Origin of the sequence: Escherichia sp. E4736 (assembly GCF_005781225.1) — a bacterium.
Lineage (GTDB): Bacteria > Pseudomonadota > Gammaproteobacteria > Enterobacterales > Enterobacteriaceae > Escherichia.
The window spans coordinates 1-57671 of the sequence record NZ_VATT01000037.1 but is presented as its reverse complement, the minus strand read 5'-3'; the positions used below and the strand labels follow the sequence as shown (position 1 = coordinate 57671).

Annotated in this window: 52 protein-coding genes, 5 tRNA genes and 1 pseudogene (1 of these 58 running past the window's edge); 41 read left to right on the top strand and 17 right to left on the bottom strand. The window is 50.1% G+C overall.

What is annotated here, in order from left to right; translation table 11 throughout:
• Positions 1–57, bottom strand: the start of a protein-coding gene (gene tnpA, locus FEK46_RS20335; RefSeq protein ID WP_165383352.1) for an IS200/IS605 family transposase. The gene continues 360 nt to the left of window position 1, outside the view; only the first 57 of its 417 coding nucleotides appear in the window; it begins with the start codon at positions 55–57; its stop codon lies beyond the left edge, outside the window.
• Between the two features lie 22 nt (positions 58–79).
• On the opposite strand from tnpA, the pseudogene FEK46_RS20330 reads away from it, so the two are divergent.
• Positions 80–1288, top strand: a pseudogene (locus FEK46_RS20330) (transposase).
• A gap of 39 nt (positions 1289–1327) precedes the next feature.
• On the opposite strand, the gene FEK46_RS20325 reads toward FEK46_RS20330, so the two are convergent.
• The gene (locus tag FEK46_RS20325) at positions 1328–2041 is read right to left on the bottom strand and encodes a FadR/GntR family transcriptional regulator (protein WP_135559929.1); all 714 of its coding nucleotides are present in this window, start codon (positions 2039–2041) and stop codon (positions 1328–1330) included.
• A gap of 259 nt (positions 2042–2300) precedes the next feature.
• On the opposite strand from FEK46_RS20325, the gene FEK46_RS20320 reads away from it, so the two are divergent.
• Genes FEK46_RS20320 through FEK46_RS20285 form a run of 9 tightly spaced genes read left to right on the top strand, consistent with a single transcriptional unit; the run spans position 2301 to position 9132 of the window.
• On the top strand, positions 2301–2990 hold the full coding sequence (locus FEK46_RS20320) for an RraA family protein (RefSeq protein WP_240725799.1): 690 nt from the start codon (positions 2301–2303) through the stop codon (positions 2988–2990).
• A 12-nt stretch (positions 2991–3002) separates the two neighbouring features.
• A complete protein-coding gene (locus FEK46_RS23825) occupies positions 3003–3470 on the top strand; it encodes an alcohol dehydrogenase catalytic domain-containing protein (RefSeq protein ID WP_240731139.1) in 468 nt (155 codons plus the stop codon).
• Positions 3471–4016 carry a zinc-binding dehydrogenase gene (locus FEK46_RS23820; protein WP_346763852.1) on the top strand — a complete coding sequence of 182 codons (546 nt, stop codon included), beginning with the start codon at positions 3471–3473 and terminating at the stop codon, positions 4014–4016.
• An 11-nt stretch (positions 4017–4027) separates the two neighbouring features.
• Positions 4028–4783 (top strand): SDR family NAD(P)-dependent oxidoreductase, encoded by a 756-nt coding sequence (locus tag FEK46_RS20310; protein WP_130209846.1) that lies wholly within the window; start codon positions 4028–4030, stop codon positions 4781–4783.
• Positions 4784–4797: 14 nt separating this feature from the next.
• Positions 4798–5109: a UxaA family hydrolase gene (locus FEK46_RS20305; protein ID WP_130215002.1), complete on the top strand. Its 312-nt coding sequence runs from the start codon at positions 4798–4800 to the stop codon at positions 5107–5109.
• Positions 5109–6305 (top strand): UxaA family hydrolase, encoded by a 1197-nt coding sequence (locus tag FEK46_RS20300; RefSeq protein ID WP_130209848.1) that lies wholly within the window; start codon positions 5109–5111, stop codon positions 6303–6305. The genes FEK46_RS20305 and FEK46_RS20300 overlap by 1 nt, the downstream gene beginning before the upstream one ends.
• Before the next feature lie 27 nt (positions 6306–6332).
• Positions 6333–7301 (top strand): C4-dicarboxylate TRAP transporter substrate-binding protein, encoded by a 969-nt coding sequence (locus FEK46_RS20295; protein ID WP_130259817.1) that lies wholly within the window; start codon positions 6333–6335, stop codon positions 7299–7301.
• 59 nt (positions 7302–7360) lie between these two features.
• Complete coding sequence (locus FEK46_RS20290) at positions 7361–7822, top strand: TRAP transporter small permease (RefSeq protein WP_130209852.1); 462 nt, start codon at positions 7361–7363, stop codon at positions 7820–7822.
• Entirely contained in the window at positions 7822–9132 is a 1311-nt protein-coding gene (locus FEK46_RS20285) for a TRAP transporter large permease (protein ID WP_130209854.1), read from the top strand. Before FEK46_RS20290 ends, FEK46_RS20285 begins: the two co-directional genes overlap by 1 nt.
• A 228-nt stretch (positions 9133–9360) precedes the next feature.
• Here FEK46_RS20285 and FEK46_RS20280 read toward each other — a convergent pair whose 3' ends face one another.
• The 6 genes from FEK46_RS20280 to FEK46_RS20255 form a co-directional block, all read right to left on the bottom strand.
• A complete protein-coding gene (locus FEK46_RS20280; protein ID WP_135559928.1) occupies positions 9361–10422 on the bottom strand; it encodes a fimbrial protein in 1062 nt (353 codons plus the stop codon).
• Positions 10419–11153: a molecular chaperone gene (locus FEK46_RS20275; protein WP_130209858.1), complete on the bottom strand. Its 735-nt coding sequence runs from the start codon at positions 11151–11153 to the stop codon at positions 10419–10421. The genes FEK46_RS20280 and FEK46_RS20275 overlap by 4 nt, the downstream gene beginning before the upstream one ends.
• A gap of 14 nt (positions 11154–11167) precedes the next feature.
• Positions 11168–13627 (bottom strand): fimbria/pilus outer membrane usher protein, encoded by a 2460-nt coding sequence (locus FEK46_RS20270; RefSeq protein WP_167852923.1) that lies wholly within the window; start codon positions 13625–13627, stop codon positions 11168–11170.
• An 89-nt stretch (positions 13628–13716) separates the two neighbouring features.
• Entirely contained in the window at positions 13717–14283 is a 567-nt protein-coding gene (locus FEK46_RS20265; protein ID WP_130209862.1) for a fimbrial protein, read from the bottom strand.
• A 388-nt stretch (positions 14284–14671) separates the two neighbouring features.
• Positions 14672–15955 carry a citrate synthase gene (gltA, locus tag FEK46_RS20260; RefSeq protein ID WP_064528891.1) on the bottom strand — a complete coding sequence of 428 codons (1284 nt, stop codon included), beginning with the start codon at positions 15953–15955 and terminating at the stop codon, positions 14672–14674.
• Between the two features lie 204 nt (positions 15956–16159).
• Positions 16160–16267 (bottom strand): hypothetical protein, encoded by a 108-nt coding sequence (locus FEK46_RS20255; RefSeq protein WP_130209864.1) that lies wholly within the window; start codon positions 16265–16267, stop codon positions 16160–16162.
• Positions 16268–16647: 380 nt separating this feature from the next.
• Here FEK46_RS20255 and sdhC point away from each other — a divergent pair, with 380 nt between their 5' ends.
• From sdhC to sucD, 8 genes are all read left to right on the top strand, one after another.
• On the top strand, positions 16648–17052 hold the full coding sequence (gene sdhC, locus FEK46_RS20250) for a succinate dehydrogenase cytochrome b556 subunit (RefSeq protein WP_165383175.1): 405 nt from the start codon (positions 16648–16650) through the stop codon (positions 17050–17052).
• The gene (gene sdhD / locus FEK46_RS20245) at positions 17046–17393 is read left to right on the top strand and encodes a succinate dehydrogenase membrane anchor subunit (protein WP_130209866.1); all 348 of its coding nucleotides are present in this window, start codon (positions 17046–17048) and stop codon (positions 17391–17393) included. The genes sdhC and sdhD overlap by 7 nt, the downstream gene beginning before the upstream one ends.
• Positions 17393–19159: a succinate dehydrogenase flavoprotein subunit gene (gene sdhA, locus FEK46_RS20240; RefSeq protein WP_130259812.1), complete on the top strand. Its 1767-nt coding sequence runs from the start codon at positions 17393–17395 to the stop codon at positions 19157–19159. The genes sdhD and sdhA overlap by 1 nt, the downstream gene beginning before the upstream one ends.
• A 15-nt stretch (positions 19160–19174) precedes the next feature.
• Positions 19175–19891, top strand: a complete 717-nt coding sequence (gene sdhB, locus FEK46_RS20235; protein ID WP_064528883.1) for a succinate dehydrogenase iron-sulfur subunit SdhB — start codon at positions 19175–19177, stop codon at positions 19889–19891.
• Positions 19892–20202: 311 nt separating this feature from the next.
• The gene (gene sucA / locus FEK46_RS20230; protein WP_001181473.1) at positions 20203–23004 is read left to right on the top strand and encodes a 2-oxoglutarate dehydrogenase E1 component; all 2802 of its coding nucleotides are present in this window, start codon (positions 20203–20205) and stop codon (positions 23002–23004) included.
• Positions 23005–23018: 14 nt separating this feature from the next.
• The gene (gene odhB / locus FEK46_RS20225; RefSeq protein ID WP_135559926.1) at positions 23019–24233 is read left to right on the top strand and encodes a 2-oxoglutarate dehydrogenase complex dihydrolipoyllysine-residue succinyltransferase; all 1215 of its coding nucleotides are present in this window, start codon (positions 23019–23021) and stop codon (positions 24231–24233) included.
• 221 nt (positions 24234–24454) lie between these two features.
• Positions 24455–25621: an ADP-forming succinate--CoA ligase subunit beta gene (gene sucC / locus FEK46_RS20220; protein WP_135559925.1), complete on the top strand. Its 1167-nt coding sequence runs from the start codon at positions 24455–24457 to the stop codon at positions 25619–25621.
• Complete coding sequence (gene sucD / locus FEK46_RS20215) at positions 25621–26490, top strand: succinate--CoA ligase subunit alpha (protein WP_000025458.1); 870 nt, start codon at positions 25621–25623, stop codon at positions 26488–26490. The genes sucC and sucD overlap by 1 nt, the downstream gene beginning before the upstream one ends.
• A 97-nt stretch (positions 26491–26587) precedes the next feature.
• Here sucD and FEK46_RS20210 read toward each other — a convergent pair whose 3' ends face one another.
• Positions 26588–27985 (bottom strand): RtcB family protein, encoded by a 1398-nt coding sequence (locus FEK46_RS20210; protein WP_135559924.1) that lies wholly within the window; start codon positions 27983–27985, stop codon positions 26588–26590.
• A 762-nt stretch (positions 27986–28747) separates the two neighbouring features.
• Here FEK46_RS20210 and hutU point away from each other — a divergent pair.
• From hutU to FEK46_RS20175, 7 genes are all read left to right on the top strand, one after another.
• Entirely contained in the window at positions 28748–30445 is a 1698-nt protein-coding gene (gene hutU, locus FEK46_RS20205) for a urocanate hydratase (protein WP_130214975.1), read from the top strand.
• Positions 30446–30608: 163 nt separating this feature from the next.
• The gene (locus tag FEK46_RS20200; protein ID WP_130214974.1) at positions 30609–32018 is read left to right on the top strand and encodes a cytosine permease; all 1410 of its coding nucleotides are present in this window, start codon (positions 30609–30611) and stop codon (positions 32016–32018) included.
• A gap of 10 nt (positions 32019–32028) precedes the next feature.
• The gene (locus tag FEK46_RS20195; protein WP_240731137.1) at positions 32029–32610 is read left to right on the top strand and encodes a HutD family protein; all 582 of its coding nucleotides are present in this window, start codon (positions 32029–32031) and stop codon (positions 32608–32610) included.
• A complete protein-coding gene (gene hutI / locus FEK46_RS20190; protein ID WP_131161670.1) occupies positions 32607–33818 on the top strand; it encodes an imidazolonepropionase in 1212 nt (403 codons plus the stop codon). Before FEK46_RS20195 ends, hutI begins: the two co-directional genes overlap by 4 nt.
• A complete protein-coding gene (gene hutG / locus FEK46_RS20185; RefSeq protein WP_135559922.1) occupies positions 33818–34768 on the top strand; it encodes a formimidoylglutamase in 951 nt (316 codons plus the stop codon). The genes hutI and hutG overlap by 1 nt, the downstream gene beginning before the upstream one ends.
• A gap of 50 nt (positions 34769–34818) precedes the next feature.
• Positions 34819–36489: an aromatic amino acid ammonia-lyase gene (locus tag FEK46_RS20180; protein ID WP_135559921.1), complete on the top strand. Its 1671-nt coding sequence runs from the start codon at positions 34819–34821 to the stop codon at positions 36487–36489.
• A 270-nt stretch (positions 36490–36759) separates the two neighbouring features.
• Complete coding sequence (locus tag FEK46_RS20175) at positions 36760–37665, top strand: LysR family transcriptional regulator (RefSeq protein WP_131161673.1); 906 nt, start codon at positions 36760–36762, stop codon at positions 37663–37665.
• Positions 37666–37698: 33 nt separating this feature from the next.
• Here FEK46_RS20175 and cobO read toward each other — a convergent pair whose 3' ends face one another.
• The 8 genes from cobO to glmS form a co-directional block, all read right to left on the bottom strand.
• Positions 37699–38301 (bottom strand): cob(I)yrinic acid a,c-diamide adenosyltransferase, encoded by a 603-nt coding sequence (gene cobO, locus FEK46_RS20170; RefSeq protein ID WP_135559920.1) that lies wholly within the window; start codon positions 38299–38301, stop codon positions 37699–37701.
• A 9-nt stretch (positions 38302–38310) separates the two neighbouring features.
• Complete coding sequence (locus FEK46_RS20165; protein ID WP_135559919.1) at positions 38311–39963, bottom strand: class I fumarate hydratase; 1653 nt, start codon at positions 39961–39963, stop codon at positions 38311–38313.
• 251 nt (positions 39964–40214) lie between these two features.
• Positions 40215–40532 carry a DUF4387 domain-containing protein gene (locus FEK46_RS20160; RefSeq protein WP_135559918.1) on the bottom strand — a complete coding sequence of 106 codons (318 nt, stop codon included), beginning with the start codon at positions 40530–40532 and terminating at the stop codon, positions 40215–40217.
• Positions 40529–41899, bottom strand: coding sequence for an acyclic terpene utilization AtuA family protein (locus FEK46_RS20155; protein ID WP_135559917.1), 1371 nt, complete (start codon positions 41897–41899; stop codon positions 40529–40531). Before FEK46_RS20155 ends, FEK46_RS20160 begins: the two co-directional genes overlap by 4 nt.
• Positions 41900–41902: 3 nt before the next feature.
• Entirely contained in the window at positions 41903–43144 is a 1242-nt protein-coding gene (locus tag FEK46_RS20150; RefSeq protein WP_135559916.1) for a methylaspartate ammonia-lyase, read from the bottom strand.
• Positions 43144–44589: a methylaspartate mutase subunit E gene (locus FEK46_RS20145; protein WP_130209900.1), complete on the bottom strand. Its 1446-nt coding sequence runs from the start codon at positions 44587–44589 to the stop codon at positions 43144–43146. Before FEK46_RS20145 ends, FEK46_RS20150 begins: the two co-directional genes overlap by 1 nt.
• A gap of 18 nt (positions 44590–44607) precedes the next feature.
• Positions 44608–45996: a methylaspartate mutase accessory protein GlmL gene (gene glmL / locus FEK46_RS20140; protein WP_135559915.1), complete on the bottom strand. Its 1389-nt coding sequence runs from the start codon at positions 45994–45996 to the stop codon at positions 44608–44610.
• Entirely contained in the window at positions 45996–46445 is a 450-nt protein-coding gene (gene glmS, locus FEK46_RS20135) for a methylaspartate mutase subunit S (protein WP_130209904.1), read from the bottom strand. Before glmS ends, glmL begins: the two co-directional genes overlap by 1 nt.
• A 1379-nt stretch (positions 46446–47824) precedes the next feature.
• Between glmS and cydA the strand changes: the two genes are divergently transcribed.
• The 16 genes from cydA to FEK46_RS20055 all read left to right on the top strand — a co-directional run bounded on the left by cydA (position 47825) and on the right by FEK46_RS20055 (position 57505).
• Entirely contained in the window at positions 47825–49393 is a 1569-nt protein-coding gene (gene cydA, locus FEK46_RS20130) for a cytochrome ubiquinol oxidase subunit I (RefSeq protein WP_010331061.1), read from the top strand.
• Positions 49394–49408: 15 nt separating this feature from the next.
• Positions 49409–50548, top strand: coding sequence for a cytochrome d ubiquinol oxidase subunit II (cydB, locus tag FEK46_RS20125; protein WP_000568264.1), 1140 nt, complete (start codon positions 49409–49411; stop codon positions 50546–50548).
• 14 nt (positions 50549–50562) lie between these two features.
• Entirely contained in the window at positions 50563–50676 is a 114-nt protein-coding gene (cydX, locus tag FEK46_RS20120; RefSeq protein WP_000270283.1) for a cytochrome bd-I oxidase subunit CydX, read from the top strand.
• Positions 50676–50969, top strand: a complete 294-nt coding sequence (gene ybgE, locus FEK46_RS20115) for a cyd operon protein YbgE (protein WP_063096546.1) — start codon at positions 50676–50678, stop codon at positions 50967–50969. Before cydX ends, ybgE begins: the two co-directional genes overlap by 1 nt.
• 149 nt (positions 50970–51118) lie before the next feature.
• Positions 51119–51523, top strand: a complete 405-nt coding sequence (gene ybgC, locus FEK46_RS20110; protein WP_001098372.1) for a tol-pal system-associated acyl-CoA thioesterase — start codon at positions 51119–51121, stop codon at positions 51521–51523.
• Positions 51520–52212, top strand: coding sequence for a Tol-Pal system protein TolQ (gene tolQ, locus FEK46_RS20105; protein ID WP_000131310.1), 693 nt, complete (start codon positions 51520–51522; stop codon positions 52210–52212). Before ybgC ends, tolQ begins: the two co-directional genes overlap by 4 nt.
• 3 nt (positions 52213–52215) lie before the next feature.
• Positions 52216–52644 (top strand): colicin uptake protein TolR, encoded by a 429-nt coding sequence (gene tolR, locus FEK46_RS20100; RefSeq protein ID WP_000090097.1) that lies wholly within the window; start codon positions 52216–52218, stop codon positions 52642–52644.
• 63 nt (positions 52645–52707) lie between these two features.
• Positions 52708–54000, top strand: a complete 1293-nt coding sequence (gene tolA / locus FEK46_RS20095) for a cell envelope integrity protein TolA (RefSeq protein WP_131161679.1) — start codon at positions 52708–52710, stop codon at positions 53998–54000.
• Between the two features lie 132 nt (positions 54001–54132).
• Positions 54133–55425 carry a Tol-Pal system beta propeller repeat protein TolB gene (tolB, locus tag FEK46_RS20090; protein ID WP_010352214.1) on the top strand — a complete coding sequence of 431 codons (1293 nt, stop codon included), beginning with the start codon at positions 54133–54135 and terminating at the stop codon, positions 55423–55425.
• A 34-nt stretch (positions 55426–55459) separates the two neighbouring features.
• Positions 55460–55981: a peptidoglycan-associated lipoprotein Pal gene (gene pal / locus FEK46_RS20085; RefSeq protein ID WP_001295306.1), complete on the top strand. Its 522-nt coding sequence runs from the start codon at positions 55460–55462 to the stop codon at positions 55979–55981.
• A gap of 9 nt (positions 55982–55990) precedes the next feature.
• Positions 55991–56779, top strand: coding sequence for a cell division protein CpoB (gene cpoB, locus FEK46_RS20080; RefSeq protein WP_130209908.1), 789 nt, complete (start codon positions 55991–55993; stop codon positions 56777–56779).
• A gap of 164 nt (positions 56780–56943) precedes the next feature.
• A tRNA-Lys gene (locus FEK46_RS20075) sits at positions 56944–57019 on the top strand.
• Between the two features lie 126 nt (positions 57020–57145).
• Positions 57146–57221, top strand: a tRNA-Val gene (locus FEK46_RS20070).
• Between the two features lie 2 nt (positions 57222–57223).
• Positions 57224–57299: transfer RNA gene (locus FEK46_RS20065), tRNA-Lys, on the top strand.
• Between the two features lie 51 nt (positions 57300–57350).
• A tRNA-Val gene (locus FEK46_RS20060) sits at positions 57351–57426 on the top strand.
• Positions 57427–57429: 3 nt separating this feature from the next.
• Positions 57430–57505 (top strand) — tRNA-Lys (locus FEK46_RS20055).
• Positions 57506–57671: the final 166 nt, after the last annotated feature.

Genomic DNA, 57671 nt, shown 5'->3' with positions numbered 1-57671 from the left:
AACATGCATCAGGAAAACACAGTGCCTTCCGCGTCGGATATCGGTTTCTTTTTTCATAGACCAAAATATAATTTGACCGGTGAAACGACTACAGGCATTTAAATTCCAGTGAAGACCCGGTGGTCAACAGGAGCGTGAAATGAGGCGCTTCGCGGGCGCGTGTCGTTTCGTTTTCAATCGTGCTCTGGCGCTTCAGAATGAGAATCATGAGGCCGGTAATAAATACATCCCTTACGCGAAAATGGCTTCCTGGTTGGTTGAGTGGAAAAATGCCACTGAAACACAATGGCTTAAAGATGCTCCAGCACAGCCATTGCAACAGTCACTGAAAGACCTTGAGCGAGCCTACAAAAATTTCTTCCAGAAGCGTGCGGCTTTTCCCCGATTCTAAAAGCGGGGACAGAATGATGCATTCCGCTACCCACAGGGCGTTAAGCTCGATCAGGAAAACAGCCGTATTTTTCTGCCGAAACTTGGCTGGATGCGCTACCGGAACAGTCGTCAGGTCATGGGGGTTGTAAAAAATGTCACAGTCAGCCAGTCCTGCGGTAAGTGGTACATCAGTATTCAGACTGAAAGTGAAGTATCTACTCCTGTTCATCCTTCAGTATCAATGGTCGGACTGGATGCTGGCGTGGCTAAACTTGCCACCCTGTCAGATGGCACAGTCTTTGAGCCTGTAAACAGTTTTCAGAAAAACCAGAAAAAGCTGGCGAGACTTCAGCGACAGTTAAGCCGCAAGGTCAAATTCAGCAACAACTGGCAGAAGCAGAAACGCAAAATACAGTGTCTGCATTCCCGTATCGCAAATATCCGCAGGGACTACCTTCACAAAGTCACAACGACAATCAGCAAAAAACACGCAATGATAGTCATTGAGGATTTGAAGGTCAGCAACATGTCAAAGTCAGCAGCGGGTACGGTCAGCCAGCCGGGGCGCAATGTCCGGGCAAAATCAGGTTTAAACCGTTCGATACTGGATCAGGGCTGGTATGAAATGCGCCGCCAGATTGAGTACAAAAAGCTCTGGCGTGGCGGTCAGGTGCTTGCGGTTCCGCCAGCGTACACAAGCCAGCGTTGCGCGTGCTGTGGTCATACAGCGAAAGAAAATCGCCTGTCACAAAGTAAATTCAGATGCCAGGTATGTGGATATACAGCGAACGCCGATGTAAACGGCGCTCGTAACATTTTAGCGGCGGGGCGCGCCGTTCTTGCCTATGGAGGGATGGTGCAGTCAGGCCGCCCGTTGAAGCAGGAACCCACCGAAATGATTCAGGCGACAGGCTGAACGTAGCAGGGATCCTCGTCATGCAGGGCGTGGAGGATGTCAAGGCGAGGAATTATTGATCAGTGCACTGACCGGGCTGTCGAAGTGTGATTTCATGGCTTGAGTCGCCGTTTCGACATCTCTGGCACACACCGCGTCGCAGATTTTCTGGTGTAGTGTGATGATGTGATTGCCATACTCTTTTTGATCGCTTTGGGCGTTTAACCCCTCCTGGATGGATTGCCGCAACTGCTGATGTAATGCCTGCAATAACATCATAAAAAGCGGATTTTTTGAGGCAACGGCGAGTAACTGATGGAAGCGGATATCATGGGTGATAAAGCTTTCAACATCATCGAACTGTTCGCGGATTTTTGCCATTTCAGCCCGTAGGTTAGCTAAATCTTCCTCTTCGCCATTACGGGCAGCCGCTTCCACAACGCCCAACTCCAGCCAGCGGCGTACTTGAAGAATTTGCTCTGTTGTCACTTGTTCGGTCGCCAGGGCAAATCCAAACACCACGCGCAGCACTTCATCATCAAATTTTTTGATTCGTGGCACTTTACCGCTGTGCGTTTCCAGAATCCCCAGGGCGGCAAGTGAACGATAGGCCTCACGCACAATACCCCGACTGACGCCCAATTTCTGAATCAACTGAACTTCACTGGGAACTGGCATCCCCGGTGTCAATTTTTGTTCGGCGATCAGATTAAGAATATGATTTTTGACCTGTGACGATAACGTTACGCTGGTCAATAACGCACTCTCACTCATTTTTACTCCTGTTGTACTTTTTCCTGGTCGGTAAAATCCAGAATACCGGGACTGTATCCTTCATATTTTCCTCCAGAACCCTTGATTATCAATAGACTACTGCGCCTGTGCGCCCGCCATACAGTGCGAATCAAAGACATATTGCGTCAAAGCGTGGCGAAGAAATAGTAAATCCCCAATTTTTTCGTGACGCCCATCGCAGTATTGTGCGCTTTTTCTCCTTACCCTATAAACCTGTTAAACAGGCTTATAGGTAAATATGATGTGGAAGAGTGATAACGAACTTTTTGCGTTGATGAAAACCCGGCTATTTACCGCCGTGGTTGGCGATATTCTCGACACGCTGGGCTATATGCACCAGTTTGTTTCTCCGGCAATCAAGCCGCTGGAGGTGAATATGGTGGTGGCAGGCCGGGCAATGCCGGTGCTGGAGTCCGACGTTTACGAAACCAAATCGACGTCGGGTAAGACGGCGATCGGCGAAAAACCGTTTGGCATCATGTTTGAAGCGCTGGATGCCCTCAAAGAGAATGATGTTTACATCACTACGGGCAGCTCTCTGCGCTATGCGTTATGGGGCGGGTTGATGTCTACCCGTGCCATGCATCTGAAAGCAGCAGGTGCGGTACTTGATGGTTACGCCCGTGACTCTGCTGAAATTCTTGAATTGAAATTTCCCACCTTTTGCCATGGCACTTACGCACAGGATCAAGGTCCGCGCGGCAAAGTTATCGATTTCGGCGTACCCATCGAATTTCACGGTGTGCGGGTGAATCCGGGCGATATCGTGTTTGGCGATCGTGACGGATTACTGATTATTCCCCAGGTTGTTGAGAAAGAAGTTATTAGCCAGGCGCTGGAAAAAGTGGCAACTGAAAGTGAAGTGCGCAAAGCCATCAGTGATGGCATGAGCACGGTACAGGCCTTTGAAACCTTCGGCGTAATGTAAGGAGAGCAACGAATGAAGGCATTAACCATTGAGCAGGGAAGTCAGGCGCGATTTGTTGATATCCCCGAACCGGTCTGCGGGAAAGGAGAAGTGCTTATCAATGTTGAGCGTGTTGGGCTGTGTGGCTCTGACCTCAATACCTGGCGGGGGCTGAATCCGCTGGTTAATTATCCCTGTATTCCGGGGCATGAAATTGGCGGCACGGTGCTGGCAACTGGCGATATGGCGGGGGCGATCAAGCCTGGTGACCGGGTGGTCGTACTGCCGTGCACTGAGTGTGGCGTGTGCAGCTCCTGTCTGAGCGGTCGTCCTAACGCCTGTAAGAACAACCAGACTCTCGGTGTACAGCGTCAGGGTGGGATGGCGCAACAACTGACGATGCCTGCACATAAGGTCATTGTTTGTAATGCCTTAAGTGTTGATGAGTTAGCGCTGGTAGAACCGTTGGCGGTGGGACTACATGCAGCCAGACGTGCGTAAATTAATGTCGGTGAATGGGTCGCTGTTATTGGTTGTGGGGTGATTGGCCTCGGCGCTATAGCCGCTGCATCTGCAATGGGCGCGCGCGTAATTGCTATCGATATTGATGATCGCAAGCAGAACATTGCCCAGGAGTGCGGCGCGCAACGTTTTCTTAATTCGCAGCAATGTGACGTGGCGGCAGAACTGGCGCTGTTAAATGACGGTCGCGGCCCGGAAGTGGTGATTGAAGCGGTGGGTAATCAACAAACCATTGAACAGGCTACAGGGCTGGTGGCGTTTAGCGGTCGTGTGGTTTATGTCGGTTACGCCAAACAACCAGTGAGTTATCAGAGTGCGCAGTTCCTGATGAAAGAACTGGATATCCGTGGTTCGCGCAATGCCACCGTGGCGGATTTTCGTGCCGTGCTGGCGTTGATGGAGTCCGGGCGTTATCCGGTCAGCAATCTGGTGAGTGCTCACTACCCGCTGGAACAGGCCGATCACGCTTTTAGCGACTGGGCAAGTGATCCCGGCGCGTATACCAAAATCCTCATTGACCTTTAAGGAGCGACACCATGAATGCTTTTTCTTTACATAACAAAACCGCGCTGATTACAGGGGCGGCCAGTGGATTGGGGCTGGCAATGGCCAAATGCATGATAGTCAGCGGGGCGAAGGTCATTATTGCTGACCTGAACAGCGAGCTGGCACAAGCTACCGCTGGAACATTAGGTTCGCAGGCCAGTTGGATACAAATGGATGTCGGCGATACCGCAGCCGCGCAGGAAAAAGTTGATGCGCTTATTAGCGAACACGGGGCTATCGATATCCTGGTCAATAACGCAGGCAATCACTGTAAAAAACCGATTGAAGAGATGAGCGTCAGTGATTTTGAGTCAGTGCTCGACGTTCACGTGGTCGGTGCATTTGCGTTAACCAAAGCCCTTGTGCCGCATATGAAACAACGCGGTCAAGGTTGTGTGCTGTTTACCGCCTCTATGACCTCATTTCTTGGGCAGCCTCTGGTTACTGGCTACAGCGCTGCGAAGTCAGCCTATCTCGGCATGATTCGCGGTATGACCACGGAGCTTGCCGGACACGGGATTCGCGTCAATGGTATTGCGCCTGGCTGGATTGATACGCCGATGCTGCGTAAGGCCATTGAGGGTGATGACGAACGCCGTAACAAAATCCTTGGTCGTACACCGATGAAAAAATTCGGTAAGCCGGAAGATATCGGTTGGGCAGCGGTTTACCTGGCTTCAGACGCAGCGGCATTTGTCAGTGGTCAGGTGCTGGTGGTCGATGGCGGTGCATTAATCGGCTTCTGATGTACGGAGGAATTATGCGCAAACGTGCGTTAAAGCTTCATGCCAGAGATAACTGCGTGGTCGCGCTGAATGACATCGCCAGTGGCGATGTTGTCTGGTGGGATGGGGGGGAAATGGTGGCCTGTAGTTCCGTTACCCTGGGTCACAAACTGGCCTGCGAAGCGCTGAACAATGGTGATTCGATTCTGAAATATGGCGCCATTATCGGACATGCCACTCGTGATATTGCCATGGGTGAACATGTGCATTCCCATAATCTTGCCAGCAATGCCATCGCCATTTTTCATCATGATGATGCCGGCTATCAGCCAGAGGAAAAAGCATAATGGAAGGTTATGTACGGCAAAATGGCCGACCGGGTATTCGTAATACTGTGCAGGTAATCTTTATGGTGGAGTGTGCCAGCCACGTCGCTAAAAAGATTGCCGAGGGATTTCCTTGTCACGATGTGCAGTATTTTGGTTTTTCAGGTTGTTATCCCAGCGATTACGGCTATCGGCTGGTGAAAAATCTGGCGACGCATAGCAACGTTGGCGGCGTACTGATTATTTCGCTGGGATGCGAGAATTTCGATCGCCGTCGGCTGGAGCAAGAAGTTCGCGAAAGCGGGCGACCGTGTCATACGCTGGTGATTCAGGAAAATAAAGGTACGACCAACACCATTACTCAGGGTAAGCAGTTGGTCGCTGAAATGCTGGAACAGCTTGCGGATACACCGCGTTGTACTCTGAACTGGAGCGACCTGGTGGTTGGCACTATCTGCGGTGGTTCCGATGGCACCAGTGGTATCACGGGCAATCCGGCAGTAGGGCGTGCCTTTGACCAGTTGCTGGAGAAAGGGGCTACCTGCATTTTTGAAGAAAGCGGTGAGTTGCTTGGTTGTGAGCAACATATGATGTCGCGAGCGGGTAGTCCGCAGGCACGTGATGCCATCGAAGCGGCAATGACAAAAGCAGAGCGTTATTACAGTTTGATGGGGCTGGGGAGTTTTTCCAATGGTAATGCCGAAGGTGGCTTAACCACGCAGGAAGAAAAATCCCTCGGGGCATATACCAAATCGGGTGATGCGCATATTGCTGGTGTTATTTTACCGACACAACAAACACCTTTTCCCGGACTTTGGTTGATGGACGTTGTGCCTGATGGTGAGCCACGTTTTGGTTATCCGAATATTAATGACTCATCAGAAGCGCTGGAACTTATCGCCTCTGGCTGTCATATGGTGTTATTTACCACGGGGCGCGGTTCGGTTATTGGTTCTGTGATCGCACCGATTATTAAAGTGTGTAATAACCCGCAGACGTGGGAGCATTTATCTGACGATATGGACGTAAATGCCGGACGAGTTATTAGCGAAGGCGCAACGCTCGACGACATTGCGGACGATATTATGCAGGTGATTGAAAATGTCGCCAACGGTCAACATTGTGCCGCAGAACGGCTGGAACATCAGGAGTTTGTTTTAACGTATAAAGCATTTGATTACAACAAAAACGCAGTCTGTCGGGCAGATCCCCGTTAATCAATAAAGCTCTCACAGGTAATAATAATGAAGAAATTACTGACGTCATTTTTATTTCTTTTCGCTATATTAAGTCCGATGCTGAATGCCGCACCGGTAACTATCAAAATCGCCTATGAAAGTAACCCTGGCGAACCCGCGGATACAGTAGTGAAGTACTGGGCAGATCTTGTGAAGAAAAAAAGCAATGGAGATATTGTTTTCGAGCTTTACCCAAGTTCACAGTTAGGTTCTAAACAAGATATTACAGAGCAAGCGTTGATGGGGATGAATATTATCACCATCAGTGATGTTGGTTTTTTAACTGACTATGATGCAGACCTGGGAATATTATTTGGGCCTTATTTAACCGACGATCCGCAGAAACTGTTTGCGATTTATGCCAGCGACTGGTTTAAACAGAAAGAACAAAAGCTGCGGGAAAAAGGTGTGCATATTGTCATGAGCAACTATCTGTACGGTACCCGGCAGATCATTGCTAAAAAACCAATTCGTACACCGGAAGACCTGAAAGGAATGAAGATTCGCGTACCGAATAACGTCATGCAGATTAAGGCCATTGAAGCAATGGGCGCAACGCCAACGCCGATGCCGCTGGGAGACGTTTATCCGGCGCTGACGCAGGGGATGATCGACGGCGTGGAAAACCCAGTTTCTGTTCTCTATGGGCAAAAACTGCATGAGCAGGCGAAATATCTGTCGATGGTGAACTATCTGACCAATACATCATTATGGTTGGGTGGCGAAGCATTTTTCAGTACCCTGACACCTGCGCAGTTAGATATTATTCACCAGACAGCATATGAAGCTGGTTTATATAGCCAGAAAATTACCACCGAGCAGGACGCTGCAATGTTGAAAACCATGCAGGAGCAGGGCGTAGAAATTATCTATCCTGACGTGGCTCCTTTCAAAGAAAAAGCCTTAAAAGTGTACCAACAATTCCCGGAATGGACCCCGGGGTTATATGACACTATTCAGCAACAGCTGAAATAACTTCATGGCACAAGGACAGGTCGGTGTTTCGGCACCGACCGTTAAGAGCAGAGGTGTGTATGCGTCTTTTAGGGAAAGTAATTGAAGTTGCCGCAGTATTAACGCTCTTTTTATTAGTGATAATAACCATTGGCGCGGTAATCATGCGCTACGTATTTAATATGCCATTACAATGGACAGAAGAAATCTCCGGTTTATTAATGGTTTGGGTGGTGATGTTCGGTGCCGTTGTTGCTGAAAGAGATAATACTCATTTATCGATTCCATTTTTAGCTGATGCACTTACACCTCGCTGGCAACGCGTATTAACCTTATTTGTCTCTCTGATATCTATTATTTTGCTGGTTGTTATGGCCTGGTCTGCATGGAAATTAGCTGCCGGGACAGCGTTTAAAACAACACAAATATTAAAAATATCCTGGTTCTGGATCGATATTGCAGTCACGGTTGGCGCTATCGGCATTGCCTGTTTTACCGCCTTACACCTGATAAAGAAAACACCCAACAAGGAAGGTGAATAATGACCGCATTGAGTGAATTACTGGCGGGAAGTTGGCTGGATAACTGGCTGATGATCATTCCGCTGATGTTCATCTGTTTATTTATTAATATGCCGGTATGGCTGGCGATGTTTTGCGGCATTCTGACCTACTTCCTTTGCTATTCAAACGTACCGTTAATGGTGGCAATTCAGCGTTTGATTGCCACGACGCAAACTCCTTCGCTGTTAGCTATTCCGTTTTTTATCTTATTAGGTACGCTAATGAGCTATACCGGTATTGCCGCGCGTATTTTGCAAATTGCCAACGTGTTGGTTGGTAGAATGCGCGGTGGCCTGGGCGGGGCTAACATTCTGGTGAGTACCATGATGGGCGGCGTCAGTGCTTCTAACCTGGCGGATGCTGCGATGTTGTCGCGCATGATGGTGCCGGAAATGGAACAGAAAGGTTATTCCCGTGGCTTTGCCGCTGCGATAACTGCCAGCGGCTCGCTGATCACGCCTATTATCCCACCGGGTATTGCTCTGATCCTTTACGGACTGGTGGCGGATGTCTCCATCGGTTCCATGTTTATGGCCGGGATCCTTCCGGGACTGCTGTGCGCCGCGATGTTGATTGTCACCGTCTGGCTGGTGGCTATTCGTCGCGATTTAAAGCCTTCCAGCGAACACTGGCCAAAACCGAAAGAAGTGTCGGTGGCTCTGGTGCAGGCCTGGCCAGCACTGTTTTTAATCGTTGCGGTTATCGGCGGCATTCGGGCAAATATCTTCACGCCAACGGAAGCCGGAGCCGTAGCAGTATTATTGGTGATGTTTATTGGTTTTGTCATTTATCGCGAACTGAAAATTAGCCATGTATTTACTGCGCTCTCTGAGACAGCGCGTTCCACGGCGTCAGTCATGTTAATCATTATGGCGAGTGCCGCGCTGGGCTGGATATTTTCCCTTGAGCGGGCCGGTATAACAGTTGCGGAGTTTGTGACCTCTCTGACCGATAATAAATACGTCTTTTTATTGATTATTAATCTATTGCTGCTGGTGCTTGGCATGTTCCTTGAAGGCAGCGCCATCCTGCTGATATTAGTGCCGTTGCTCAAACCTGTGGTGGCGCATTTTGGCATTGATCCGGTGCATTTTGGCATCATCATGATCCTCAACTTATCGTTAGGAACGTTATCACCGCCTGTCGGAACGGTGATGCTGCTGGTGTGTAATACCGTACAGGTTTCAGTCGGACAATTTATGCGAGAAGCGGTGCCACTACTGATAAGTCTGATTTTACTTCTGTTGGTCATTACCTATATTCCGATAATATCTTTGCTGCTGGTTTAAACAATAAATGTAATACCCTTTTATTGAGTATGACCCCCGTGATTTTTTTCGGGGGTATTTTACCCATAGGCTTTTGCACTATTTTCTTTCTATGGTTAACCGATGGGGTGTTTTTTAAAATAATTTAGAGTATATGCTGGTTAGAAAACGTTCTGACCAGAAGGCCAGAACGTTGATAACAATATAACGACAGTGATACACACAACGTTCTATCCGCGTGAATAGAATTTAGTTGTAGTTAATTTTGAACAGCACCACGGTATCAAAGGGGCCGGGCTCAATGGGCGTGCCGCTTATAGATGACAGTTCTGCCGTAAAGTTTTTTTCGTATACCAGCATGTCGCTGGTAAAGTCGGCGTATTCAGAATATTTATTGAATGTATAGGGTGAAGAATTTTCATCCAGCACACGTAGCCGCAATCCATTCCCCACGAGCAGCGCCTGATCGCCTTCCACCAATGTTTCTTCGGTATAAAACGAAGAACTGACTTTGAAGCCATCGGTGCATTCACCATTTTGGGTTTTGGTCGTTTTGATGGAGAACGTTTTTGTCATATTGTGACGGCGAATATCCAGCACGTTAAATTTACCAAAATCGATGACCTGATTATCGGGGGTAATGGCGAAGTCGACACCGCAGTCAAGAACGCGAATATTTTCCAGCCCATAGATGTGATATTTCAGGTTTTTGGCCGAGGGATCTTCGTTGACGCTGCCAGCGCCATCAAATTGTACGATAGTGTAATCGCTAAGGGTGCTTTGGTAATCGTGCGGCGGCATTTCGCGTAGTTTGACGTAAAGTCGCATACGCGCCATAAATGTTCGCGATTTACGGATATTTGCAGGATCACCAGAGCAAATTTTATTTTGCCATCCCATTGCGATTATTTGCTCTGGCGTATACATGTCAATTTTTTTACTGTCGATGCATTGGTTAGTATCGATACGGCTTTTTCCGAGGCTGGCGTCATAATCAGCGCCGTTATAGGTTACACCGAGTTGATAGTAGCGATCCTGCATACCGGGGTAGGGGTTTACCCATGCATAAACGTGCTCACTTTCGAAATCACCGTTAGTATTGTTATCACAATAGACGGGGATTTTAATATCATCGGATTCCCAGATTTTATCTCCCGTTTTGGCGTTAGCCGGGACGGCGAATGGCATAATCGTTTCTGCTTTTTCCACCGAGCCGCCTGAGGCGCCAAAATAACAGTCCAGCGCCAACGCGTTTTTTAAGGGCAGAAATAACAAACAGGCAATGAGTAACAGTCCTTTGCTTATACTCATTGTTTATCCTCCACCACGCGCTGCATTTTGCATGGCCCCTGACAGTTGAGCGTCGTCATACGCAACGCGCCATAGTCATCCATATAACCAAGATAAAACTGGTTGCCGTTATAGTTACCCGTACTGGCGATTGCCGAAGTAAAAGGCGCTATGAGCGTACTTTTAAAGCCGGGCAGAATGCCTTTTTTATCGCGGCCAAGATAGGCGATGGTCAGGTAATAAGGGGTCGGGTTTTTCAGGGTAAGCTGATTATTCTGCTGACTGACCTGTAACTGTAATTCCACATGCTCGCCCGATTTTTTGCGTAATCCGGCGGGCCGCCAGAACAACTTTATACGGCTCTGGATAGCAACTTGAAGAATGGCATGACCGGTTGCTTTTTCCGGAGCGGGGGGGATCTCGCGCAGATTATAGTAAAACAGCGACTCACGATCGGTCGGCAATTGGCTGGTTGAAGATTGCTTGACGATACGCGCCTGCGAGGTCGCTTTCGCTTCCAGACGTTGGATTGGCGGCAAGGCTACGAGGAAATCATCGCTTTTATCCCCTTTGTCATTTTCTATCCATGAGTATGCGAGATAGGGAAGTTTATCGCTGCGATTTTCTATCCGCAGGCTGGTCGCTTTATCTTTGGCGTTAAACACGATGCGAGTGCGATCGGGCTGTAACGCAGCATGGCTGCATAAGCTCACGATCAGCAGAATAAGGGGCATTCCTTTAAAAATTGTCATTGTCTTTTCCTTAATTAATGACAGGGGAGAATCAGACGTTTACTCATATCTTCCAGGTGCTGAGGAAGCTGAATTAAACAACGCTGTTTATCACCCCAAAGTATTGTGAATCGCTGACTTTCACCCACACCACTTAACCAGGCGTGGCCATCTTCCCCCACCATTCCGATGCTGATTCCGCTTCCTTCTTGCCGGATATCGGCGCCGAGTGGAGGGAAATGACCGCTGGAGTCGCGGATGATGACGTTGACATCTTTTCCAGAACGTGAAGCCAGCGCTTTATAGCCGATCGCACCTTCCGTCCAGGTTTCTTTGACCACGTTTTCGGATACCGTGACGCCGTCGGGCAAGTCGTTCATATTGACCGCGACAGTCGAGGGTTGGTAACTGGAGACAAACGGTACGACCGCAATGCCAAAGCGGTTGGTGTAGTCGAGATTACCCTGAATCGGAATGTCGGCTACACCGTCTGTACTAACCATAAGACGAGGTTCGTTGGTGGAGCTACGGCGATGAAACGCAGCGCCATAGCGTGTAGCAGTAAAGGAGCCACTCCAGCTGGTGCTGGCAGAGCTGTAATCATTAGCGGCGTACGTGCCAGACAGATCCCACTCGCCCGCAGAACTAAGATGCTGATAATTGCCGCTAACCTGTGCGCCATTGTCAGGGCGGTCAGATTGCAGGCCGGTCGATATTCCCCAACTGTTACGGTCATCCAGGGTATCGTTCCACGACATGCGGTGCGAGGTACTATTTTTACTGTCCTGCATGTCATAACCAATGCGGCCACCGTCACCAATAGGCAATGAAATGGACAGGTAAATCTGGTTATCACGAGCTTTGTCTTCGTAATGTGTGGTGTTAAATGAGGTTGAGACGGAAATATCTTTCCAGTCACCGATATCAACGTTAAAGCCAGCGGTAATATTGGCGGTTGTGGAGGACTCCGCATTCCACCAGGTTTGACGCAACACGTTGACGTACAGGTTGAGATTCAGCGGTGTAATGGGTTGCCCGGCGGAAAGGCTGATTGTCCTTTTTTCATCCTGAGCATCAGCGTCATTGTATTTATGATCAATATAATTGGCGTAGCTATGGAAATGGCGGTCGGAGAAACGATATGCCGCTATCGAAAGAAGACTGTCGGTGGCATCTATCCGTTTACTGTAGTTGAAGCGATAACTGTAACCTTTCTCGTCCGGTTGATTATCAAAACGACTTTTAGCCCAGGTGACGTCGAAGGAGAGCGCCCCCAGCCACAGCATATTTTGCCCTATACCCAGCGCGCCAGAATGATAATCGTCCCCGGCGAGAATCAACCCGCCATACAGTGAAGTATTGGAGAGCACCCCCCAGGAAGCTTCATTACTTAAAAACGTTTCGTTTTCAGTATGATGAGACAACGAAGGACGCGGACGACCCGCTGCAAGTTTATAACGCACCTGCCCCTGGCGGGTCAGAAAAGGCGTTGATGCTGCGGATACCTGGAAATTATTAACCCGACCATCTTCCTCCGTCACTTTGACATCCAGTGTGCCTTGAACTGACTGATTCAGGTCATCAATGATAAACGGGCCAGGCGGGACTTTTTTCTGATAAATGACGCGTCCGGTATGGCTTATGGTGACGGTAGCGTTAGTTTGCGCCACACCGCTAATTTGCGGTGCGTATCCGCGTAATTCCCAGGGAAGCATTCGGTCATCGCTGGTCAGGGAGGCACCGGTATACGAAAAACCGTCAAAAATATTGGAGCTGAGATCGGTTTCGCCAAGCGTTAATCTGGAGCCTTGTTGTGGTAGCGGGCGAAACAGATAGGTTCGGGAAATGGCCCCGGATTGATTATGCACATCACCATTGTCGGACTGGTTGAGCTGGTAATCGCTACGCAAACGCCATGCTCCGGCGTTAATACCCGTTGTACCGTAAGCATTCAGATTGGTATTACTGCTTCCTTCCTGCGGACGATAAGTGCTGGCAAACAGGTTGTAGTCCAGCAAGATACCCGAAACTCCGGCATCCCATGTTTCAGGCGGCGCCCAGTTGTCTGAATGCCATGCCAGCCAGGCTTGTGGAATCGTGATATTAAGTTGTTGGTTGGTCTGATCAAACGTAAAGACGATTTCCGGCAGGCCGCTAAAATCAAAACACTGATTAACCTGCGGCAATGTCTGGCGGATTTTTTCTTTAAGGCCAAATTTACTCAACAGGGAATCATTGATACAGGGAATTGTTTTGTCGTTGGCTTTTTGCCAGTGAATAGATTGCCCACTGCTGATTTGAATATTATTAACAACGACGCTAACAAAATAATCACCGGGGACGATAGCGCCTTTTTCATTGAGCAGAGAAATATCAACGCTATCGCGCATCGATTTATCAAGGACGTTAAGGTTAAACTCCACTGCCAATGCAGAGGGGATAGCCATTGTCAGGCAGGATAAAACAGAAACTCGGTAAATATTCACGGCATCCATACCTGATAAATATTTGAAGAAAGGCGGCTAACTTGCCGCCGTAATACGTCGCTGTCATATGTATAGATTAATCAATGACGACGCGGTGATTATTTATAATCCAGCACATAGGTCGCGTTGGCAGTGACTTCACCCGCCGTCACGGGAGTGCCGTTATCAATCTGCTCCATCCAGGCGAAGAAGTTTAGTGTTTGTTCTGTGGCTGTTGGTTCCAGCCCAATATCTGGACTTTCTGAACCCAGAGTGATGTTGGACTGGTCTTTGTTCATTAAGCGCACGCCAACACCAGTGGCTTCACCAGCGCTGGTGTTACTGAGCATTGGTGAGGCTCCCGTGGTTTTCGCCGAACTGTCAAAGGTTACCGAGACTTTTGATACTACGGAACCAGAACCGTTATCGGAATTTGGCAGGTCACAGTTAACTAAATGAATATCGACAGGCGTTAATGCACTGTGATGATCCTGGTTGATGCGGGTCTTGGTCACCTCACCAAGATTTACTTGTTTATCAATGTCTTCTTGCTTAATTTCACAAGGCGCTTCAATAACTTCACCTTTAAAGTGAATTTCACCAGAGCCTTCATTTGCAGCATAAACAGGGGCTGAAATTAACAGAGATACGGCCAGCGCCGCCAGTGTTTTTTGTCCTTTAAACATAACGGAGTCCTTTAAGGAAATAGAAAAAGTATAGCGGTACCAGAATAACTTACTTGAATATCAAATGTTTTTAGTTTTACTTAAAAACATTGTTAACTGTATTAAACACAAGGCCAATTAATTGATGCGGTGAATTAATTGCTTAATGAAAAGGATGCAGGTTTATTAGAGATTCCCCTCATTTTCATGAGGTTAAAAATGTTGCTATCTGGAGGGTGTAATAAAAAATCATCAGACTGATCACAAAATGAGCAGTGTTATTTTTTTACAATATCTATGTTGGTCCGATAATGGATTTTATCTTTACAATTTTTTGTGTTTAGGCAAATAAAAATAACCCGCCATAGAAAAGACGGGTTAGAAGGATTTACTGTCATGCAATCAATGGTTAACGCTTGATGTCGCTTTTAAAGTCGCGTTTTTCGTAACCAGTGTAAAGCTGACGCGGACGGGCAATCTTCATGCCGTCACTATGCATTTCACTCCAGTGAGCGATCCAGCCAACGGTACGTGCCATCGCAAAGATGACCGTGAACATGGAAGACGGAATACCCATCGCTTTCAGGATGATACCCGAGTAGAAATCGACGTTCGGGTACAGTTTCTTCTCGATAAAGTACGGGTCGTTCAGCGCGATGTTTTCCAGCTCCATGGCCACTTCCAGCAGGTCATCTTTGGTACCAAGCTCTTTCAGCACTTCATGGCAGGTTTCACGCATTACAGTCGCGCGCGGGTCGTAGTTTTTGTACACACGGTGACCGAAGCCCATCAGACGGAAAGAGTCATTTTTGTCTTTCGCACGACGAACAAATTCCGGAATGTGTTTAACCGAGCTGATTTCTTCCAGCATTTTCAGTGCAGCTTCGTTGGCGCCGCCGTGTGCTGGTCCCCACAGAGAAGCAATACCTGCCGCGATACAGGCAAACGGGTTTGCGCCTGAAGAACCTGCGGTACGTACGGTAGAAGTAGAGGCGTTTTGTTCGTGGTCAGCGTGCAGGATCAGAATGCGGTCCATAGCACGTTCCAGAATCGGATTGACTTCATACGGTTCGCACGGCGTGGAGAACATCATGTGCAGGAAGTTTCCAGCGTAGGAGAGGTCATTACGCGGGTAAACAAACGGCTGCCCGATGGAATATTTGTAGCACATTGCTGCCATGGTCGGCATTTTCGACAACAGGCGGAACGCGGCGATTTCACGATGGCGCGGGTTATTGACGTCCAGAGAGTCATGATAAAACGCCGCCAGCGCACCAGTAATACCGCACATTACCGCCATCGGATGCGAGTCGCGACGGAAAGCGTGGAAGAGACGGGTGATCTGTTCGTGGATCATGGTATGACGAGTCACTGTAGTTTTGAATTCGTCATACTGTTCCTGGGTTGGTTTTTCACCATTCAACAGGATGTAGCAAACTTCCAGGTAGTTAGAATCGGTTGCCAGCTGATCGATCGGGAAGCCACGATGCAGCAAAATACCTTCATCACCATCAATAAAAGTAATTTTAGATTCGCAGGATGCTGTTGAAGTGAAACCAGGGTCAAAGGTGAATACGCCTTTTGAACCAAGCGTACGGATATCGATAACATCTTGACCTAGCGTGCCTTTCAGCACATCCAGTTCAACAGCTGTGTTCCCATTGAGGGTGAGTTTTGCTTTTGTATCAGCCATTTAAGGTCTCCTTAGCGCCTTATTGCATAAGACTGCCGGAACTTAAATTTGCCTTCGCACATCAACCTGGCTTTACCCGTTTGTTATTTGGCTCGCCGCTCTGTGGAAGAGAGGAAACCTGGGTACAGAGCTCTGGGCGCTTGCAGGTAAAGAATTCATTGATGACGAATAAACGGCGAATCAAGCACTTAGCAATCCGAATTATTAAACCTGTCTATCACTAATAACTGTCTCGAATGGATTGGTCAATACTTCTACACTGTTACATAAGTTAATCTTCGGTGAAATAGTGACCCCATAACTTTTACGCATTATATGCTTTTCCTGGTAATGTTTGTAACAACTTTGTTGAATGATTGTCAAATGTGATGGTTAAAAATTAAATAAATGTTGTTATCGTGACCCAGATCACTGTTCCGGATAAAACCAGACAAACTATATGTAGGTTAATTGTAATGATTTTGTGAACAGCCTATACTGCCGCCAGGTCTCCGGAACACCCTGCAATCCCGAGCCACCCAGCGTTGTAACGTGTCGTTTTCGCATCTGGAAGCAGTGTTTTGCATGACGCGCAGTTATAGAAAGGACGCTGTCTGACCCGCAAGCAGACCGGAGGAAGGAAATCCCGACGTCTCCAGGTAACAGAAAGTTATCCTCTGTACCCGTAGTCCCCAGGGAATAATAAGAACAGCATGTGGGCGTTATTCATGATAAGAAATGTGAAAAAACAAAGACCTGTTAATCTGGACCTACAGACCATCCGGTTCCCCATCACGGCGATAGCGTCCATTCTTCATCGCGTTTCCGGTGTGATTACGTTTGTTGCAGTGGGCATCCTGCTGTGGCTTCTGGGTACCAGCCTCTCTTCCCCTGAAGGTTTCGAGCAAGCTTCCGCCATTATGGGCAGCTTCTTCGTGAAATTTATCATGTGGGGCATCCTTACCGCTCTGGCATATCACGTCGTCGTAGGTATTCGCCACATGATGATGGATTTTGGCTATCTGGAAGAAACATTCGAAGCGGGTAAACGCTCTGCCAAAATCTCCTTTGTCATTACTGTCGTGCTTTCAATTCTTGCAGGAGTCCTCGTATGGTAAGCAACGCCTCCGCATTAGGACGCAATGGCGTACATGATTTCATCCTCGTTCGCGCTACTGCTATCGTCCTGACGCTTTACATCATTTATATGGTCGGTTTTTTTGCTATCAGTGGCGAACTGACATATGACGTCTGGATTGGTTTCTTTGCCTCTGCGTTCACTAAAGTCTTCACTCTGCTGGCACTGTTTTCCATTTTGATCCATGCCTGGATCGGCATGTGGCAGGTGTTGACCGACTACGTTAAACCGCTGGCCTTGCGCCTGATTCTGCAACTGGTGATTGTCGTTGCACTGGTGGTTTACGTGATTTATGGATTCGTTGTGGTGTGGGGTGTGTGATGAAATTGCCAGTCAGAGAATTTGATGCAGTTGTGATTGGTGCCGGAGGCGCAGGTATGCGCGCGGCGCTACAAATTTCCCAGAGCGGCCAGACCTGTGCGCTGCTCTCTAAAGTTTTCCCGACCCGTTCCCATACCGTGTCTGCGCAGGGCGGTATTACCGTTGCGCTGGGTAATACCCATGAAGATAACTGGGAATGGCATATGTACGACACCGTAAAAGGGTCGGACTATATCGGTGACCAGGACGCGATTGAATATATGTGTAAAACCGGGCCGGAAGCGATTCTGGAACTGGAACATATGGGCCTGCCGTTCTCGCGCCTTGATGATGGTCGTATCTATCAACGTCCGTTTGGCGGTCAGTCGAAAAACTTCGGCGGCGAGCAGGCGGCACGTACTGCGGCGGCTGCCGACCGTACTGGTCACGCATTGCTGCACACGCTTTATCAGCAGAACCTGAAAAACCACACCACTATTTTCTCCGAATGGTATGCGCTGGATCTGGTGAAAAACGCCGATGGCGCGGTGGTTGGTTGTACCGCACTGTGTATCGAAACTGGTGAAGTGGTTTACTTTAAAGCTCGCGCTACCGTGCTGGCGACTGGCGGGGCAGGGCGTATTTATCAGTCCACCACCAACGCCCACATTAACACTGGCGACGGCGTCGGCATGGCTATCCGTGCAGGCGTACCGGTACAGGATATGGAAATGTGGCAGTTCCACCCGACCGGTATTGCCGGTGCGGGCGTACTGGTCACCGAAGGTTGCCGTGGTGAAGGCGGTTATCTGCTGAACAAACATGGCGAACGCTTTATGGAGCGTTATGCGCCGAACGCCAAAGACCTGGCGGGCCGTGACGTGGTGGCGCGTTCCATCATGATCGAAATTCGTGAAGGTCGCGGCTGTGATGGCCCGTGGGGGCCACACGCAAAACTGAAACTCGACCACCTGGGTAAAGAAGTTCTTGAATCCCGTCTGCCGGGTATCCTTGAACTCTCCCGCACCTTCGCTCACGTTGATCCAGTGAAAGAGCCGATTCCGGTAATCCCAACCTGTCACTACATGATGGGCGGTATTCCGACTAAAGTGACCGGTCAGGCGCTGACCGTGAACGAGAAAGGTGAAGATGTGGTGATCCCAGGGCTGTTCGCGGTAGGTGAAATTGCCTGCGTATCCGTACACGGCGCCAACCGTCTGGGCGGCAACTCGCTGCTGGACCTGGTGGTATTTGGTCGTGCGGCGGGTCTGCATCTGCAAGAGTCTATTGCCGAGCAGGGCGTACTGCGCGATGCCAGCGAGTCTGATGTAGAAGCGTCTCTCAATCGCCTGAACCGCTGGAATAACAACCGTAACGGTGAAGATCCGGTGGCGATTCGTAAAGCGCTGCAAGAATGTATGCAGCATAACTTCTCGGTCTTCCGTGAAGGTGATGCGATGGCGAAAGGTCTTGAGCAGTTGAAAGTTATCCGCGAGCGTTTGAAAAATGCCCGCCTGGATGACACTTCCAGCGAGTTCAACACCCAGCGCGTTGAGTGCCTGGAACTGGATAACCTGATGGAAACGGCGTATGCAACGGCTGTTTCTGCCAACTTCCGTACCGAAAGCCGTGGCGCGCATAGCCGCTTCGACTTCCCGGATCGCGATGATGAAAACTGGCTGTGCCACTCCCTGTATCTGCCAGAGTCGGAATCCATGACGCGCCGAAGCGTCAACATGGAACCGAAACTGCGCCCGGCATTCCCGCCGAAGATTCGTACTTACTAATGCGGAGACAGGAAAATGAGACTCGAGTTTTCAATTTATCGCTATAACCCGGATGTTGATGATGCTCCGCGTATGCAGGATTACACCCTGGAAGCGGATGAAGGTCGCGACATGATGCTGCTGGATGCGCTTATCCAGTTGAAAGAGAAAGATCCCAGCCTGTCGTTCCGCCGCTCCTGCCGTGAAGGGGTATGTGGTTCCGACGGTCTGAACATGAACGGTAAGAATGGTCTGGCCTGTATTACCCCAATTTCGGCACTCAACCAGCCGGGTAAGAAAATTGTAATTCGCCCGTTACCTGGTTTACCGGTTGTCCGCGATTTGGTGGTAGACATGGGACAATTCTATGCGCAATATGAGAAAATCAAACCTTACCTGTTGAATAATGGGCAAAATCCGCCAGCTCGCGAGCATTTACAGATGCCAGAGCAGCGCGAAAAACTCGACGGGCTGTATGAATGTATTCTCTGCGCATGTTGTTCAACCTCTTGTCCGTCTTTCTGGTGGAATCCCGATAAGTTTATCGGCCCGGCAGGCTTGTTAGCGGCATATCGTTTCCTGATCGATAGCCGTGATACCGAGACTGACGAGCGCCTCGACGGTTTGAGTGATGCATTCAGTGTATTCCGCTGTCACAGCATCATGAACTGCGTCAGTGTATGTCCGAAAGGGCTGAACCCGACGCGCGCCATCGGCCATATCAAGTCGATGTTATTGCAGCGTAATGCATAAACCGTAGGTCTGATAAGACGCGTAAGCGTCGCATCAGGCAACCAGAGCCGGATGCGGCGTGAACGCCTTATCCGGCCTACAAGTCATTACCCGTAGGCCTGATAAGCGCAGCGCATCAGGCGTAACAAAGAAATGCAGGAAATCTTTAAAAACTGCCCCTGACACTAAGACAGTTTTTAAAGGTTCCTTAGCGGACGCAGAAAACACGACAAGTCCGCAACAAGTGAACCCCGGCACGCACATCTGATGTGAAATGTGCGTGGTAGTATCCACGGCGAAGTAAGCATAAAAAAGATGCTTAAGGGATCACGATGCAGAACAGCGCTTTGAAAGCCTGGTTGGACTCTTCTTACCTCTCTGGCGCAAACCAGAGCTGGATAGAACAGCTCTATGAAGACTTCTTAACCGATCCTGACTCGGTTGACGCTAACTGGCGTTCGACGTTCCAGCAGTTACCTGGTACGGGAGTCAAACCGGATCAATTCCACTCTCAAACGCGTGAATATTTCCGCCGCCTGGCGAAAGACGCTTCACGTTACTCTTCAACGATCTCCGACCCTGACACCAATGTGAAGCAGGTTAAAGTCCTGCAGCTCATTAACGCATACCGCTTCCGTGGTCACCAGCATGCGAATCTCGATCCGCTGGGACTGTGGCAGCAAGATAAAGTGGCCGATCTGGATCCTTCTTTCCACGATCTGACCGAAGCAGACTTCCAGGAGACCTTCAACGTCGGTTCATTTGCCAGCGGCAAAGAAACCATGAAACTTGGCGAACTGCTGGAAGCCCTCAAGCAAACCTACTGCGGCCCGATTGGCGCCGAGTATATGCACATTACCAGCACCGAAGAAAAACGCTGGATCCAACAGCGTATCGAGTCTGGTCGCGCGACTTTCAATAGCGAAGAGAAAAAACGCTTCTTAAGTGAACTGACCGCCGCTGAAGGTCTTGAACGTTACCTCGGCGCAAAATTCCCTGGCGCAAAACGCTTCTCGCTGGAAGGCGGTGACGCGTTAATCCCGATGCTTAAAGAGATGATCCGCCACGCTGGCAACAGCGGCACCCGCGAAGTGGTTCTCGGGATGGCGCACCGTGGTCGTCTGAACGTGCTGGTGAACGTGCTGGGTAAAAAACCGCAAGACTTGTTCGACGAGTTTGCCGGTAAACATAAAGAACACCTCGGCACGGGTGACGTGAAATACCACATGGGCTTCTCGTCTGACTTCCAGACCGATGGCGGCCTGGTGCACCTGGCGCTGGCGTTTAACCCGTCTCACCTTGAGATTGTAAGCCCGGTCGTTATCGGTTCTGTTCGTGCCCGTCTGGACAGACTTGATGAGCCGAGCAGCAACAAAGTGCTGCCAATCACCATCCACGGTGACGCCGCAGTGACCGGACAGGGCGTGGTTCAGGAAACCCTGAACATGTCGAAAGCGCGTGGTTATGAAGTTGGCGGTACAGTACGTATCGTTATCAACAACCAGGTTGGCTTCACCACCTCTAACCCGCTGGATGCCCGTTCAACGCCGTACTGTACTGATATCGGTAAGATGGTTCAGGCACCGATTTTCCACGTTAACGCGGACGATCCGGAAGCCGTTGCCTTTGTGACCCGTCTGGCGCTCGATTTCCGTAACACCTTTAAACGTGATGTCTTCATCGACCTGGTGTGCTACCGCCGTCACGGCCACAACGAAGCCGACGAGCCGAGCGCAACCCAGCCGCTGATGTATCAGAAAATCAAAAAACATCCGACACCGCGCAAAATCTACGCTGACAAGCTGGAGCAGGAAAAAGTGGCGACGCTGGAAGATGCCACCGAGATGGTTAACCTGTACCGCGATGCGCTGGATGCTGGCGATTGCGTGGTAGCAGAGTGGCGTCCGATGAACATGCACTCTTTCACCTGGTCGCCGTACCTCAACCACGAATGGGACGAAGAGTACCCGAACAAAGTTGAGATGAAGCGCCTGCAGGAACTGGCTAAACGCATCAGCACGGTGCCGGAAGCGGTTGAAATGCAGTCTCGCGTTGCCAAGATTTATGGCGATCGCCAGGCGATGGCAGCCGGTGAGAAACTGTTCGACTGGGGCGGCGCGGAAAACCTCGCTTACGCCACGCTGGTTGACGAAGGCATTCCGGTTCGCCTGTCGGGTGAAGACTCCGGTCGCGGTACCTTCTTCCACCGCCACGCGGTGATCCATAACCAGTCTAACGGTTCCACTTACACGCCGCTGCAACATATCCATAACGGCCAGGGCGCGTTTCGTGTCTGGGACTCCGTACTGTCTGAAGAAGCAGTGCTGGCGTTTGAATATGGTTATGCCACCGCAGAACCACGCACTCTGACCATCTGGGAAGCGCAGTTCGGTGACTTCGCCAACGGCGCACAGGTGGTTATCGACCAGTTCATCTCCTCTGGCGAACAGAAATGGGGCCGGATGTGTGGTCTGGTGATGTTGCTGCCGCACGGTTACGAAGGGCAGGGGCCGGAGCACTCCTCTGCGCGTCTGGAACGTTATCTGCAACTTTGTGCTGAGCAAAACATGCAGGTTTGCGTACCGTCTACCCCGGCACAGGTTTACCACATGCTGCGTCGTCAGGCACTGCGCGGGATGCGTCGTCCGCTGGTCGTGATGTCGCCGAAATCCCTGCTGCGTCATCCGCTGGCGGTTTCCAGCCTCGAAGAACTGGCGAACGGCACCTTCCTGCCAGCCATCGGTGAAATCGATGAGCTTGATCCGAAGGGCGTGAAGCGCGTGGTGATGTGTTCTGGTAAGGTTTATTACGACCTGTTGGAACAACGTCGTAAGAACAATCAACACGATGTCGCCATCGTGCGTATCGAGCAACTCTACCCGTTCCCGCATAAAGCGATGCAGGAAGTGTTGCAGCAGTTTGCTCACGTCAAGGATTTTGTCTGGTGCCAGGAAGAGCCGCTCAACCAGGGCGCATGGTACTGCAGCCAGCATCATTTCCGTGAAGTGATTCCGTTTGGGGCTTCTCTGCGTTATGCAGGCCGCCCGGCCTCCGCCTCTCCGGCGGTAGGGTATATGTCCGTTCACCAGAAACAGCAACAAGATCTGGTTAATGACGCGCTGAACGTCGAATAAATAAAGGATACACAATGAGTAGCGTAGATATTCTGGTCCCTGACCTGCCTGAATCCGTAGCCGATGCCACCGTCGCAACCTGGCATAAAAAACCCGGCGACGCAGTCGTACGTGATGAAGTGCTGGTAGAAATCGAAACTGACAAAGTGGTACTGGAAGTACCGGCATCAGCAGACGGCATTCTGGATGCGGTTCTGGAAGATGAAGGTACAACCGTAACGTCTCGTCAGATCCTCGGTCGCCTGCGTGAAGGCAACAGTGCTGGTAAAGAAACCAGCGCCAAATCTGAAGAGAAAGCATCGACTCCGGCACAACGCCAGCAGGCGTCTCTGGAAGAGCAAAACAACGATGCGTTAAGCCCGGCGATCCGTCGCCTGCTGGCTGAACACAACCTCGACGCCAGCGCCATTAAAGGCACCGGTGTGGGTGGTCGTCTGACCCGTGAAGATGTGGAAAAACATCTGGCGAAAGCGCCGGCGAAAGACGCTGCACCAGCAGCAGCCCCGGCGGCGCAACCGGCACTGGCAGCACGTAGCGAAAAACGTGTCCCGATGACTCGCCTGCGTAAGCGTGTGGCAGAGCGTCTGCTGGAAGCGAAAAACTCCACCGCCATGCTGACCACGTTCAACGAAGTCAACATGAAGCCGATTATGGATCTGCGTAAGCAGTACGGTGAAGCGTTTGAAAAACGTCACGGTATCCGTCTGGGCTTTATGTCCTTCTACGTGAAAGCGGTTGTTGAAGCCCTGAAACGTTATCCGGAAGTGAACGCGTCTATCGACGGCGATGATGTGGTTTACCACAACTATTTCGACGTCAGCATGGCGGTTTCTACGCCGCGCGGCCTGGTGACGCCGGTACTGCGTGATGTCGATACCCTCGGCATGGCAGACATCGAGAAGAAAATCAAAGAACTGGCCATTAAAGGCCGTGACGGCAAGCTGACGGTTGAAGATCTGACTGGTGGTAACTTCACCATCACCAACGGTGGTGTGTTCGGTTCCCTGATGTCTACGCCTATCATCAACCCGCCGCAGAGCGCAATTCTGGGTATGCACGCTATCAAAGATCGTCCGATGGCAGTGAATGGTCAGGTTGAGATCCTGCCGATGATGTACCTGGCGCTGTCCTACGATCACCGTCTGATCGATGGTCGCGAATCCGTGGGCTTCCTGGTAACGATCAAAGAGTTGCTGGAAGATCCGACGCGTCTGCTGCTGGACGTGTAGTAGTTTAAGTTTCACCTGCACTGTAGACCGGATAAGACATTATCGCCTTCTCCGGCATTTGAAGCCTGATGCGACGCTTAACGCGTCTTATCAGGCCTACGGGGACTACCGATGTAGGTCGGATAAGGCGCTTGCGCCGCATCCGACAATGCCCGGAAGCGATACGAAATATTCGGTCTACGGTTTAAAAGATAACGATTACTGAAGGATGGACAGAACACATGAACTTACATGAATATCAGGCAAAACAACTGTTTGCCCGCTATGGCTTACCAGCACCGGTGGGTTATGCCTGTACTACTCCGCGCGAAGCAGAAGAAGCCGCTTCAAAAATCGGTGCCGGTCCGTGGGTAGTGAAATGTCAGGTTCACGCTGGTGGCCGCAGTAAAGCGGGCGGTGTGAAAGTTGTAAACAGCAAAGAAGACATCCGTGCTTTTGCAGAAAACTGGCTGGGCAAGCGTCTGGTAACGTATCAAACAGATGCCAATGGCCAACCGGTTAACCAGATTCTGGTTGAAGCGGCGACCGATATCGCTAAAGAGCTGTATCTTGGTGCTGTTGTAGACCGTAGTTCCCGTCGCGTGGTCTTTATGGCCTCCACCGAAGGCGGCGTGGAAATCGAAAAAGTGGCGGAAGAAACTCCGCACCTGATCCACAAAGTTGCGCTTGATCCGCTGACTGGCCCGATGCCGTATCAGGGACGCGAGCTGGCGTTTAAACTGGGTCTGGAAGGTAAACTGGTTCAGCAGTTCACCAAAATCTTCATGGGTCTGGCGACCATTTTCCTGGAGCGCGATCTGGCGCTGATCGAAATCAACCCGCTGGTCATCACTAAACAGGGAGATCTGATTTGCCTCGACGGCAAACTGGGCGCTGACGGTAACGCACTGTTCCGCCAACCTGATCTGCGCGAAATGCGTGACCAGTCGCAGGAAGATCCGCGTGAAGCACAAGCTGCACAGTGGGAACTGAACTACGTTGCGCTGGACGGCAACATCGGTTGTATGGTTAACGGCGCAGGTCTGGCGATGGGCACCATGGACATCGTTAAACTGCACGGCGGCGAACCGGCTAACTTCCTGGACGTTGGCGGCGGCGCAACCAAAGAACGTGTAACCGAAGCATTCAAAATCATCCTCTCTGACGACAAAGTGAAAGCCGTTCTGGTTAACATCTTCGGCGGTATCGTTCGTTGCGACCTGATCGCTGACGGTATCATCGGCGCGGTAGCGGAAGTGGGTGTTAACGTACCGGTCGTGGTACGTCTGGAAGGTAACAACGCCGAACTCGGCGCGAAGAAACTGGCTGACAGCGGCCTGAATATTATTGCAGCAAAAGGTCTGACGGATGCAGCTCAGCAGGTTGTTGCCGCAGTGGAGGGGAAATAATGTCCATTTTAATTGATAAAAACACCAAGGTTATCTGCCAGGGCTTTACTGGTAGCCAGGGGACTTTCCACTCTGAACAAGCCATTGCATACGGTACCAAAATGGTTGGTGGCGTAACTCCAGGTAAAGGCGGCACCACCCACCTTGGCCTGCCTGTGTTCAACACCGTGCGTGAAGCTGTTGCTGCTACTGGCGCTACCGCTTCTGTTATCTACGTACCGGCTCCGTTCTGCAAAGACTCCATTCTGGAAGCTATTGATGCAGGTATCAAACTGATTATCACCATCACTGAAGGCATCCCGACGCTGGATATGCTGACCGTGAAAGTTAAACTGGACGAAGCAGGCGTACGCATGATCGGCCCGAACTGCCCGGGCGTAATCACTCCGGGTGAATGCAAAATCGGTATCCAGCCGGGCCACATTCACAAACCAGGTAAAGTGGGTATCGTTTCCCGTTCCGGTACGCTGACCTATGAAGCGGTTAAACAGACCACCGATTACGGCTTCGGTCAGTCGACCTGCGTCGGTATCGGCGGCGACCCGATCCCTGGCTCTAACTTTATCGACATCCTCGAAATGTTCGAAAAAGATCCGCAGACCGAAGCGATCGTGATGATCGGTGAGATCGGCGGTAGCGCTGAAGAAGAAGCAGCTGCGTACATCAAAGAGCACGTTACCAAGCCAGTTGTGGGTTACATCGCTGGTGTGACTGCGCCAAAAGGCAAACGTATGGGCCACGCAGGTGCCATCATCGCTGGTGGTAAAGGGACTGCGGATGAGAAATTCGCTGCTCTGGAAGCCGCAGGCGTGAAAACCGTTCGCAGTCTGGCGGATATCGGTGAAGCACTGAAAACTGTTCTGAAATAAATATCTGTAATAAGAAATAGCCCTCGCCGCTTCCCTCTACAGGAATGGCGAAGGGCTGTCGGTTTCGACATGGTTGGCCATCGTATGATGGCCTTTTTTATGCCTTAAATGTTAACCACGGTCGAAATCTGACCGCTGGCTGAATTAATCCGGCTTCTTGTTGGGCTTCGATAACCGGACCAATATCTTTATAAGCAGCTGGCGCTTCTTCAAGACGTCGTTCTTCGCGCAATGTGACGCATTGCCACGGCAACGTTGACTCTTCAGTCGCGCGTGAGCGCATGGTCTGCCGACGCTGGCTGCGTCCTGCTCCGTGACTGCATGACCACAGCCACTCCGGGTTGCCGCAACCTACCGCAAGCCACGAATAATCGCCCATTGAACCGGGGATTAACGCCAGATCGCCCGTGCGTGCCGGTGTTGCATTTTTGCGATGAATATTCATTTCATGCTCGCGAAGGATGATGTTATGCGGCACATCCACCACCAGATGTGAATCATCCTGATGGAATAAATCGGCAAAACATACGCGAACCATTTCCGCAATGGTCACGCGATTTAACCACGCGTAACGCGCCGCCATTCCCATAGCCTGCAGGTATTCCTCCGCCAGCTCACCGCCCAGAGCATATAATCCGCTTTGTGGATGTTTATGCCCGGCGGGCCAGGCTGCACGGGCGCGATCCATCCAGCGTCGTCCGACGTAAAATCCGACATCTCGCGATCCGCTATGGATCATCACCACGATATCGCCCATTTTCAGCCCTTGTTGCCAGGCCACATGGCGATCGACCACGCTATCAACCACCTGAAGTTCAATAAAATGATTACCTGAACCCGGCGTACCAAGACAAGGATCGCGGAGTAATGCGCGGTCCGTTGCCAGCAGGGCGGGTGGGGCATAACGCGAATGACTGTCATGCTCGTTCAGCCCAATGCATCGGTCAATTTCTTGCGCCATCCGGGGGATATTCGTGCGTGTCCAGAGACCCGCTGATGGCAAGGCCGACACACAATTTGCCGGTCCGCCATCAAAAAGCGCGGTGAACGCTCGTGCAGATAACGGAACATCGCGCTCATTTTGCAGTAACACTTGCGTTAACCGCTGAGTGATGACGTCTTTATGCGCTTCGGCTTGCGCAAGTGTTAATCCAGTCGTCAGCAGTCGCATGCCACAAGAAATATCGGTGCCGATGGCGGCGGGAATGATTAAATCCGGCGTTGAGGCCACCACTGCGCCAACGGGGACGCCATTGCCGGGGTGAAAATCTGGCGTCGCGCACGTCTGGCGTACATAACCTGGATGATCTGGTAGCTTCACTTCTGCAAAATCAAGCAGTTGTGTCACTGCTTTTTCTTCTAGCGGCAGTTCGTCCGGCAGCAGTACGCGGGCACTGGCACCTGATTGACGAGATAATGAAACAATATTGTTGGCGCGGGAAAGTTGGATCCCTTTGCGCAGAAAGGCTTTATCAAGCCTCGAAAGATGATGCATAACGCTGTCCTGAAATATAGACGTTAATCAACCCCCTGTATTGCGAGGGTAATTTTGTCTTTCCGGTCAGCAGCCAGCAAAAGGGAAAGAAAACGCGCGTAGTGTATTCAGCAATGACGATGAATACAAGATAAAAATGCCGATTGATAAAGGGGAGTGTTGTTATAAAGGAGGTGAGTTATCGACGCCAGATTGTAAAAATGAAAAATGATAATTACCAGAGTATATATTTTATAATTTATTTTTACGCCTGTTCTTACGGCGGTAACTATCCATTGCTTGCCGTTTTTTAATTATCAAAGCGGGAGTGAAATAAATGAATTATTGATGATAATACAACATGTTTTTATGACAAATAATGAAGATCTTATTTTAAATATCATCGTGTTATGCGCACTGCGTGGTGTCGGGTTACCTGGTGTTATGCTAATGTCTGGTTGTTATTAACGCATTTCTTAGATAATTAAATTATAGACATCTTGCAATCTCATCATATTCATATGTTCAAATGAGAAAATATTTTGCCAACAATATCACTTTTTCCAAAAGTTAAATTAAGCATATTGAAATCGCATACAAAGCGTTGGCAGTTTTTTTGAATTTACATTCAGGGTGAATATTCCAGAACAAATGAAATTCACCAAATGAATTGATAATGCGAAATCATAAACGGAGATTATATAAACCGTTTCTGTATTCCTTCGCTCATTTTTTTCTGGGCGATGACAGCATTTAATTTTATCCAGTAACAGGAGAAGATTCATGAGTAAGCCTTCAGACCCTCGTATTGATACCAGCCGCGTTATCCATGCGCCACAAGGAACTCAACTGCATTGTAAAAACTGGCAGATCGAAGCTGCCTATCGGATGTTGCAGAACAACCTTGATCCCGACGTAGCCGAAAATCCACAGCATCTGGTGGTATACGGTGGCATTGGCCGCGCGGCGCGTAACTGGGAATGTTTCGACCAGATCCTCGAATCACTAAAAAATCTCGAGCCTGATGAGTCGCTGTTGGTACAGTCCGGTAAACCCGTGGGCGTGTTTAAAACTCATACTGACGCGCCACGCGTGCTGATTGCCAACTCTAACCTGGTGCCGCAATGGGCCAACTGGGATCACTTCAATGAACTGGATCGCAAAGGTCTGTTCATGTACGGCCAGATGACCGCTGGCTCGTGGATCTACATCGGTAGTCAGGGCATTGTGCAGGGGACGTTCGAAACTTTTGTCGAAGCAGGTCGCCAGCACTACAACAATTCGCTAAGTGGAAAATGGATCCTGACCGCGGGGCTCGGTGGTATGGGCGGTGCACAACCGCTGGCGGCGACTCTGGCGGGGGCTTGTTCATTAAATATCGAGTGCCAGCAAAGTAGCATCGACTTCCGTCTGCGTACCCGTTATGTCGATAAACAAGCGAAAGATCTTGATGATGCACTGGCGCTGATTAAATACCACACCGAACGCAAAGAAGCCGTTTCTATCGCGCTGCTGGGCAATGCGGCGGAAATTGTTCCTGAGCTGGTGAAACGTGCGCATCAGGGAGCGATCAAACCGGATCTGGTGACCGACCAGACCTCCGCTCACGATCTGGTCTATGGTTACCTGCCAATGGGCTGGAGCGTAGAACAATGGCGTGCTGCACAGCAGGATCCACAACAGCACGCCAGACTGCAAAAAGAAGCGGCACAGAGTTGCGTGGCGCATGTTCAGGGGATGCTGGACTTCCAGGCGATGGGGATCCCGGTTGTCGATTATGGTAACAACATCCGCCAGGTGGCTTTCAACGAAGGTCTGCAAAATGCCTTCGATTTCCCGGGCTTCGTTCCTGCTTACATTCGTCCCATGTTTTGTGAAGGCAAAGGCCCGTTCCGTTGGGTGGCGCTGTCTGGTGACCCGGAAGATATCTATAAAACCGATGCCAAAATTAAAGAACTATTCCCCAATAACGTACTGACCCATCGCTGGCTGGATATGGCGCGTGAGCGTATCGCCTTCCAGGGGCTTCCATCACGTATTTGCTGGCTGGGGCTTGGTGAGCGTCACCTGGCGGGGCTGGCATTCAACGAAATGGTGCGCAACGGTGAACTAAAAGCACCGATTGTGATTGGTCGCGATCATCTTGATACCGGTTCTGTCGCCAGCCCGAACCGCGAAACTGAAAGCATGCTCGATGGCAGTGACGCGGTTTCTGACTGGCCGTTGCTCAATGGTCTGCTCAATACCGCTGGTGGAGCAACATGGGTGTCTCTGCATCATGGCGGCGGCGTCGGGATGGGGTATTCACAACACGCCGGGATGGTTATTGTTGCCGATGGTAGCGAAGAAGCCGAAAAACGTCTGGCGCGTGTGCTGGTGAATGACTGTGCTTCCGGGGTTATGCGTCACGCGGATGCGGGTTATGAAGCGGCAATTGAATGTGCCAAAAATTATGGTCTGAAATTGCCGATGATTCGCTAAATATTAACGCTGTTATTTAATATTTGCGCTAATACAGGCGGGAAGTCATCCGCCTGTATAACAATAATTATCAAAAATATTCATTACATCGTCGAAAGAAATATCTCTCGACCCTCTATTGCTGTTTCAAAAAATGACCTCTCATTTTGCAGGAGACTTTTTCATGGAATCAAGCAGCCCTATCCGCAGTAAAAAACCAGTATTAGAATCAAATACGATTAACGCCGTTCCTGAGTCCGCTCGCCACGGTGCGCCCTCCAGCCAGTTTACGTTGTGGCTAAGTGCTAACTTACAAATTACCGCCGTGGTGGACGGCGCGTTAGCGATTATTTTTGGCTCTGAAGCCATGTCAGCAATAATTGGTTTATTAATCGGTAATATTATTGGTGGCGCAGTTATGGCATTGCACTCGTCACAGGGGGCAAAGCTGGGATTACCACAGATGATCTCCAGTCGTATCCGCTTTGGCGTCAAAGGAGCGGCGCTACCGTTACTGATGGTGATTATTATGTATCTCGGGTTTGCTGCAACTGGAACGGTATTATCCGGTCAGGCGATTAACCGGATATTTGGTTTTGAGTCAGCATCGACCGGAATTATTATTTTCGGCATGCTTACCGCGATGATCGCATTGGTCGGTTATAAACTTATTCACGTCGTTGGCCGTGTTGCAGGGATATTAAGTATTCTGGGGTTTATTTACCTTGCCACTCAACTTAGCGGTCACTACGACGTGGCTGCGGCATTTGGTCAAAAGCCATTTAGCTTATCGGTGTTCTTATTAACGATTGCACTCTCAGCCGGATGGCAATTAACGTTTGCACCATACGCCTCTGATTATTCCCGCTATTTACCCTCTGATACACCAGCAAAATCAATCTTCTTTGCCACCTTTCTGGGAACCACGCTTGGCGCGCAATGCGCCATGACTTTTGGCGTTCTTGTTGCTGCTTGCGGTGCTAACTTCCTGAAAGATCAGGTTGGTTTTATGGGCGATTTAGCCGGGCCAACGTTTGCCATTCTGATTTATACGGTGATTGTTTGCGGCAAACTGACGGTTAACTGTTTGAATGCCTACGGCGGCTTTATGTCGATTCTGGCGACCGTCAGCGCCTTTAACAATCGCAGCCAGGTTTCACAGCGTGTTCGTGCTGCCTACGTTGTAGGGTTTGTGCTGTTGTCGATGGTCGTCGCGCTGGCGGCAAGCGCAGACTTTTTGAATAATTTCAAAAACTTCGTTCTGCTGCTGTTGACGGTATTTGTGCCGTGGAGCGCCATCAATCTCATCGACTACTACTTCATCTCACAAGGTAAAACCGATATTCCAGCACTTTATACCCCGGAGGGACGCTATGGCGCATATAACAAAACCGCGTTGGTTTGCTACGGAATTGGTGTGCTGGTGCAGATCCCCTTCCTGAATCAAAAACTGTATCAGGGACCCATTTCTGTACTGATGGGCGGGGCGGATATTTCCTGGATTATCGGCTTGTTAATGACTGCCGTTATTTATTACCCGTGGGCAAAACGTACTACCAGCGTTCCTGCCCAGACTATTTATCCCGAGTCGTAAAATGGAACCAATGCTGATATCTGCAATGGATAAGCCCTTGCAACCGTGGCGCAACGGCGGGGGTTTTACGCGACAACTGCATGCCTGGCCTGATGATGAAAACTGGGGGTTACGCATCAGTATGGCCAATGTCAGCCAGGACGGTCCTTTTTCGGCGTGGCCTGGCGTGGTACGTGGCCTCGCCATTCTCGATGGGGAAGGGGTGAGGCTGACGTTTGCCGATTCGATAATCAACCTGCAACGTCACGATCCCGCCTTAATTTTTCCCGGAGAAGCCAGGCCAGATTGCCAGCTGATGGGCGGTGCAGTTCGCGATCTCAATGTCATGGCGCGGGAAGGCGATACGGGGATGTTGCGGGTGCAAAGTGCCGTTGACTGGCTTCCGCCATCACTTGCGCAAGCCGGCCTGTTCACGCTGTGTGAAGGGGAGTGGATAAGCGGCGAGAAAAGGGTGTTTGTCGCGGCAAATATGTTGTTATGGCTGGTTGCGACTGATGGCAAGCCCTGGCGTTTCGTACCACGGAAAAAAGTCTCCGTCGGTGAGCTGGCGGGCTGGTGGCTTTATTATCTACGAGGGGAAAAATCCTTATGAGTGCATTAACGCTCTGGCGAAATACCACGCTGGCGACGCTTTCCGCTAACGATTGGGGAGTGATTGAAAATGGTGCATTAATCAGCCGTGGCGACACTATTGTCTGGCTTGGCAAGGCCACGCAGATCCCTCGCGAACTGATGGCGGACATTACAGAGGAACACGACCTGCAGGGTAAGTTGCTGACCCCCGGTCTGGTGGATTGCCATACGCATCTGGTGTATGGCGGCCAGCGGGCGAATGAGTTTGAGATGCGGCTGCAAGGCGTGGCTTATGAAGATATCGCCAGAGCGGGCGGCGGGATCTTATCTACCGTCAATGCCACGCGGGCGGCCAGCGAAACACAACTGTTTGAACTGGCGGCGCAGCGACTACAAAACTGGTTGCGTGAAGGCGTCAGTACGCTGGAAATAAAATCTGGTTATGGCTTGACGCTGGAAGATGAAGCGCGCTGTTTGCGCGTTATCCGCCGCTTACAGGAATCTACAGGATTACGTATTCAGTCTACGTTTCTTGGGGCGCACAGCTTGCCGCCAGAGTTTGCCGGGCGCAGTGATGATTACATTACGGCGCTTTGCGACTGGATGGGCGTCTTACATGAACAGGGGTTGATTGATGCGGTTGACGCTTTTTGTGAAAACATTGCCTTTAGCCCAGACCAGGTACGGCGCGTTTTCAGTAAAGCGCAACACTATGGATTGCCTGTAAAACTGCATGCCGAACAGCTTTCTGACCAGCAAGGCGCGGCGCTGGCGGCGGCGTTTTCTGCACTCTCCTGCGATCATCTGGAATACCTTAGCGAGTCGGGGATCGCCGCCATGAAAATGGCTGGAACGGTGGCGGTACTGCTCCCCGGCGCTTATTACTTCCTGCGCGAAACCCATCTGCCGCCGATTGCTGCTTTGCGGGCAGCGGGCGTGCCGATTGCTATCTCCACGGACCATAACCCCGGAACGTCTCCCAATATGTCATTGCCATTGATGATCAATATGGCCTGTACGCTGTTTCGCATGACGCCGCTGGAAGCCGTTCAGGGCGTTACGCGTCATGCGGCAAAGGCACTTGGACTTATTGATCGGGGTGAACTTGCACCGGGATTACGGGCGGATATGGCGGTCTGGGATCTTAACCATCCACGTGAACTGGCTTACTGGTTTGGGCATCAGCCTTGCCAGGGGCTGATTGTCGGCGGAAAAAGGAGTTGGTAATGAAGCAAACATTTTTGCTGTGGAGTGGGCGTGTTGACTCGCAGGAAACCGGCATCAGCACTCGCTGGCATCAGCATGTGCAACCGTTTAGTGAACAAAGCCACGGCGGTTGTACGCTGATTGGTTTTGCCGTTGATGACGGGGTGCAACGTAATGGTGGGCGAGCGGGTACAGCAGGCGGACCGGGCGCGTTGCGCAGCATGTTGGGCAATATGCCGGTGCTCTGTGAAGGCGCTATTTTCGATATGGGCGATGTACAAAGCGAGGACCACGCGCTGGAATCCGCACAAAATCGTCTGGCGGCCAACGTATCTACAGCCATTGCGCGCGGCAGTTTACCGGTGGTTCTGGGTGGCGGTCATGAAGTGGCGTGGGGAACATTTCAGGGGATTATGCAGTCGCGTCCTGATATTCGGCGGTTACTGATTGTGAACCTTGACGCGCATTTTGATTTACGGATGGCGGAAAAAGCCAATTCAGGTACGCCGTTTCGTCAGATGCAAGAGTGGAACGCGCAGCATGGCAAACCGTTTAATTATCGCGTGCTGGGAATAAGTCGTTTTGCAAATACCCAGGCGTTATTTGATCGGGCTGATGAATTTGGCGTGCGTTATTGGCTGGATGAATCTCTGCAATTTGAACGTGGTTTGCAGCAGATCGTTAATGCGCTCTCGACAGATATTCAGGCGTGTGACGCCATTTATTTAACCATCTGTCTCGATGTCTTGCCTGGTTATCAGGCACCCGGCGTTTCTGCGCCATCACCGTTAGGCGTGCCGTTAAATATTACTGAAGCCATTGTGAATTTAATCGCCAATAGCGAGAAGTTGATTGCTGCGGATATTGCTGAACTTAACCCGGAACTGGACCGCGATAATTTGACGGCGAAAGTTGCCGCTCGCCTGGTGACCAGTATTGTCCGGCGGGGGAAAACAGATCAAACAAATTAAGACGTTGTCGCAGTAACCCGTTGTTAAACTCATCATGATAAGGAAACACAATGAAAGGTTTGATACGAAGAGTCACTGTCACCGTTGTGCTCTGGAGCGTTTGCTCCATCGCGATGGCGAAATCAACCATTACTCTGGATGGCGAACATCTTTCAATTGACCAGGCCTGGTCAATTGCGTTAGGTGATAACGACGTCAAAATCGCGGCGAAAGCTCTGGACAGAATGGAAAAAAGTTATGATCTGGTGATGACCGCCGCGCATTCTGGAACACCCGTTTATGGTTTAACCGTAGGCGTGGGGCTAAATAAAGACCAGCCGATATTTGATGCCAAAGGAAATTTAACGCCTGAGGTGATTGATGCGTCGAAAAAATTTAATGCTGCCGCGCTGCGCGCCCATTCTGCGGGCGTTGGTCCGATGTTACCGGATTATCTGGCACGCCTTTCAATGGTATTACGTTTAAATACCATGCTGCATGGGCAAACCGGCGCGCAGCCTTATATTGCCGAACTGTATGCTGAATTTATTAATCGCGGCGTTACACCGTTAATTCCGGCGCGGGGAAGCATCGGCGCAGCGGATATTATGCTCGCTTCGCACGTTGGTCTGGTGATGATGGGGGAATGGAAAGCCCGAGTCAATGGCGTGCAAATGAGCGGTGGTGACGCGCTGGCGAAAGTGGGACTTAAGCCACTGGTGCCGCAGGGTAAAGATATGCTGGCGATTTTGTCGAACAACAGCGTCGGGACAGCCTACGCTATCGAAGCAGTTCGTTCGGCACGTCAGTTGCTGAATGTCAGCCCGGTGGTTTTCGCTATGAGTCTGGAAGCGTTGAATGGTAACGTCGCACCGGTACTGCCGCAGTCAATTGCCGTGCGTCCTTTCCCGCAGTTGGCTGACTCTGCAAAAGAGATTCGCGATGCGTTAAACGGTTCATATTTATGGCATAAAGATGACAAACGTGCATTGCAAGATCCGTTATCGTTCAGAACTACGGTATATACCATTGCTGAATCAGTACGCGCTTTGCATGATGCTGAAGAGGTCATAACCGTACAAATCAATAGTTCCGATGACAACCCAGCAACGGTGCTGAATGCTGACAAGGCGTATCAGGACTCCAGTCAGGTCGCGCAATATTTTGTTAAAGATGGCGCAGTCAGCGGTGGGATCTTCCCGACGGCGAATTTCGAATCGTTACCTGTTGCGCTTGCCACTCAGCGTCTGACCGTGGCGTTGGTGCATGTTTCGCATAACAGTATGCGTCGCTCGCTGCACCTGGAAGATGAGCACTTTACCGGTTTAACGCGCTTCCTGTCGGCACCCGGTAATAAAGGTCACGGCTTCGGTTCGCTGCATATTCCGTTTGTCGCGCTGCATGCAGAAAACGTCGATCTCGCCAATCCTGTTTCTTTCGATATTCAACCGGTTGCCGGAGGTATAGAAGATACCGGCGCCAATAATGACCACGCAGCCAGAAGATTGAAACAGGTTGTCGATAATCTGAACGTGATTTATGGCATTGAACTGATGCATTCCGCACAGGCTCTCGATTTACGGTTGCAGGCCGCTCCACAACTGGCATTAGGGAAATCCACCAAAGCAATGTTTACCGAATACAGAAAAGTCGTGCCTTTTGTCGACCAGGATCGGGTCTTTACCCCAGATATTGCAGCTTCGCAAAAATTCTTAGAAGGATATGCTATAAATCAAAAATAAAATTTTTGTTGATTGTTTATCATAATATCCATAGATATGATGATTGCTATCAATTTAATAATCTTCACTTAACTTGAATCATAATAATCCGAAGGGCGTTTTGCTTTTCGGATTATTATTATCTGATTGAGACAATTGTCACGCCGGGCTTGCTGGGTTATAAATATCGATCATGATTTTTATAAAATATCTATTGCTGCTTTGGTTGCCATTACTTAGTAATAAGTAATGGTTTTTTGATAGTTTAAACTATTTTTAAGGGACGGCATTATGAGAGGAAAAATACCCAAAACGGAACTGTTGGTAACTTTTGAGGTGGTCGCACGCCATGAAAGTTATACCAGAGCGGCAGAGGAGTTAGCGTTAACCCAAAGCGCAGTATTCAGGCAAGTTAGCGCACTGGAAGATTTTTTACATATATCATTATTTGCGCATTCTAAAAAAAGAATATTTCTTAATGATGCCGGAAAGCATTATCTGGGCATTGTTAAAGAAACATTGAATAAGCTTGAACGTGACACAAATACTATCATGACCTGGCAGCCTACGGTTCAGGTTATTGAGCTTGCTGTCAATCCTACTTTCAGCACGCACTGGTTGATCCCCAATTTACGTGAGTTCAATAAATTGTATCCCGATATTATTGTCAATATTCACTCATTAGCTAATAACGGAGATTTCCTTAATCGGGAATACGATGCCGTCATTATGCGCGAAAATTTTTGTGCGCCCTGGTCGGAGGTAGAATATCTCTTTGAGGAAGAGATCCTGCCGGTATGCAGCGGCAGTTTACTTTCACTTCCTGACCAAAAACTGTCTGTTGCAGAGCTATTAAGTGAGCTACCACTGCTGCATCAAAGCACCCGTATTACTGGTTGGGAAGAGTGGTTTGCATTGTCTGGTGTGAGTAGTCCGTTGGTGAATAACGGGCCACGTTTTGATTTACTTTCAATGCTGATTGCCGCCGTGCGATCTAATCTCGGTGTGGCGCTCCTGCCTCGGTTTGCAATTCAACACGATTTAGATAGCGGTGACATGGTGATTCCGTGTGATGTGCCTATTCGTACCGGCAATCGCTTTATTATGACGTGGCGGGAAGAGAAGGTTGATTATCCGCACTTGCAACTCTTTCGTGAGTGGTTGCTGGCAAAATCGGTCGTACCGGAGGAGATGTAAAATCTGCGCCTGGTGAGATGCCAGGCGCAGTCATTACCAGTCGATACCAGGCTGTGCCTGAATACCGTTATCAAAAGCATGTTTGACGGGGCGGATTTCGCTTACCGTATCCGCCATTTTTACTATCTCACTATGGCAGCCGCGCCCGGTGACAATGACGTTTTGCTGCTCCGGGCGATTTTGTAGCGAAGCGATCACTTCTTCGGTATCCAGATAATGGTAAGCCAGCATGTAGGTCAGCTCATCGAGCACCACTAAATCGTAACGCTCATCAGCCAGCATTCGCTTGCATTCAGACCAGACCTCTTTCGCCGCGTCGATATCCGCTTGCCGATTCTGTGTCTCCCAGGTAAAACCTGTTCCCATAATATGAAATTCAACGCCCAGTGGATGGAGAAGGTTATATTCGCCGTTGTCCCACAGTCCCTTGATGAACTGCGCAACGCCAACCGTTTTGCCATGACCTACGGCGCGCGTCACGGTACCAAAAGCGGCGGTGGATTTTCCTTTTCCGTTACCAGTGAAAACAATCAATATTCCTTTTTTCTCCGTCGCCTCCGCGATGCGTGTGTCGACCTGTTGTTTCAGTTTCTGCTGGCGCTGAATATGCCGTTCAGTTGAAATCCGCGCTTCCATTCACTTTCCTTAATGCCCGGCGGGGCAATTGGCGCAACGGTGTTGCTGCTCAAACTGACTAAAGAAATTATTGCCTTTATCATCCACCAGAATGAACGCGGGCAAGTTTTCAACCTCCATCATCCACACTGCTTCCATGCCCAACTCCGGATATTCCAGGCAATGCAGGCTTTTGACATATTCTTGCGCCAGTAACGCCGCTGCACCGCCGATACTTCCCAGATTAAAGCCGCCATGTTTGTGACAGGCATCGGTAACCTGCTGGCTGCGGTTGCCTTTCGATAACATTACCAGACTGCCGCCAGCCGCCTGGAAGGCGTCGACATAACCGTCCATTCGACCGCCCGTGGTGGGCCCAAGAGAACCACAGGCCATATTTTCCGGTGTTTTCGCGGGGCCAGCGTAATAGACGATATGATGTTTCAGGTAATCCGGCATCGGTTCGCCGTTATCCAGTCGTTCTTTTATTTTGGCGTGGGCGATATCACGCGCCACTACGATGGGGCCGCTTAACGACACACGGGTGCCGATCGGTAATGTGGCGAGATCCTGCATTACCTCACGCAATGGACGAGTGAGATCAATCTGTACGTTATGCGTGTGATTGTCTTTCCGCATTGAGGCTGGAATATATTGTCCCGGATTATGTTCGAGTTTTTCCAGCCAGATGCCGTGCTTGTTAATTTTGGCTTTAATATTACGATCGGCGGAACAGGAGAGTGCCATAGCGATTGGGCAGGAGCCGCCGTGGCGCGGTAGACGAATAACACGAATATCATGAGCGAAATATTTGCCACCAAACTGAGCACCAATGCCAAATTGTTGGCTGGCGTCGAGCAAGGTTTTTTCCAGCTCAACATCGCGGAAGGCTTGTCCCTGCTCGTTTCCGCTGGTGGGCAGATTATCGTAGTATTTTGTCGACGCTAGTTTGGCGACTTTTAACGCCTGATCGGCAGAAAGTCCCCCGACGACAAAGGCGATGTGGTAGGGCGGACAGGCGGCAGTTCCCAGCGATTTCATTTTTTCGATTAAAAACGCAGTCAGTTTTTCTGGTTGCAGGAGAGATTTAGTTTCCTGGTAAAGCGCAGCTTTATTGGCGGAGCCACCCCCTTTATTGACACACAGAAAATGGTACTCGTCGCCGGGGACGGCGCTGATATCAATCTGTGCCGGAAGATTGGTTTGTGTATTGACTTCGGTATACATATCCAGTGGCGCATTTTGTGAAAAGCGCAGATTATTTTCCTGGAAAGTGATGTAAATACCTTTGCTTAAGGCTTCGGCGTCATTGCCCCCGGTCCAGATGTGTTGCCCTTTACTGGCGACAATGGTGGCGGTGCCGGTGTCCTGGCAGTTGGGTAATATCCCTTTTGCTGAGACTTCGGCATTGCGCAGTAGCTGCAAGGCCACATATCTGTCATTACTGCTGGCCTGCGGATCGTTCAGAATGCTGGCGACTTGTTGCAGGTGAACGGGACGTAAGAAAAAAGAGGCTTCATAAAATGCCTCCCGGGCAAGCAACGTTAATGCTTCCGGAGCGACTTTTATCACTTCTTCGCCGTCTATTTCCGTTACTGTAATATATTGATCGCTGATTAATTTATATTCCGTTGCGTCTTTATATTGTAAAAACGGTTCTTGCCAGATAAATGGTTTGGACATGATGTGTTCTCACATTGTGGTTATTTTTACCGAATGATAAGGCAGGTCTTTTTTCCAGCAGAGATTCGGTTATTTTTGTTTAATTACGAGTGATGGTTGTATGGTTTTTAGGGGAACGTAGGCCACCAGTTATTCCAGCTGTGAAAATGCTGGCGCGCTTCGTAATCTATTTATTGATATGTTTAGATAAATGTACCTGACATAAAAGAATCCATGCAGGTACATTTATAGGATTGATAATCTAAACAGTATTAAATATCAAAATGAATGCTTAATAAAGGTGCGTGCTGCTGCGCACCATAAACATCATTATCGCCTACATTCCCAGAGATAATATCTCGTGGCATGACGATTTTTACTGCATTAGAAGGATCAAACCAGACAATACGATGAATAAAGTCAGGTTCAACATGATATAAGCGCGCAATCAGCTCTGGAGTTAATTGCCTTGATGATTTAACTCGCTCATAGTTTTCTTTTGTTTTAAATAAAATATCTAAAACCAGTTCGTAGGGTCCGGCATTTTTTGAACGAATGACTTGCGCCAGTGAGACAATTGACTGTTTCATGCCTGAACTCCTTCTGGCGTCACCTGTTCAATATGGAAATCAAACTGCAGTGCGTCGTTGGCTTCAATCAGGTGATAGATAGAAAACTCGTATACGGGTCCGCTCTGGATATCAGAAGGGGAGAACGGGAACGCCAGGTTGCCCGCAGTGGCGATGCGATTTTCATAACCGTAGTGCAGCATAGTGGATCGCACCAGTGAACAAACACTGTTGGCGATTTCTTGCGTCGGCGCGACCACATCCAGGACGATCCCCAGTTCATGTCCGGCAGTTTCCATGGGCTCGTGGTCGCCCATGACACCATTTTTACCGTACAGGTGGAATGTCATTCGAATGCTGTCATCGGCCAGCGACAGGTTACGCGTTACGCTGGCTTTGACATCTTCAATGATTTTGTCGATCCCGGCGATCATTATTGGGTCGCGGGTGCCTGCGATGGTCAGGCAGCGGAAGCCCACCTGCCGCGCACCTTCCAGTTTCAGGGCATATGGCGTTTCTTCATGCTTAGAACCGCTGACATAAACTTCACCGTCGTTCACGGCTTTGAAGGTGCAGCCTTTCAGATTCAGAACACCACCTGGTCCCGGCAGGAAGTACGGGTCCGATTTCTCATACAGCGTATGCGCGGCTGCGGATGTTTCGGTGAATTTACGCTGCGGATTGAACGTCTTCAGCGTGAAGCCATTATCGTCGATGATGCCCATCGCACAGTCAGAGCCGGAGCCTGGTGTCGCGGCAATTGCTGCACATTCGAGAATTTTCCCACAGTGCAGCGCCAGCCCTTCGTCAAAGCCTTGCATGATGGGTAGCGCGGCAAAGCAGGCCGGATCATAAGCCCGGCCGCCCAGCACCACCTGTGCGCCTTCTTTCAGCGCCCGCTGGAAGGGCTCGATGCCCATTTGCGCGACGATATAGGTACTTTCGTCAATCGCGTCGTGCGTTAACGGCGGGACAAAATCCAGCGCCATGATTTTGCCGTTATCCAGTGCCTGGTGAACGATGGCTTTGTCAACGTCCGCCGGGATCAGCGCCATCGAAAACGAAAGTTTTTCCTCTTGCGCAATCTCGTGAATAATTTGACGACACCACTCCAAATGCGGGGCTGCGCCAGAACCACCTGCCGTCCCGATCACCACTGGAATATTATTTTGCACGCCAGCGGTGATCATATAGCGCAGGTCGCGTTTAACTCCCGCGCGGTCGGTAAAAGGCTTACCCGCCCCCAGATAGTGCGGGCCAGGATCGGAAGAACCGGCATCAACGGCGATCAGATCGGGAGATTCCGCCATTGCTTTGCGGAAGCTCTCTTCAGGGAAGCCGTAACCGAGGATCGCAGTAGGTGATAAGACTTTAAAAGAACGAGCCATCTGTTAATCCTTAGCCAGCATCAGCGCGATAGTACGAGTCATTTCGTTGAACACGATGTCGAGGCCTTCGTCAAACCCCATCCCCGGTTTTACCAGCATCCGCATGGGACGCGCGGCAAGAGCTACGTGGACACAAGTTCGGGCGCTGACATCGGTTTCGTTACAGGTGCCACCCTGATAGGCTTCCATTCCGTGGCTGTTGCAGTACAGAACCGCATCGACGATGTTGTGAATACTGCCCAGATCAGGCGTTTTGATTTGCACCATGTGGCAACTGGCTGCATCAGTGAAATCAACGATATCCTGGTAGGTGTTACACCATTCGTCGGCGACAATTTTCACGCCGGAACCGAGGCGCGTCAGCTCTTTGGTGATGGCAGTCAACAGGCGAATTTGGTCAGGTTTGTTACCGGCATCGACCGGGCCTTCAATGTACAGCGGCAGACCTTGTGTTTCTTCTTCCAGGCTGGCGATGTATTGCGCGCAGCGAACGGGATCCATGTCGAAGATCAGACCGATGGTGCCGTATACATCGATGTGCAGCGTAGGGTGGTAGCGAGCGCTGGTACGTTTGCTCAGAATGCGATCTGACAGCCAGCGGATATATTCGCGCAGTTTTTCGCCCTTAAAGCCCAGCTTCTCTTCGACGTTATTAATCAGCGCATGGGGCAGTACGTCGATCCCTTTAAGGATCATCTTATCGACGGCGATATACCGATCGTCGCCGCTCTGACCAAATAAAGGAATGGATTTCGCCACGCGCGGTAACTGCCATTCATCGCAAACTACTTCAGTTTTCAGACGGCCCGTTGCCAGCGCGGTAGCGTCAAGCAGCGCCTGCGATAATCCATAGCGCACGGCGGTATGCAGCAAGTTGCCGTCAATACGCAGCTTGTCGAAAAAACGGGCGTTCGGCACAAACGCATCCACATCGCGGCCTTCCAGTAACGGTTTGATATGGTCATTAAGGAACGGAATAAAATGCTCGGCGAGGAACAGCGGATCGCGACCGCCTGCCCCGGAGTACTGTACCGCAGCACAGTCACCAACCGCGACCGCGCCATTTTCCAGAATCAACTGAACTGAAACGCACTCCCCAGCCTGACGTACTGCGCTAAAGCCAGGCGTAACCGGCTCCCCGGTATAAAAAAATCCGTCGTGGCCCGCTCCGTTTTTTATCGCCTGCTGGTCATCGAAATAGAATGAGGAGTAGCCAGCGGTGAACAGGGCCTGTTTTATTTTCATTATGGTCTTCCTATTAATTTACTGTGGGATACAGCATTGATGTCATCAACAACCATCTGGAATGTCGGTTGGCGTCCTTCAAAGCGTGCGCGTTCAGCAACGTAATCGTGGTGAAGGTCGAGAATGTCTTTTGGCAACGGAACGGCGCCGGCTTCAAGCACGCGTATCGCGCCGGTGTTGTCGCGAACCGGAAGAATTTTGCCCGCGTTGCAGGCGGCTGGCGCAAACGGCACATCCAGTACGCCCGCTTCAAATGCTAGCACCGTACCGCGCGCGATATCCCCATTCCCCAGTTCGAACACTTTATTCAGCACGGCGCGAACTTCACTCTTAATCAGCTCAACTTCCAGTTCCACCGCAGGACACGGTGGGAATTTCTGATCGCTAACCATATTGAGCATTTGGCGGGAGGCTTTCAGTCCCTGCACGTTGGCGGCAGCGGTAGGGATGCCCCAAGCTTCATGCGGACTCTTGGTGATGACTTTGGTCGCGCCCGACATTCCAGCAACCGCCGCGCCCCAGGAGATAATCGCGAACGCTTTTGACTCGTCTTCCGGAAAACCGCCCATCCACTGGTGGAACACCGTACTTAATTCGTACTCTGCATAGCCATGATTCTGGAAGTATTCGTGAGCGAGTTCCCGCAGAGACTGGATCGCCGCAATATCTTGCGTCAGGCTTCCGACCTGACCATAACCGACGGTGATAGATTTCACGCCCTGTTCCAGTGCCAGCAAGCCTTCGATTATCGCAATAGAGTGCGAGATAAACGGTGGAATCAAGGTACCTGTAAGCGGGCCAAACGGTTCGCGGTTGATGCGAATTCCGTGCTCTTCATACAGCCCCATTAAACGGTCGCAGTACTGCCAGTCGCGGATCGATTTTTCCAGCGTTACGCGTTTGGCATACGGAATATTGTAGGAAATGCCGCCGCCTTCATAGCTGGTGAAGCCGCTGGCCATTGAGATTTCAGCCAGCAGCCGCGCATCTGGTGTGCCATGGCGGATCTGTAGCGGTTTTTGCAAGGTTTCGGTCAGACGACGGCATGCTGCGACGCCGTGGTTAACCACCGGTAAACCGTTCAGTTTAGAGGTTCCGGCTTCGATAGATTTTTTAATCCCTACCGCGGCTTCTTCGTAACGATTCAGACGGGTATAGGCATCGATGGTGCTCGGTAGCAAATCGCACTCATCTTGCAGTGTTTTCAGTAGTTCGATGTGCTCGTCCATCAACGCCACGCCTGCGCGCGGTTGGCTAAGCGTTTTACCTTCCAGGTCTGCTTTCAGTAGGGCAAGGGAGAAGCGTTTGTGATCAGGAATAGTTTGTTGATATTTAACGCCATCTTCGAAGTTTTCAACATCCTTGCCAGTTTCCCAGGTTTTCAGTACCTGTTGCCGCTCGGTCATGAATTCGTCATGGGTTAATTTCTTATTTCGAAGTTCCATTGATTGCTACCTTAATTGTTATAGGGTTAAGCATTGAATACTGGTACGCGCGGCGGCCTGCGGATCGACTCTGGCGACGTTTGCCAGCAGTGGAAATAGCCCCCGTGAATCGCGGTAATATTCAAATTCGGTCGGTAAGAGAATGCGTTTGCCGTCGTCGTTTAACTCGCGGTATTTCAACCAACGATGAATATCAAACTGGCTGGCGCGCGACAGCCATCCACCGGAACCAACGACTTTGCGCACGGTGGTCAGGTCGCGTCCCATCTGTAAATCGACATTGCCGACGCAGGTGCAGACCTCTTTTTTGGTGCCGGCATGACGTTCAGTGGCGTAACCTACGCACAGTCCGGCCAGCACAGTATCGAAATATTTTTCTTCTGCGTTAGTGGGTAAATGGTCGGGATGTGCAACCAAATGACGGAGATAATGATAAAAAGCGTCCTGCTGCGTGGGGTGCTGAGAAAAGATCACATTAACTAAGTCTTTTGCGCTTTCACCAACCACCATTGCTGAGACGCGCATTCCCAGATCGCCTTCAACGGTCCGTTTTACGAAGGGTTCCGGTACGCCGTGTAAAACGGTGTCGGGTGAGAGATTATTGGCACAGGCAGAATACATATCGGTGGTTGCGCCGCCCATGTCGATCAGCATGAACTCTTTCCAACGGCTATCGACATTACTGATTGCCTTAACCAGTTCAAAAACTGTCCACGGCGTTGGCATTGGCTCTTCGCCCGTTTCATCAACAATGACATCCAGTCCTTTTCCTTTAACAATGCGTTTGAGGAAAATGTCGCAGATGGCCTGTCGCGCGGCGAAAGGGGAGGGATTTTCAAGGTCAGGCAGGACGTTATCGACGATGGTCAGATCTTTATGCCCGAGGATGTCCTGTATATTGTCCTGAATGTCCCTGTTTCCGGCATATATAATGGCGCAATCGAGTTTTGATTCCGCCAGCACACGGGCGTTATTTAGCCCGTAACTCTCTTCTCCGCCGTCGGTGCCGCCAGTGAATAAGAGGATATCGGGTGGTGACTCTTCCAGTGCCTGAATATCACGGCGGTTCAGCTTGTAGGAGTAATGCTGCGCTATTTTAGCGCCAGCAGAGTGAGCGGTTACTTTCGCGGATTCCAGGGTAATAGAAGGCACTAATCCCATTGCGGCAACCGCCAGTCCACCTTTGGCTGAAGAGGAGTACTTCAATGCGACTTCGCCGTTTTTTAACAGGGGGAGGGCGTTATTGATGTTTAACACCTGATTCAGGCTTGAGAAAAAACCATCGGCCAGATGATGCGTGGTGGTTGGGGTCAGAACGTGGTTAACCAGCGTTAACGCGTCCCCCTCCCGGGTAAAGAGGGCAGCTTTGGTCCACGTCGATCCAATATCGACAGAGACGATTTGCATCAGATGGCCTCTTCGAAAATACGTGTTTCAACACCATGACGCTGGTTGATATCGTTGGACATCAGCTGGCAGACATCTTCTAAGTCATGGCTGGGGGCGAAGACGCGGTCAAAACCCATCTCTTTGAATTTGATTTGCACGTTAGCGAAGTCATGTTTACCCACCACCAGGTTACCGCCTACATAGAGCAGAATGTCGCCCAGCCCACGTTCGATGCAGCGTTCACGCATACCCAGACAGTCGATATCACCATGCCCATAGATAGAGGAAACTACTATCGCGTCAGCGCCAGTTTCAATGGCAGCATCAATATATTCATCCTGGCTGACCATTACGCCCAGGTTTATGACTCTGAAGTCATGAGAAGTAAAAACGCGATCCAGAACTTTATTGCCAACTGCATGGCAGTCGGCACCAATAACGCCAAGCACTAGTGTTGCTTTCTTCATGGGTAATCCTTTGTAAGACAGAGAGTAAAATAAGTTACACACGTCGTATTTATGGCCGTTTCTGTGGCACATGATTAATAACACTGGAGTGTCTGTGTCCTGTCGTCTGGTTGCAATTGATCTATTTTCAAAATATCTTTCGAAAAATGCTTGTTTATGTGATTGCTTTAAATATGACGGTTATTTCAATGGGTTACGTATATGGTTGTTATTGATTTTAATTTTTCAAATTATATTGATTTAATGTATTGATATATTTGTGATCAACATCTGATTTGCATTTTTTAAGAGGGGACTGGTTATAAAAGTAGTTCATAAAGTTTGGTGCGCATTATTAATGCAATTTACTGCCGTCTTAACATGGAATTGTAACGGTAATGTTTAAAGTAACAAATGGTTAATAACTCATTTGGGGTTGTGCTATTCATTGGACCTAATTAATCACTTCTACTCAAATGATTATTCTTGAGCAGTGGAACGTATTACTTCGAGTGGGCTGGTGTTCAATAACGTCCAGATATAATACCGTTTCATTGTCTCGTCTTGCTGCTGGGTTAATAAAAATAATTTACATATACCAACACAGGATAAACTTAGTTATTGAATCTCATGTTGTTTGATGTTGGGGCACTGAGCCGTTCATTGAATATAAAAAGGGGAAAAATACTTATATCAGATGTAATTTAGCTTAAAAGCTCTCTTTCCCTTCTTCCTGAATTCTACAAATCCATCCTTCAATGTGATTATTAGCAAAGCAACAATAACATTCCGGGGTAAAGGTTGGTGCTCATAAAGACAACAATCAATTAACTTTGATAAAAATATGTTATGTAAAATGACAACAAATTGGCTAATCTAACCAATTAGTCTTATAAAAAGTGGGTAAGGCGGTTCTGTTAAATAAAATACTGGTTTTTTATCTATGCATTTCCATAGTGGTAATTTTACTGCGCTATTTTGTTACAATAAATTAACAATAAAATTACCAATGATCTATAGATTATACATGGTTAACATATCTGGTTGATTTTGATATAAATCAATTTTTAATTCTTGAAAAAAATCTGCAAAACGCGATAAATTGTCGTAGATCAAATTGGTGGGGTGGTGACAATTTCACTATAAATTGATCACTGTCGAAAAATGCAAATTTGCTCAATAAAAACCTGTTTATTGTAAGGATTTTGCGGCGTAATATAATTACGGGATCAATTTGGTTTATTCATTAACATATTTGTAACTTTTTTATCATTGTCTTTCCTCTTTTGATGAAATGGCAACGATAGGGGCGAGCAAATAATTTTGTATTGGGGCATGCGTGTGACCCTTTCTAACGGGGTTCACTCTCGGAGTCTTCATGCGATGAGCAAGGAGTCATGATGTTAGATATAGTCGAACTGTCGCGCTTACAGTTTGCCTTGACCGCGATGTACCACTTCCTTTTTGTGCCGCTGACGCTCGGTATGGCGTTCCTGCTGGCCATTATGGAAACGGTCTACGTCCTTTCCGGCAAACAGATTTATAAAGATATGACCAAGTTCTGGGGCAAGTTGTTTGGTATCAACTTTGCTCTGGGTGTGGCAACCGGTCTGACCATGGAGTTCCAGTTCGGGACTAACTGGTCCTACTATTCCCACTATGTAGGGGATATCTTCGGTGCGCCGCTGGCAATCGAAGGTCTGATGGCCTTCTTCCTCGAATCCACCTTTGTAGGTCTGTTCTTCTTCGGTTGGGATCGTCTGGGTAAAGTTCAGCATATGTGTGTCACCTGGCTGGTGGCGCTCGGTTCAAACCTGTCCGCACTGTGGATTCTGGTTGCGAACGGCTGGATGCAAAACCCAATCGCGTCCGATTTCAATTTCGAAACCATGCGTATGGAGATGGTGAGCTTCTCCGAACTGGTGCTTAACCCGGTTGCTCAGGTGAAATTCGTTCACACTGTAGCCTCTGGTTATGTGACTGGTGCGATGTTCATCCTCGGTATCAGCGCATGGTATATGCTGAAAGGCCGTGACTTCGCCTTCGCTAAACGCTCCTTTGCTATCGCTGCAAGCTTCGGTATGGCTGCCGTTCTGTCTGTTATTGTTCTGGGTGATGAATCCGGTTACGAAATGGGCGACGTGCAGAAAACCAAACTGGCTGCAATTGAAGCCGAGTGGGAAACGCAACCTGCGCCTGCTGCCTTTACTCTGTTCGGTATTCCTGATCAGGATGAGCAGACGAACAAATTTGCGATCCAGATCCCTTACGCGCTGGGTATCATTGCAACGCGTTCCGTGGATACGCCAGTGATCGGCCTGAAAGAGCTGATGGTTCAGCATGAAGAACGCATCCGTAACGGGATGAAAGCGTACTCTCTGCTCGAACAACTGCGTTCTGGTTCTACCGACCAGGCGGTTCGTGACCAGTTCAATAGCATGAAGAAAGACCTCGGTTACGGTCTGCTGCTGAAACGCTATACGCCGAACGTGGCTGATGCGACTGAAGCTCAGATTCAACAGGCAACCAAAGACTCCATTCCGCGTGTAGCGCCGCTGTACTTCGCGTTCCGTATCATGGTGGCGTGTGGCTTCCTGCTGCTGGCAATCATTGCGCTCTCCTTCTGGAGTGTCATCCGCAACCGCATTGGCGAGAAAAAATGGCTGCTGCGCGCCGCGCTGTACGGTATTCCGCTGCCGTGGATTGCTGTAGAAGCGGGCTGGTTCGTGGCTGAATATGGCCGCCAACCGTGGGCTATCGGTGAAGTGCTGCCGACAGCTGTGGCGAACTCGTCACTGACCGCAGGCGATCTCATCTTCTCGATGGTGCTGATTTGCGGCCTGTATACCCTGTTCCTGGTGGCAGAATTGTTCTTAATGTTCAAGTTTGCACGCCTCGGCCCAAGCAGCCTGAAAACCGGTCGCTATCACTTTGAGCAGTCCTCCACGACTACTCAGCCGGCACGCTAAGACAGGAGTCGTCAAATGATCGATTATGAAGTATTGCGTTTTATCTGGTGGCTGCTGGTTGGCATTCTGCTGATTGGTTTTGCAGTCACTGACGGTTTCGACATGGGGGTGGGCATGCTCACCCGTTTCCTCGGTCGTAACGACACCGAGCGTCGAATTATGATTAACTCCATCGCACCACACTGGGACGGTAACCAGGTTTGGCTTATCACCGCAGGCGGCGCACTGTTTGCTGCCTGGCCGATGGTCTATGCCGCTGCGTTCTCCGGCTTCTATGTGGCGATGATCCTTGTGCTGGCGTCTCTGTTCTTCCGTCCGGTCGGTTTTGATTACCGCTCCAAGATTGAAGAAACCCGCTGGCGTAACATGTGGGACTGGGGCATCTTCATTGGTAGCTTCGTTCCGCCGCTGGTGATTGGTGTGGCGTTCGGTAACCTGTTGCAGGGCGTACCGTTTAACGTTGATGAATATCTGCGTCTGTACTACACCGGTAACTTCTTCCAGCTGCTTAACCCATTCGGCCTGCTGGCAGGTGTGGTAAGCGTAGGGATGATCATTACCCAGGGCGCAACCTATCTGCAGATGCGTACCGTGGGCGAACTGCACCTGCGTACCCGTGCAACGGCACAGGTGGCGGCACTGGTGACGCTGGTCTGCTTCGCACTGGCGGGTGTATGGGTGATGTACGGTATCGATGGTTATGTCGTGAAATCGACAATGGACCATTACGCTGCCTCTAACCCGCTGAATAAAGAAGTGGTTCGTGAAGCTGGCGCATGGTTGGTGAACTTCAACAACACGCCGATTCTGTGGGCTATTCCGGCGCTGGGTGTGGTTCTGCCGCTGCTGACCATCCTGACTGCACGTATGGATAAAGCCGCGTGGGCGTTTGTGTTCTCCTCCCTGACGCTGGCCTGCATCATCCTGACTGCCGGTATTGCAATGTTCCCGTTTGTAATGCCGTCCAGCACCATGATGAATGCAAGTCTGACAATGTGGGATGCAACTTCCAGCCAGCTGACGCTTAACGTCATGACCTGGGTTGCGGTGGTTCTGGTTCCGATCATTCTGCTCTACACCGCCTGGTGTTACTGGAAAATGTTCGGACGTATCACCAAAGAAGATATTGAACGTAACACCCACTCTCTGTACTAAGTAAGGAGCTAAAAATGTGGTATTTCGCATGGATTCTGGGAACGCTTCTTGCCTGTTCGTTTGGGGTAATCACCGCGCTGGCGCTTGAGCACGTCGAATCAGGTAAAGCCGGTCAAGAAGACAGCTGATGAGTAAGGTTATCGCAACTTTGTATGCGGTAATGGACAAGCGCCCCCTGCGGGCGCTTTCCTTCGTGATGGCGCTTCTGTTAGCAGGATGTATGTTTTGGGACCCATCACGTTTTGCCGCGAAGACCAGTGAACTGGAAATCTGGCATGGTTTATTGCTGATGTGGGCCGTCTGTGCTGGCGTAATTCACGGCGTGGGTTTTCGTCCGCAGAAGGTTCTCTGGCAAGGGATTTTTTGCCCACTGCTTGCCGATATCGTTCTCATTGTCGGGCTGATTTTCTTCTTCTTTTAAATCAGAATTCTCTTTAAAAATTTATGGACCTTCAACAGTCCATAAATTTTTACGCTCCCTTAACTTGCCCTCATTCCCAAACCTCAATCGCGCGCGTATAGTAGCAGCGTTTAAAAGTTCTAATTTTTGTTGCATTACTGGGATGTAAAGTGAATACAACGCTGTTTCGATGGCCGGTTCGCGTCTACTATGAAGATACCGATGCCGGTGGTGTGGTGTACCACGCCAGTTACATCGCTTTTTATGAAAGAGCACGCACAGAGATGCTGCGTCATCATCACTTCAGTCAACAGGCTCTGATGGCTGAACGCGTTGCCTTCGTGGTGCGTAAGATGACGGTGGAATATTACGCGCCTGCGCGGCTCGACGATATGCTCGAAATACAGACTGAAATAACATCAATGCGTGGCACCTCTTTGGTTTTCACGCAACGTATTGTCAACGCTGAGAATACTCTGCTGAATGAAGCCGAGGTTCTGATTGTTTGCGTTGACCCACTCAAAATGAAGCCTCGTGCGCTTCCCAAGTCTATTGTCGCGGAGTTTAAGCAGTGACTGACATGAATATCCTTGATTTGTTCCTGAAGGCGAGCCTTCTGGTTAAACTTATCATGTTGATTTTGATTGGTTTTTCAATCGCATCCTGGGCCATTATTATCCAGCGGACCCGTATTCTTAACGCCGCGGCTCGCGAAGCCGAAGCGTTTGAGGATAAATTCTGGTCTGGAATCGAACTTTCTCGCCTCTATCAGGAGAGCCAGGGAAAACGAGATAATCTCTCGGGGTCGGAACAAATCTTTTACAGTGGGTTCAAAGAATTTGTGCGCCTGCATCGTGCTAACAGCCATGCACCGGAAGCCGTAGTGGAAGGCGCGTCGCGCGCGATGCGTATTTCCATGAACCGTGAGCTGGAAAATCTGGAAACGCACATTCCGTTTCTCGGTACGGTAGGTTCCATCAGCCCGTATATCGGTCTGTTCGGTACAGTCTGGGGGATCATGCACGCCTTTATCGCGCTCGGCGCGGTGAAACAGGCGACGCTGCAAATGGTTGCACCGGGTATCGCAGAAGCGTTGATCGCCACGGCTATCGGTCTGTTTGCCGCAATCCCTGCGGTTATGGCTTACAACCGTCTGAACCAGCGCGTCAACAAACTGGAGCTGAACTACGACAACTTTATGGAAGAGTTCACCGCCATTCTGCACCGCCAGGCGTTTACCGTTAGCGAGAGCAACAAGGGGTAAGCCATGGCCAGAGCGCGTGGACGAGGTCGTCGCGATCTCAAGTCCGAAATCAACATTGTACCGTTGCTGGACGTACTGCTGGTGCTGTTGCTGATCTTTATGGCGACAGCGCCCATCATCACCCAGAGCGTGGAGGTCGATCTGCCAGACGCTACTGAATCACAGGCGGTGAGCAGTAACGATAATCCGCCTGTGATTGTTGAAGTGTCTGGTATTGGTCAGTACACCGTGGTGGTTGAGAAAGATCGTCTGGAGCGTTTACCACCAGAGCAGGTGGTGGCGGAAGTTTCCAGCCGTTTCAAGGCCAACCCGAAAACGGTCTTTCTGATCGGTGGCGCAAAAGATGTGCCTTACGATGAAATAATTAAAGCGCTGAACTTGTTACACAGTGCGGGTGTGAAATCGGTTGGTTTAATGACGCAGCCTATTTAAGCATCTGCGTTTCCCTTGCTTTAAGAGAGCGGGTAACAGGCGAACAGTTTTTGGGAACCGAGAGTGTCAAAGGCAACCGAACAAAACGACAAGCTCAAACGGGCGATAATTATTTCAGCAGTGCTGCATGTCATCTTATTTGCAGCGCTGATCTGGAGTTCGTTCGATGAGAATATAGAAGCTTCAGCCGGAGGCGGCGGTGGTTCGTCCATCGATGCTGTAATGGTTGATTCAGGTGCGGTAGTTGAGCAGTACAAACGTATGCAAAGCCAGGAATCAAGCGCGAAGCGTTCTGAAGAGCAGCGCAAGATGAAGGAACAGCAGGCTGCTGAAGAACTGCGTGAGAAACAAGCGGCTGAACAGGAACGCCTGAAGCAGCTTGAGAAAGAACGGTTAGCTGCTCAGGAACAGAAGAAACAGGCTGAAGAAGCCGCTAAACAGGCCGAGTTAAAGCAGAAGCAAGCGGAAGAGGCAGCAGCGAAAGCGGCGGCAGATGCTAAAGCGAAGGCTGAAGCGGAAGCCAAAGCTGCCGAAGAAGCAGCGAAGAAAGCGGCTGCGGACGCGAAGAAAAAAGCAGAAGCAGAAGCCGCCAAAGCCGCAGCCGAAGCGCAGAAAAAAGCCGAGGCCGAAGCCGCCAAAGCTGCAGCGGCGCTGAAGAAGAAAGCGGAAGCGGCAGAAGCTGCTGCAGCTGAAGCAAGAAAGAAAGCGGCAACTGAAGCTGCTGAAAAAGCGAAGGCCGAAGCTGAGCAGAAAGCGGCTGCTGAAAAGGCGGCTGCAGATAAGAAAGCCGCCGCTGAAAAAGCTGCAGCCGACAAAAAAGCAGCAGAAAAAGCGGCTGCTGAAAAGGCAGCAGCTGATAAGAAAGCAGCGGCAGAAAAAGCCGCCGCAGACAAAAAAGCCGCAGCGGCAAAAGCAGCAGCAGAAAAAGCAGCAGCTGAAAAAGCGGCTGCAGCAAAAGCTGCCGCGGAGGCAGATGATATTTTCGGTGAGCTAAGCTCTGGTAAGAATGCACCGAAAACGGGGGGAGGGGCGAAAGGGAACAATGCTTCGCCTGCCGGGAGTGGTAATACTAAAAACAATGGCGCATCAGGCGCAGATATCAATAACTATGCCGGGCAGATTAAATCTGCTATCGAAAGTAAGTTCTATGATGCATCGTCCTATGCAGGTAAAACCTGTACGCTGCGCATAAAACTGGCACCGGATGGCATGTTACTGGATATCAAACCTGAAGGTGGCGATCCCGCTCTTTGTCAGGCTGCGTTGGCAGCAGCTAAACTTGCGAAGATCCCGAAACCACCAAGCCAGGCAGTATATGAAGTGTTCAAGAACGCACCATTGGACTTCAAACCGTAATCGCGATGTTGGTCGTCACGGCGGTCAACATCAGACATCGGTTGTCGCAGGGTTCTGGTAGTTTTGTGTATTTGAGTTTGTTAACATTCTGCTAAATTATCGTGGGCTATCTGTCCAGATAAGGGAGATATGATGAAGCAGGCATTACGAGTAGCATTTGGTTTTCTCATACTGTGGGCGTCAGTTCTGCATGCTGAAGTCCGCATTGTGATCGACAGTGGTGTAGATTCCGGTCGTCCTATTGGTGTCGTTCCATTCCAGTGGGCGGGTCCAGGTGCGGCACCTGAAGATATTGGCGGCATCGTTGCTGCTGACTTGCGTAACAGCGGTAAATTTAATCCGTTAGATCGCGCTCGTCTGCCTCAACAGCCAGGTAGCGCGCAGGAAGTTCAACCTGCTGCATGGTCTGCGCTGGGCATTGACGCTGTCGTTGTAGGTCAGGTCACTCCGAATCCGGACGGTTCTTACAATGTTGCTTATCAGCTGGTTGATACAGGCGGTGCACCGGGTACTGTGCTTGCTCAGAACTCATACAAAGTAAACAAACAATGGCTGCGTTACGCTGGCCATACCGCCAGTGATGAAGTGTTTGAAAAACTGACCGGCATTAAAGGTGCGTTCCGTACCCGTATTGCCTATGTTGTTCAGACCAATGGTGGCCAGTTCCCGTATGAGTTGCGCGTGTCTGACTATGATGGCTACAACCAGTTTGTGGTTCACCGTTCTCCGCAGCCGCTGATGTCTCCGGCGTGGTCACCGGACGGTTCTAAACTGGCATATGTTACCTTCGAAAGCGGTCGTTCTGCGCTGGTAATCCAGACGCTGGCTAACGGTGCAGTGCGTCAGGTTGCTTCCTTCCCGCGTCACAACGGTGCGCCTGCATTCTCGCCGGACGGCAGCAAACTGGCTTTTGCTCTGTCGAAAACTGGTAGCCTGAATCTGTACGTAATGGATTTAGCCTCTGGTCAAATCCGTCAGGTGACAGATGGTCGCAGCAACAACACCGAACCGACCTGGTTCCCGGACAGTCAAAACCTGGCCTTCACCTCTGACCAGGCCGGTCGTCCGCAGGTTTATAAAGTGAATATCAACGGCGGTGCGCCGCAACGTATTACCTGGGAAGGTTCGCAGAACCAGGATGCGGATGTCAGCAGCGACGGTAAATTTATGGTAATGGTTAGCTCCAATGGTGGGCAGCAGCACATTGCCAAACAAGATCTGGTAACGGGAGGCGTACAAGTTCTGTCCTCAACGTTCCTGGATGAAACGCCAAGTCTGGCACCTAACGGCACTATGGTAATCTACAGCTCTTCTCAGGGGATGGGATCCGTGCTGAATTTGGTTTCTACAGATGGGCGTTTCAAAGCGCGTCTTCCGGCAACTGATGGACAGGTCAAATTTCCTGCCTGGTCGCCGTATCTGTGATAATAATTAATTGAATAGTAAAGGAATCATTGAAATGCAACTGAACAAAGTGCTGAAAGGGCTGATGATTGCTCTGCCTGTTATGGCAATTGCGGCATGTTCTTCCAACAAGAACGCCAGCAATGACGGCAGCGAAGGCATGCTGGGTGCCGGCACTGGCATGGATGCGAACGGCGGAAATGGCAACATGTCTTCCGAAGAGCAGGCTCGTCTGCAAATGCAACAGCTGCAGCAGAACAACATCGTTTACTTCGATCTGGACAAATACGATATCCGTTCTGACTTCGCTCAAATGCTGGATGCGCACGCAAACTTCCTGCGTAGCAACCCGTCTTACAAAGTCACCGTAGAAGGTCACGCGGACGAACGTGGTACTCCGGAATACAACATCTCCTTGGGTGAACGTCGTGCGAACGCCGTTAAGATGTACCTGCAGGGTAAAGGCGTTTCTGCAGACCAGATCTCCATCGTTTCTTACGGTAAAGAAAAACCTGCAGTACTGGGTCATGACGAAGCGGCATACTCCAAAAACCGTCGTGCGGTACTGGTTTACTAAGAGAATTGCATGAGCAGTAACTTCAGACATCAACTATTGAGTCTGTCGTTACTGGTTGGTATAGCGGCCCCCTGGGCCGCTTTTGCTCAGGCACCAATCAGTAGTGTCGGCTCAGGCTCGGTCGAAGACCGCGTCACTCAACTTGAGCGTATTTCTAATGCTCACAGCCAGCTTTTGACCCAACTCCAGCAGCAACTCTCTGATAATCAGTCCGATATTGATTCCCTGCGTGGTCAAATTCAGGAAAATCAGTATCAATTGAATCAGGTCGTGGAGCGGCAGAAGCAGATCTTGTTGCAGATCGATAGCCTTAGCAGCGGTGGTGCAGCGGCACAATCAGCCGGCGGCGATCAAAGCGGGGCGGCGGCAACGACGCCAACAGCTGATGCAGGTACTGCGAATGCTGGTGCGCCGGTGAAAAGCGGCGATGCAAACACTGATTACAATGCAGCTATTGCGCTGGTACAGGATAAATCCCGCCAGGATGACGCGATGGTGGCATTTCAGAATTTCATCAAAAATTATCCTGATTCAACTTACCTGCCCAACGCCAATTATTGGCTGGGTCAGTTAAACTACAACAAGGGTAAGAAAGATGATGCGGCGTACTATTTTGCTTCGGTAGTGAAAAACTATCCGAAGTCACCGAAGGCTGCAGATGCGATGTTTAAAGTTGGCGTCATCATGCAGGACAAAGGTGACACCGCGAAAGCAAAAGCCGTGTACCAGCAGGTTATCAGTAAATACCCTGGTACTGATGGTGCTAAACAGGCGCAAAAACGTCTGAACGCCATGTAATGCATAACACGCGACCAGAAGTCGCATTATTTCTGGTCGTATCGTGCGATTCATAAGCAGTTGAGTGATCTACATCGAAATTTTTGTTGCGCTCAAGTCTGAAATCAGTAATATATGCCGCCGTTGCCACGGGATATCAAACAAACCGAAAGCAACGAAAAAGTGGGTCGTTAGCTCAGTTGGTAGAGCAGTTGACTTTTAATCAATTGGTCGCAGGTTCGAATTCTGCACGACCCACCAATCGCTAAGGTGGAAGCGGTAGTAAAACGTGAAGGATAACGTTGCGTCAGCAACGGCCCGAAGGGCGAGACGAAGTCGAGTCATCCTGCACGACCCACCACTTTAAGTAGTATCCAGCGCAGTATCGGGTGATTAGCTCAGCTGGGAGAGCACCTCCCTTACAAGGAGGGGGTCGGCGGTTCGATCCCGTCATCACCCACCACCGGGTCGTTAGCTCAGTTGGTAGAGCAGTTGACTTTTAATCAATTGGTCGCAGGTTCGAATCCTGCACGACCCACCACTAATTACGGTGGGTTCGGTGGAAGTAGTTTGTAGTATCCAGCGCAGTATCGGGTGATTAGCTCAGCTGGGAGAGCACCTCCCTTACAAGGAGGGGGTCGGCGGTTCGATCCCGTCATCACCCACCACTCGGGTCGTTAGCTCAGTTGGTAGAGCAGTTGACTTTTAATCAATTGGTCGCAGGTTCGAATCCTGCACGACCCACCAATTTTAACATCAAACTCAGATGTTAAGCGTGAAGGATAACGTTGCGCCAGCAACGGCCCGTAGGGCGAGCGAAGCGAGTCATCCTGCACGACCCACCAATCTTAAAGATTGGATTCGAGTAAAAATCTTTCAGGTAACACCCATATGGGTCGTTAGCTCAGTTGGT

Coding starts and splice junctions, on each gene's coding strand:
- FEK46_RS20325 (WP_135559929.1), bottom strand. CDS start 2,041: ATGAGTGAGAGTGCGTTATTGACCAGCGTAACGTTATCGTCACAGGTC.
- FEK46_RS20320 (WP_240725799.1), top strand. CDS start 2,301: ATGATGTGGAAGAGTGATAACGAACTTTTTGCGTTGATGAAAACCCGG.
- FEK46_RS23825 (WP_240731139.1), top strand. CDS start 3,003: ATGAAGGCATTAACCATTGAGCAGGGAAGTCAGGCGCGATTTGTTGAT.
- FEK46_RS20310 (WP_130209846.1), top strand. CDS start 4,028: ATGAATGCTTTTTCTTTACATAACAAAACCGCGCTGATTACAGGGGCG.
- FEK46_RS20305 (WP_130215002.1), top strand. CDS start 4,798: ATGCGCAAACGTGCGTTAAAGCTTCATGCCAGAGATAACTGCGTGGTC.
- FEK46_RS20300 (WP_130209848.1), top strand. CDS start 5,109: ATGGAAGGTTATGTACGGCAAAATGGCCGACCGGGTATTCGTAATACT.
- FEK46_RS20295 (WP_130259817.1), top strand. CDS start 6,333: ATGAAGAAATTACTGACGTCATTTTTATTTCTTTTCGCTATATTAAGT.
- FEK46_RS20290 (WP_130209852.1), top strand. CDS start 7,361: ATGCGTCTTTTAGGGAAAGTAATTGAAGTTGCCGCAGTATTAACGCTC.
- FEK46_RS20285 (WP_130209854.1), top strand. CDS start 7,822: ATGACCGCATTGAGTGAATTACTGGCGGGAAGTTGGCTGGATAACTGG.
- FEK46_RS20280 (WP_135559928.1), bottom strand. CDS start 10,422: ATGAGTATAAGCAAAGGACTGTTACTCATTGCCTGTTTGTTATTTCTG.
- FEK46_RS20275 (WP_130209858.1), bottom strand. CDS start 11,153: ATGACAATTTTTAAAGGAATGCCCCTTATTCTGCTGATCGTGAGCTTA.
- FEK46_RS20270 (WP_167852923.1), bottom strand. CDS start 13,627: ATGGATGCCGTGAATATTTACCGAGTTTCTGTTTTATCCTGCCTGACA.
- FEK46_RS20265 (WP_130209862.1), bottom strand. CDS start 14,283: ATGTTTAAAGGACAAAAAACACTGGCGGCGCTGGCCGTATCTCTGTTA.
- gltA (WP_064528891.1), bottom strand. CDS start 15,955: ATGGCTGATACAAAAGCAAAACTCACCCTCAATGGGAACACAGCTGTT.
- FEK46_RS20255 (WP_130209864.1), bottom strand. CDS start 16,267: ATGCGTAAAAGTTATGGGGTCACTATTTCACCGAAGATTAACTTATGT.
- sdhC (WP_165383175.1), top strand. CDS start 16,648: ATGTGGGCGTTATTCATGATAAGAAATGTGAAAAAACAAAGACCTGTT.
- sdhD (WP_130209866.1), top strand. CDS start 17,046: ATGGTAAGCAACGCCTCCGCATTAGGACGCAATGGCGTACATGATTTC.
- sdhA (WP_130259812.1), top strand. CDS start 17,393: ATGAAATTGCCAGTCAGAGAATTTGATGCAGTTGTGATTGGTGCCGGA.
- sdhB (WP_064528883.1), top strand. CDS start 19,175: ATGAGACTCGAGTTTTCAATTTATCGCTATAACCCGGATGTTGATGAT.
- sucA (WP_001181473.1), top strand. CDS start 20,203: ATGCAGAACAGCGCTTTGAAAGCCTGGTTGGACTCTTCTTACCTCTCT.
- odhB (WP_135559926.1), top strand. CDS start 23,019: ATGAGTAGCGTAGATATTCTGGTCCCTGACCTGCCTGAATCCGTAGCC.
- sucC (WP_135559925.1), top strand. CDS start 24,455: ATGAACTTACATGAATATCAGGCAAAACAACTGTTTGCCCGCTATGGC.
- sucD (WP_000025458.1), top strand. CDS start 25,621: ATGTCCATTTTAATTGATAAAAACACCAAGGTTATCTGCCAGGGCTTT.
- FEK46_RS20210 (WP_135559924.1), bottom strand. CDS start 27,985: ATGCATCATCTTTCGAGGCTTGATAAAGCCTTTCTGCGCAAAGGGATC.
- hutU (WP_130214975.1), top strand. CDS start 28,748: ATGAGTAAGCCTTCAGACCCTCGTATTGATACCAGCCGCGTTATCCAT.
- FEK46_RS20200 (WP_130214974.1), top strand. CDS start 30,609: ATGGAATCAAGCAGCCCTATCCGCAGTAAAAAACCAGTATTAGAATCA.
- FEK46_RS20195 (WP_240731137.1), top strand. CDS start 32,029: ATGCTGATATCTGCAATGGATAAGCCCTTGCAACCGTGGCGCAACGGC.
- hutI (WP_131161670.1), top strand. CDS start 32,607: ATGAGTGCATTAACGCTCTGGCGAAATACCACGCTGGCGACGCTTTCC.
- hutG (WP_135559922.1), top strand. CDS start 33,818: ATGAAGCAAACATTTTTGCTGTGGAGTGGGCGTGTTGACTCGCAGGAA.
- FEK46_RS20180 (WP_135559921.1), top strand. CDS start 34,819: ATGAAAGGTTTGATACGAAGAGTCACTGTCACCGTTGTGCTCTGGAGC.
- FEK46_RS20175 (WP_131161673.1), top strand. CDS start 36,760: ATGAGAGGAAAAATACCCAAAACGGAACTGTTGGTAACTTTTGAGGTG.
- cobO (WP_135559920.1), bottom strand. CDS start 38,301: ATGGAAGCGCGGATTTCAACTGAACGGCATATTCAGCGCCAGCAGAAA.
- FEK46_RS20165 (WP_135559919.1), bottom strand. CDS start 39,963: ATGTCCAAACCATTTATCTGGCAAGAACCGTTTTTACAATATAAAGAC.
- FEK46_RS20160 (WP_135559918.1), bottom strand. CDS start 40,532: ATGAAACAGTCAATTGTCTCACTGGCGCAAGTCATTCGTTCAAAAAAT.
- FEK46_RS20155 (WP_135559917.1), bottom strand. CDS start 41,899: ATGGCTCGTTCTTTTAAAGTCTTATCACCTACTGCGATCCTCGGTTAC.
- FEK46_RS20150 (WP_135559916.1), bottom strand. CDS start 43,144: ATGAAAATAAAACAGGCCCTGTTCACCGCTGGCTACTCCTCATTCTAT.
- FEK46_RS20145 (WP_130209900.1), bottom strand. CDS start 44,589: ATGGAACTTCGAAATAAGAAATTAACCCATGACGAATTCATGACCGAG.
- glmL (WP_135559915.1), bottom strand. CDS start 45,996: ATGCAAATCGTCTCTGTCGATATTGGATCGACGTGGACCAAAGCTGCC.
- glmS (WP_130209904.1), bottom strand. CDS start 46,445: ATGAAGAAAGCAACACTAGTGCTTGGCGTTATTGGTGCCGACTGCCAT.
- cydA (WP_010331061.1), top strand. CDS start 47,825: ATGTTAGATATAGTCGAACTGTCGCGCTTACAGTTTGCCTTGACCGCG.
- cydB (WP_000568264.1), top strand. CDS start 49,409: ATGATCGATTATGAAGTATTGCGTTTTATCTGGTGGCTGCTGGTTGGC.
- cydX (WP_000270283.1), top strand. CDS start 50,563: ATGTGGTATTTCGCATGGATTCTGGGAACGCTTCTTGCCTGTTCGTTT.
- ybgE (WP_063096546.1), top strand. CDS start 50,676: ATGAGTAAGGTTATCGCAACTTTGTATGCGGTAATGGACAAGCGCCCC.
- tolR (WP_000090097.1), top strand. CDS start 52,216: ATGGCCAGAGCGCGTGGACGAGGTCGTCGCGATCTCAAGTCCGAAATC.
- tolB (WP_010352214.1), top strand. CDS start 54,133: ATGAAGCAGGCATTACGAGTAGCATTTGGTTTTCTCATACTGTGGGCG.
- pal (WP_001295306.1), top strand. CDS start 55,460: ATGCAACTGAACAAAGTGCTGAAAGGGCTGATGATTGCTCTGCCTGTT.
- cpoB (WP_130209908.1), top strand. CDS start 55,991: ATGAGCAGTAACTTCAGACATCAACTATTGAGTCTGTCGTTACTGGTT.